Annotated in this window: 46 protein-coding genes (1 of these 46 running past the window's edge); 14 read left to right on the top strand and 32 right to left on the bottom strand. The window is 63.9% G+C overall.

Features of this window, described 5'->3' with window-relative positions; genetic code table 11:
* Together TRIHO_RS06535 and TRIHO_RS06530 are read right to left on the bottom strand one after the other, a co-directional pair.
* A protein-coding gene (locus tag TRIHO_RS06535) for an NAD(P)(+) transhydrogenase (Re/Si-specific) subunit beta (RefSeq protein WP_068241440.1) crosses the window boundary here: on the bottom strand, positions 1 to 1,253 show its 5' portion. The gene continues 181 nt to the left of window position 1, outside the view; the window shows 1,253 of its 1,434 coding nt (coding positions 1–1,253); its start codon is at positions 1,251 to 1,253; its stop codon lies off the left edge, out of view.
* 15 nt (positions 1,254 to 1,268) lie between these two features.
* Positions 1,269 to 2,843: a Re/Si-specific NAD(P)(+) transhydrogenase subunit alpha gene (locus tag TRIHO_RS06530; RefSeq protein ID WP_068241573.1), complete on the bottom strand. Its 1,575-nt coding sequence runs from the start codon at positions 2,841 to 2,843 to the stop codon at positions 1,269 to 1,271.
* Between the two features lie 398 nt (positions 2,844 to 3,241).
* Between TRIHO_RS06530 and TRIHO_RS06525 the strand changes: the two genes are divergently transcribed.
* Positions 3,242 to 3,994, top strand: coding sequence for an SDR family NAD(P)-dependent oxidoreductase (locus TRIHO_RS06525; protein ID WP_068241438.1), 753 nt, complete (start codon positions 3,242 to 3,244; stop codon positions 3,992 to 3,994).
* A gap of 74 nt (positions 3,995 to 4,068) precedes the next feature.
* Here the strand turns inward: TRIHO_RS06525 and TRIHO_RS06520 are convergent, their stop codons facing one another.
* The 5 genes from TRIHO_RS06520 to TRIHO_RS06500 form a co-directional block, all read right to left on the bottom strand.
* On the bottom strand, positions 4,069 to 4,845 hold the full coding sequence (locus tag TRIHO_RS06520) for a gamma-glutamyl-gamma-aminobutyrate hydrolase family protein (protein WP_068241571.1): 777 nt from the start codon (positions 4,843 to 4,845) through the stop codon (positions 4,069 to 4,071).
* A gap of 228 nt (positions 4,846 to 5,073) precedes the next feature.
* Positions 5,074 to 5,499, bottom strand: a complete 426-nt coding sequence (locus TRIHO_RS06515; protein WP_068241436.1) for a GlcG/HbpS family heme-binding protein — start codon at positions 5,497 to 5,499, stop codon at positions 5,074 to 5,076.
* Between the two features lie 61 nt (positions 5,500 to 5,560).
* The gene (locus tag TRIHO_RS06510) at positions 5,561 to 7,684 is read right to left on the bottom strand and encodes a malate synthase G (RefSeq protein WP_068241435.1); all 2,124 of its coding nucleotides are present in this window, start codon (positions 7,682 to 7,684) and stop codon (positions 5,561 to 5,563) included.
* Between the two features lie 179 nt (positions 7,685 to 7,863).
* Positions 7,864 to 8,076: a hypothetical protein gene (locus TRIHO_RS06505; RefSeq protein WP_068241433.1), complete on the bottom strand. Its 213-nt coding sequence runs from the start codon at positions 8,074 to 8,076 to the stop codon at positions 7,864 to 7,866.
* 88 nt (positions 8,077 to 8,164) lie between these two features.
* Complete coding sequence (locus TRIHO_RS06500) at positions 8,165 to 8,377, bottom strand: hypothetical protein (RefSeq protein ID WP_068241431.1); 213 nt, start codon at positions 8,375 to 8,377, stop codon at positions 8,165 to 8,167.
* Between the two features lie 123 nt (positions 8,378 to 8,500).
* On the opposite strand from TRIHO_RS06500, the gene pepN reads away from it, so the two are divergent.
* The 3 genes from pepN to TRIHO_RS06485 all read left to right on the top strand — a co-directional run bounded on the left by pepN (position 8,501) and on the right by TRIHO_RS06485 (position 13,069).
* The gene (gene pepN, locus TRIHO_RS06495) at positions 8,501 to 11,065 is read left to right on the top strand and encodes an aminopeptidase N (protein ID WP_068241429.1); all 2,565 of its coding nucleotides are present in this window, start codon (positions 8,501 to 8,503) and stop codon (positions 11,063 to 11,065) included.
* The gene (locus TRIHO_RS06490) at positions 11,058 to 11,516 is read left to right on the top strand and encodes a hypothetical protein (RefSeq protein WP_068241427.1); all 459 of its coding nucleotides are present in this window, start codon (positions 11,058 to 11,060) and stop codon (positions 11,514 to 11,516) included. Before pepN ends, TRIHO_RS06490 begins: the two co-directional genes overlap by 8 nt.
* 182 nt (positions 11,517 to 11,698) lie before the next feature.
* Entirely contained in the window at positions 11,699 to 13,069 is a 1,371-nt protein-coding gene (locus tag TRIHO_RS06485) for a hypothetical protein (RefSeq protein ID WP_068241424.1), read from the top strand.
* A 193-nt stretch (positions 13,070 to 13,262) separates the two neighbouring features.
* On the opposite strand, the gene TRIHO_RS06480 is transcribed toward TRIHO_RS06485, so the two are convergent.
* The gene (locus TRIHO_RS06480) at positions 13,263 to 15,590 is read right to left on the bottom strand and encodes a Tex family protein (RefSeq protein WP_068241569.1); all 2,328 of its coding nucleotides are present in this window, start codon (positions 15,588 to 15,590) and stop codon (positions 13,263 to 13,265) included.
* Positions 15,591 to 15,820: 230 nt separating this feature from the next.
* Between TRIHO_RS06480 and gatB the strand changes: the two genes are divergently transcribed.
* The 3 genes from gatB to TRIHO_RS06465 all read left to right on the top strand — a co-directional run bounded on the left by gatB (position 15,821) and on the right by TRIHO_RS06465 (position 19,515).
* Positions 15,821 to 17,329, top strand: coding sequence for an Asp-tRNA(Asn)/Glu-tRNA(Gln) amidotransferase subunit GatB (gatB, locus tag TRIHO_RS06475; protein ID WP_068241423.1), 1,509 nt, complete (start codon positions 15,821 to 15,823; stop codon positions 17,327 to 17,329).
* 274 nt (positions 17,330 to 17,603) lie between these two features.
* A complete protein-coding gene (gene pepT / locus TRIHO_RS06470) occupies positions 17,604 to 18,848 on the top strand; it encodes a peptidase T (RefSeq protein ID WP_068241420.1) in 1,245 nt (414 codons plus the stop codon).
* Between the two features lie 76 nt (positions 18,849 to 18,924).
* Complete coding sequence (locus TRIHO_RS06465) at positions 18,925 to 19,515, top strand: DUF4177 domain-containing protein (RefSeq protein ID WP_068241418.1); 591 nt, start codon at positions 18,925 to 18,927, stop codon at positions 19,513 to 19,515.
* A 142-nt stretch (positions 19,516 to 19,657) separates the two neighbouring features.
* On the opposite strand, the gene TRIHO_RS06460 is transcribed toward TRIHO_RS06465, so the two are convergent.
* Positions 19,658 to 19,912, bottom strand: a complete 255-nt coding sequence (locus TRIHO_RS06460; RefSeq protein ID WP_068241416.1) for a BolA family protein — start codon at positions 19,910 to 19,912, stop codon at positions 19,658 to 19,660.
* A gap of 117 nt (positions 19,913 to 20,029) precedes the next feature.
* Here TRIHO_RS06460 and TRIHO_RS06455 point away from each other — a divergent pair, with 117 nt between their 5' ends.
* From TRIHO_RS06455 to TRIHO_RS06430, 6 genes are all read left to right on the top strand, one after another.
* Positions 20,030 to 20,656 (top strand): DnaJ domain-containing protein, encoded by a 627-nt coding sequence (locus TRIHO_RS06455; RefSeq protein WP_068241415.1) that lies wholly within the window; start codon positions 20,030 to 20,032, stop codon positions 20,654 to 20,656.
* 429 nt (positions 20,657 to 21,085) lie between these two features.
* Positions 21,086 to 21,685, top strand: coding sequence for a methyltransferase family protein (locus TRIHO_RS06450; protein WP_068241413.1), 600 nt, complete (start codon positions 21,086 to 21,088; stop codon positions 21,683 to 21,685).
* A gap of 290 nt (positions 21,686 to 21,975) precedes the next feature.
* On the top strand, positions 21,976 to 22,962 hold the full coding sequence (gene cobS / locus TRIHO_RS06445; protein ID WP_068241412.1) for a cobaltochelatase subunit CobS: 987 nt from the start codon (positions 21,976 to 21,978) through the stop codon (positions 22,960 to 22,962).
* Positions 22,963 to 23,119: 157 nt separating this feature from the next.
* Positions 23,120 to 24,997: a cobaltochelatase subunit CobT gene (gene cobT, locus TRIHO_RS06440; protein ID WP_068241567.1), complete on the top strand. Its 1,878-nt coding sequence runs from the start codon at positions 23,120 to 23,122 to the stop codon at positions 24,995 to 24,997.
* A gap of 367 nt (positions 24,998 to 25,364) precedes the next feature.
* A complete protein-coding gene (locus tag TRIHO_RS06435) occupies positions 25,365 to 27,149 on the top strand; it encodes an aminopeptidase P family protein (protein ID WP_068241410.1) in 1,785 nt (594 codons plus the stop codon).
* Between the two features lie 61 nt (positions 27,150 to 27,210).
* On the top strand, positions 27,211 to 27,552 hold the full coding sequence (locus TRIHO_RS06430) for a DUF427 domain-containing protein (protein ID WP_068241408.1): 342 nt from the start codon (positions 27,211 to 27,213) through the stop codon (positions 27,550 to 27,552).
* A 638-nt stretch (positions 27,553 to 28,190) separates the two neighbouring features.
* Here TRIHO_RS06430 and TRIHO_RS06425 read toward each other — a convergent pair.
* The 14 genes from TRIHO_RS06425 to TRIHO_RS06360 form a co-directional block, all read right to left on the bottom strand.
* On the bottom strand, positions 28,191 to 29,825 hold the full coding sequence (locus TRIHO_RS06425) for a chloride channel protein (protein ID WP_408646182.1): 1,635 nt from the start codon (positions 29,823 to 29,825) through the stop codon (positions 28,191 to 28,193).
* 145 nt (positions 29,826 to 29,970) lie between these two features.
* Positions 29,971 to 31,620: a DNA repair protein RecN gene (gene recN, locus TRIHO_RS06420; RefSeq protein WP_068241405.1), complete on the bottom strand. Its 1,650-nt coding sequence runs from the start codon at positions 31,618 to 31,620 to the stop codon at positions 29,971 to 29,973.
* A 21-nt stretch (positions 31,621 to 31,641) separates the two neighbouring features.
* Positions 31,642 to 32,493 carry an outer membrane protein assembly factor BamD gene (locus TRIHO_RS06415; RefSeq protein ID WP_068241403.1) on the bottom strand — a complete coding sequence of 284 codons (852 nt, stop codon included), beginning with the start codon at positions 32,491 to 32,493 and terminating at the stop codon, positions 31,642 to 31,644.
* A gap of 97 nt (positions 32,494 to 32,590) precedes the next feature.
* Positions 32,591 to 32,794, bottom strand: a complete 204-nt coding sequence (locus TRIHO_RS06410; protein ID WP_131811181.1) for a hypothetical protein — start codon at positions 32,792 to 32,794, stop codon at positions 32,591 to 32,593.
* A gap of 119 nt (positions 32,795 to 32,913) precedes the next feature.
* Positions 32,914 to 33,861, bottom strand: a complete 948-nt coding sequence (gene lpxC, locus TRIHO_RS06405; RefSeq protein ID WP_068241399.1) for a UDP-3-O-acyl-N-acetylglucosamine deacetylase — start codon at positions 33,859 to 33,861, stop codon at positions 32,914 to 32,916.
* A 197-nt stretch (positions 33,862 to 34,058) separates the two neighbouring features.
* A complete protein-coding gene (ftsZ, locus tag TRIHO_RS06400) occupies positions 34,059 to 35,729 on the bottom strand; it encodes a cell division protein FtsZ (RefSeq protein WP_068241397.1) in 1,671 nt (556 codons plus the stop codon).
* Between the two features lie 452 nt (positions 35,730 to 36,181).
* Entirely contained in the window at positions 36,182 to 37,516 is a 1,335-nt protein-coding gene (gene ftsA, locus TRIHO_RS06395; RefSeq protein ID WP_068241396.1) for a cell division protein FtsA, read from the bottom strand.
* A 1-nt stretch (position 37,517) separates the two neighbouring features.
* Positions 37,518 to 38,417: a cell division protein FtsQ/DivIB gene (locus TRIHO_RS06390; protein WP_068241394.1), complete on the bottom strand. Its 900-nt coding sequence runs from the start codon at positions 38,415 to 38,417 to the stop codon at positions 37,518 to 37,520.
* Complete coding sequence (locus TRIHO_RS06385) at positions 38,405 to 39,289, bottom strand: D-alanine--D-alanine ligase (RefSeq protein WP_068241392.1); 885 nt, start codon at positions 39,287 to 39,289, stop codon at positions 38,405 to 38,407. Before TRIHO_RS06385 ends, TRIHO_RS06390 begins: the two co-directional genes overlap by 13 nt.
* 395 nt (positions 39,290 to 39,684) lie before the next feature.
* Entirely contained in the window at positions 39,685 to 40,611 is a 927-nt protein-coding gene (gene murB / locus TRIHO_RS06380) for a UDP-N-acetylmuramate dehydrogenase (protein ID WP_068241390.1), read from the bottom strand.
* Between the two features lie 97 nt (positions 40,612 to 40,708).
* On the bottom strand, positions 40,709 to 40,957 hold the full coding sequence (locus TRIHO_RS06375) for a DUF2484 family protein (RefSeq protein WP_068241389.1): 249 nt from the start codon (positions 40,955 to 40,957) through the stop codon (positions 40,709 to 40,711).
* A gap of 82 nt (positions 40,958 to 41,039) precedes the next feature.
* Positions 41,040 to 42,437 carry a UDP-N-acetylmuramate--L-alanine ligase gene (murC, locus tag TRIHO_RS06370; protein WP_068241387.1) on the bottom strand — a complete coding sequence of 466 codons (1,398 nt, stop codon included), beginning with the start codon at positions 42,435 to 42,437 and terminating at the stop codon, positions 41,040 to 41,042.
* On the bottom strand, positions 42,434 to 43,531 hold the full coding sequence (locus TRIHO_RS06365) for a UDP-N-acetylglucosamine--N-acetylmuramyl-(pentapeptide) pyrophosphoryl-undecaprenol N-acetylglucosamine transferase (protein WP_068241565.1): 1,098 nt from the start codon (positions 43,529 to 43,531) through the stop codon (positions 42,434 to 42,436). The genes murC and TRIHO_RS06365 overlap by 4 nt, the downstream gene beginning before the upstream one ends.
* 52 nt (positions 43,532 to 43,583) lie before the next feature.
* Positions 43,584 to 44,753 (bottom strand): peptidoglycan glycosyltransferase FtsW, encoded by a 1,170-nt coding sequence (locus TRIHO_RS06360; protein ID WP_068241385.1) that lies wholly within the window; start codon positions 44,751 to 44,753, stop codon positions 43,584 to 43,586.
* A gap of 244 nt (positions 44,754 to 44,997) precedes the next feature.
* Between TRIHO_RS06360 and TRIHO_RS06355 the strand changes: the two genes are divergently transcribed.
* On the top strand, positions 44,998 to 46,251 hold the full coding sequence (locus TRIHO_RS06355) for a BaiN/RdsA family NAD(P)/FAD-dependent oxidoreductase (RefSeq protein WP_082705054.1): 1,254 nt from the start codon (positions 44,998 to 45,000) through the stop codon (positions 46,249 to 46,251).
* Here TRIHO_RS06355 and murD read toward each other — a convergent pair.
* From murD to TRIHO_RS06310, 9 genes are all read right to left on the bottom strand, one after another.
* Positions 46,217 to 47,620 (bottom strand): UDP-N-acetylmuramoyl-L-alanine--D-glutamate ligase, encoded by a 1,404-nt coding sequence (gene murD / locus TRIHO_RS06350; protein ID WP_068241384.1) that lies wholly within the window; start codon positions 47,618 to 47,620, stop codon positions 46,217 to 46,219. The genes TRIHO_RS06355 and murD overlap by 35 nt on opposite strands.
* 413 nt (positions 47,621 to 48,033) lie before the next feature.
* Complete coding sequence (gene mraY, locus TRIHO_RS06345) at positions 48,034 to 49,116, bottom strand: phospho-N-acetylmuramoyl-pentapeptide-transferase (protein WP_068241382.1); 1,083 nt, start codon at positions 49,114 to 49,116, stop codon at positions 48,034 to 48,036.
* Between the two features lie 40 nt (positions 49,117 to 49,156).
* Positions 49,157 to 50,560 carry a UDP-N-acetylmuramoyl-tripeptide--D-alanyl-D-alanine ligase gene (locus TRIHO_RS06340; RefSeq protein WP_068241380.1) on the bottom strand — a complete coding sequence of 468 codons (1,404 nt, stop codon included), beginning with the start codon at positions 50,558 to 50,560 and terminating at the stop codon, positions 49,157 to 49,159.
* On the bottom strand, positions 50,557 to 52,041 hold the full coding sequence (locus TRIHO_RS06335; RefSeq protein WP_068241379.1) for a UDP-N-acetylmuramoyl-L-alanyl-D-glutamate--2,6-diaminopimelate ligase: 1,485 nt from the start codon (positions 52,039 to 52,041) through the stop codon (positions 50,557 to 50,559). The genes TRIHO_RS06340 and TRIHO_RS06335 overlap by 4 nt, the downstream gene beginning before the upstream one ends.
* A 14-nt stretch (positions 52,042 to 52,055) precedes the next feature.
* Positions 52,056 to 53,840, bottom strand: coding sequence for a peptidoglycan D,D-transpeptidase FtsI family protein (locus tag TRIHO_RS06330; protein ID WP_068241377.1), 1,785 nt, complete (start codon positions 53,838 to 53,840; stop codon positions 52,056 to 52,058).
* Positions 53,837 to 54,184: a cell division protein FtsL gene (gene ftsL / locus TRIHO_RS06325; protein WP_068241376.1), complete on the bottom strand. Its 348-nt coding sequence runs from the start codon at positions 54,182 to 54,184 to the stop codon at positions 53,837 to 53,839. The genes TRIHO_RS06330 and ftsL overlap by 4 nt, the downstream gene beginning before the upstream one ends.
* Positions 54,184 to 55,173, bottom strand: coding sequence for a 16S rRNA (cytosine(1402)-N(4))-methyltransferase RsmH (gene rsmH / locus TRIHO_RS06320; protein ID WP_068241374.1), 990 nt, complete (start codon positions 55,171 to 55,173; stop codon positions 54,184 to 54,186). Before rsmH ends, ftsL begins: the two co-directional genes overlap by 1 nt.
* Before the next feature lie 3 nt (positions 55,174 to 55,176).
* A complete protein-coding gene (gene mraZ / locus TRIHO_RS06315) occupies positions 55,177 to 55,680 on the bottom strand; it encodes a division/cell wall cluster transcriptional repressor MraZ (RefSeq protein WP_082705049.1) in 504 nt (167 codons plus the stop codon).
* A gap of 869 nt (positions 55,681 to 56,549) precedes the next feature.
* Entirely contained in the window at positions 56,550 to 57,419 is an 870-nt protein-coding gene (locus TRIHO_RS06310) for a hypothetical protein (RefSeq protein ID WP_068241372.1), read from the bottom strand.
* Positions 57,420 to 57,671: the final 252 nt, after the last annotated feature.

Raw genomic sequence — 57,671 nt, 5'->3', positions numbered from 1 at the left:
GAATTGGGATCCTCCTGCGCGGCGGGGTTCACGATGTCATTGGAGCCGATCACGATGGCAACATCCGTTTCCGGGAAGTCCTCGTTGATCTCGTCCATTTCCATTACGATGTCATAGGGCACCTTGGCTTCGGCCAGCAGCACGTTCATGTGGCCGGGCAGGCGCCCCGCAACCGGATGGATCGCGAAGCGCACGGTCTTGCCCTTGGCGCGCAGGCGGCGGGTGAGCTCCGCAACATTGGCCTGGGCCTGCGCCACCGCCATCCCGTAGCCGGGGATGATGATGATGCTGTCCGCCTCATCCAGCGCGCTGGCCACGCCCTCGGCGTCAATCGCCACCTGTTCGCCTTCGACCTCCATGGCGGGGCCCTTGGTGCCACCAAAGCCGCCCAGGATGACCGAAACAAAGGAGCGGTTCATGGCCTTGCACATGATGTAGCTGAGGATCGCCCCCGAGGAGCCAACAAGCGCGCCGATCACGATCAACAGGTCATTGCCAAGGGAGAAGCCGATCGCCGCAGCCGCCCAGCCGGAATAGCTGTTGAGCATGGAGACCACCACCGGCATATCGGCACCGCCGATGCCCATGATCAGGTGATAGCCGATGAACAGCGCCGCCAGTGTCATCACCAACAACGGCAGGAAGCCACCGGAGCCGAGATAGATGAACAGGCAGATCAGAGAGACCGCTGCCGCCGCGATGTTCAGCATGTGACCGCCCGGCAGTTTGGTTGCCGCCGAGGAGACCTTGCCCGAAAGCTTGCCATAGGCGATGACCGACCCGGTGAAGGTCACCGCGCCAATAAAGACGCCCAGGAAGACCTCGACCCGAAGGATATTGATCTCGACGCTGTCTTTCTTGGCCAGCAGAGCAGCAAAGCCTTCGAGCGTCTTTCGCGCGCCCTCGTCCATCGCCAGCACCCGGCCCAGTTCGATATGGGCGTTAAAGCCGACCAGAACCGCCGCCAGACCGACCAGCGCATGCATGCCTGCGACCAGTTCCGGCATCTGGGTCATCTCGACCTTCGAGGCCAACATATAGCCAATCGCCCCCCCAGCCCCGATCAGGACCAGCGACAGCAGCCACAGGCCGGACCCCGGTCCGATCAGGGTGGCGAAGACCGCCAGACCCATGGCTGAAATCCCGTACCAGACCGCGCGCTTGGCGCTTTCCTGCCCCGACAGACCGCCCAGGCTGAGGATGAAGAGGACAGCCGCGACCACATAGGCCGCCGTTGTGAATCCAAAATCCATAATCTCTCTCCCGCCTTACGATTTCTGGAACATGGCGAGCATGCGCCGTGTCACCAGGAAGCCGCCAAAAATGTTGATCCCGGCCATAAAGACCGACAGGGACGCCAATAGGATCACCAGCCAGGAGCCAGAGCCGATCTGCATCAGCGCGCCGAGAATGATGATCGAGGAGATCGCATTGGTCACCGCCATCAAGGGGGTGTGCAGCGAGTGGCTGACATTCCAGATCACCTGGAAACCGACAAAAACCGCGAGCACAAAGACGATGAAATGCTGCATGAAGCTGGCAGGGGCCACCAGACCAACCGCCAGCAGGAGTGCCGCGCCGACGACCAGCAGCGTGACCTGGTTCTTGGTCTGCTGCTTGAAGGCCGCGACTTCGGCGGCGCGTTTTTCCTCTGCCGTCAGCTCTTTTGGGGCCTCGGCTTTTTTCTGGGCCGCGATGGCCTGGATCTTGGGCGGCGGCGGCGGGAAGGTGATTTCTCCGGCATGGGTCACGGTCGAACCACGGATCACGTCGTCGTCCATATTGTGCACGACCTGACCGTCTTTTTCCGGCGTCAGATCCGTCATCATGTGGCGGATATTGGTCGCATAAAGCGTGGAGGACTGCGCCGCCATCCGGGACGGGAAATCCGTGTAACCGACGATGGTCACGCCATTTTCGGTGACGATCTTCTCGTCCTTTACGGTTCCTTCGACGTTACCGCCGCGTTCAGCCGCGAGATCGACGATGACCGACCCACGCTTCATCGAGGCGACCATATCGGCAAGCCAGAGCTTGGGCGCCTCGCGGTTGGGAATCAGCGCCGTGGTGATGACGATGTCCATTTCGGGTGCCAGCTCGCGGAATTTGGCCAGCTGTGCTTCGCGGAATTCCGGGCTGGACACAGCAGCGTAACCCCCGGAGGCGGCCCCGTCCTGCAGTTCTTCCTCGAAATCGAGATAGACGAATTCGGCGCCCATGCTCTCGACCTGCTCTGCCACTTCGGGGCGCACGTCAAAGGCATAGGTGACGGCGCCAAGGCTGGTCGAGGTGCCAATGGCCGCCAGACCGGCAACCCCTGCCCCTACCACCAGCACCTTGGCTGGCGGGACCTTGCCGGCGGCGGTGATCTGACCGGTGAAGAAACGGTCGAAATTATTGCCCGCTTCCATGACAGCGCGGTAACCGGCGATATTGGCCATCGACGACAGCGCGTCCATCTTCTGCGCGCGCGAGATCCGGGGTACCATTTCCATGGCGATCACGGTGGCGCCTTTGGATTTGGCCAGCTCCAGACCTTCTTCGTTGCCACCGGGGTTGAAGAAGGAAATCAGGGTCTTGGCCTTGGTCAGCCGCTTCAGTTCGGTCTCACTTGGCTGGCGCACCTTGGCGATGATATCTGCCGATTTCCACAATGCGGCGGCTGTCTTGACGATCTCGACGCCAGCCTCCTCATAGGCCGCGTCAGAGAACCCGGCCTTGTCTCCTGCACCGCTTTCGATACAGCAGGTAAATCCCAACTTTTGCAGATCCCGGGCAGAGGCCGGCGTCATTGCAACGCGGGCTTCGCCTTCGGCTATTTCTTTCGGTGTGCCTATTTTCACCAGTCTTCCCCCTGTCTGCATCCACCCCAATGGTCGGACGCGCACGTTTCGCAAATACCCTGAATAGAGCGCGCAAGATTGTTACGCAAGCCATTTGCTGCGTCGCGGCAAAAAGCCGGGTGGTCTTGCACATCCCGGTCCCCCGGGAGCGATCTTCTCCGGCCTCACGCCACGCGCGCTCAAAGCAACAGAAGTTCCCGACAATGAAAAGCAAATATCGCGTTTTTTTGCCAAATGCGGCAAAACAACCTCTGTTTCCGGCATGTTTTTGGCCTGATTCAGGGGCCGCCTGCCCGCGGCGACCAAACAAAACAGCGCGCCGTGTCGGCGGTGTGACGACACGGCGCGCTTGCCTCGCGATACCGTGCGGCTAGGCTCCTGCAGAGGAGGACCACAGCATGAGTATTTCAGGAAAACACGCCTTTGTCACCGGCGGCGGAACCGGCATCGGGTTGGCGATCGCCCAAGCCCTCGCGGCTGCGGGTGCAGAGGTCACAATCACCGGCCGCCGACAGGAGGTTCTGGAGCAGGTCGCAACATCCGGCCTGCATCCGATGGCGATGGATGTCCGCGACGAAGAGGCGGTGCGCACCACCGTCGCGCGTGCGGTGGAGGTGCGGGGTCCGGTTCAGATCTGTGTGGCAAATGCAGGCGTCGCCGAAGGTCAATCGCTGCACAAGATGAGCCTGGAGTTCTGGCGCAACATGATGGCCACCAACCTCGACGGGGCGTTTCTGACCATTCGGGAATGTCTGAAGTCCATGCATCAGACCGACTGGGGACGGGTGCTGACCATTTCCTCTATCGCCGGGGTGCGGGGCCTGAAGGGCGCGCCATGTTACACTGCCAGCAAACACGGGCTGATCGGTCTGACGCGGTCGCTGAGCGAGGACTATCTCGGCACGCCCATTACCTTTAACGCCATTTGTCCCGGCTATGTGGATACGCCCATTGTGGCGCGCAACACGGTCTCTATCGCGGATCGGGCCGGTATTGATCAGGACGCGGCGCTGCAGATGATGGTCAAATCGAACCGCCACAAACGGCTCATCGCCCCAGAGGAGATCGCGGCGGCGGCGCTTTGGCTATGTGGGCCAGAATCGCAATCTGTCAGCGGTCAGACGATTGAGATTGCGGGCGGTCAGACCTGATCGCCCGGCGCTTGCGGCGGCCTTTCAGGCCGCCCTTGAGTCAGTTTTTCGGGTCCTGAGCTCAGCCGCCGAACTCAGGCGGACCGTTGCAGCGCCGCCGGTCGCACACCGCTGCACCAGGCCCGCGCGGCGGCGCCAAAGGCCTCAAACAGCGGTCGCGACACCGGGTCTTCGCCGGCGCGATACTCAGGGTGCCACTGAACCGCGAGGGTAAAGCCGGGGGCGTCCTTCACATGGATCGCCTCTGGCGTTCCATCCGGGGCGTATCCTTCGATTTCGATCCGCGCGCCGGGGGTCTTGATCCCCTGACCATGCAACGTGTTGGTCATCACTTCGGTTGCCCCCAGAAGCCGGTGAAAGACCCCGCCTTCGGTCAGCGTCACGGGGTGGCGCAGGGCAAATTTTTCCTCGATGGAGCCATCGGGTGGCATCCGGTGGTTCATCCGTCCGGGCAGGTCGCGGATTTCCGGGTAGAGCGTGCCGCCCATGGCCACGTTGACTTCCTGAAAGCCGCGGCAGATCCCCAGAAACGGTTGGCCGCGTTCGACACAGGCCCGCACCAGAGGCAAGGTTATGGCATCGCGGGCACGATCAAAATCGCCATGCGCCGCAGTTGGGTCTTCGCCGTATTCTTCGGGATGTACGTTCGGACGTCCCCCGGTCAGCAAGAACCCATCAAAGCATTCCAGCAGTTCCTCGACCGAGAAAAACCGCGGGTCGGTCGGGATGAGCAGCGGCAGACAGCCGCAGACATGCGCCACCGCTTCGGAATTCATCGTCCCGCCCGCATGGGTCGGATATTGATCGTTGATCAGGTAGGAATTGCCGATAATGCCGACTTTGGGGCGCACGAGAGAGGACTCCACAACAGGGTGAAAACGAAAATTGGATCTCACCACACATTATGTTGATGGCAAAATTGCGCGCAATTCCCAGCATTGGCGCAAGCACCTGTTCGCCTGCGCACAACCAAAGTTCCGAATAATCTGCTGTTTTTTCAGGCAGGATCGGCCGCGGGCCCAATGTCGACTGTGCCCGTCATGGCACCGTCGACACTGGACCACAGATCAAATCGACCGTCAGATCTCTGCCGTCAGCCCGGCAGCGGAAATCCCTGCCTGCGCCGCCATGGCGTCTTTCTCCGAGGTGTCTCCGGTGACGCCGACCGCGCCGACCACGGCACCGCTGCCGTCACGCACCAGAACGCCGCCCGGGACCGGAACAACTTGGCCGCCAAAGGCCCCGTTCACCGCTGCCATGAAATAGGCCTGCTGCTCGGCCCGTTCCATCTGCGCGGTTCCAGCCATGCCCAGCATCACGGCGCCGTACGCCTTGCCCTGTGCAATTGCGAACCGCCCGGGCGAGGCGCCATCCTCGCGCTCGAAGGCCAGCACATGCCCGCCCGCATCGAGCACCACGACAGACAACGGTTTGAGGCTCATTTCCCGGCCCTTGGCACGGGCAATTTCGATGATGGTACGGGCGTGATCGAGGGTCAGTGTCATAGGGTCCACTCTTTAGTTTTCATTTCAAACGGGCCGAGGTCTCCCCCGGCCCCACTTCGACTTAGCCTTGTGCCTTCAACTCGAGACGACGGGCATGCAACACCGGCTCGGTATAGCCGGAAGGTTGGACGCGCCCCTTGAACACCAGATCACAGGCGGCCTGAAACGCAATTCCGTCAAACTCCGGAGCCATAGCGCGATAAGACGGGTCAGCGGCATTCTGGCCGTCGACAACCTGCGCCATTTTTTTCATCGCGGCCATCACCTGCGCCTCGGACACCACCTCGTGGTGCAGCCAGTTGGCCAGCGCCTGAGACGAAATCCGGCAGGTCGCGCGGTCTTCCATCAGGCCCACATCATTGATGTCCGGCACCTTGGAGCAGCCCACACCCTGGTCGACCCAGCGCACCACATACCCAAGAATGCCTTGGGCGTTGTTTTCGATCTCGCGGGCAATGTCCTCGTCCGACAGGTTCTGCCCGTCCATCACCGGGATGGTCAGCAGATCGTCCAGCGTGCCGCGCGGGCCGCCGGCCTTCAGCGCATCCTGACGCGCCAACACATCCACCTTGTGGTAATGCGTGGCATGCAGGGTCGCCGCCGTTGGCGATGGCACCCAGGCGCAGGTGGCGCCGGATTTCGGATGGCCGATCTTGGTCTCCAGCATCTCGCCCATGCGGTCCGGCATTGCCCACATGCCCTTGCCGATCTGGGCGCGCCCCTTAAGACCACAGGCCAGACCGATATCGACATTGCGATCCTCGTAGGAGGCGATCCAGGGCGTGCCCTTCATCTCCCCCTTGCGCAGCATCGGGCCGGCCTCCATCGCGGTGTGGATTTCGTCACCGGTGCGATCAAGGAACCCAGTGTTGATGAAAGCGACGCGCGATTTCGCGGCGCGGATGCATTCCTTGAGGTTCACCGAGGTGCGGCGTTCCTCATCCATGATACCAATCTTGACCGTATTGCGCGGCAGGCCCAGCGCATCCTCGACATGATCGAAGATCTTCACCGCAAAGGCGACCTCATCAGGGCCGTGCATCTTCGGCTTCACCACATAGACCGATCCATGCAGCGAATTGCCGCCCTCGGATTGCAGATCATGCATCGCGATCAGCACGGTGATCATCGCATCCAGCAGCCCTTCGCCCGCCTCGCGCCCGGCGCTGTCCAGAACGGCCGGGTTGGTCATCAGATGGCCCACATTGCGGATCAACAGAAGCGAGCGCCCCTTGAGCGATGCGGCCTCGCCTGCGGGCGTGGTGAAATCGACGTCGCCGTTCAGCACGCGGGTAAAGCTCTTGCCGCCCTTGGTGACCTCCTCGGCCAGGTCACGCTTCATCAGGCCCAGCCAGTTTGAATAGGCTGTGACTTTGTCCGCGGCATCGACACAGGCAACCGAGTCTTCGCAATCCATGATGGTGGACAGCGCCGACTCCAGCGTGATGTCATTGATGCCCGCTGTATCGGTGCTGCCGATGGCGCCCGCGCGGTCGATTTCCAGAACCACATGCAGGCCGTTGTTCTTCAAAATCACCCGTGTGGGGGCCGCCGCATCACCGACATAGCCTGCAAATTGGTCAACCTTTGCCAGCGTCGGGCGCAGATTTCCGGCCTCAACCGCGAGCGATTCGACCCCGCTCCAGGATCCGGTTGCCAGTGGGAAGACCTCGTCGAGGAACGCTCGGCCCCAGGAAATCACCCGCGCGCCGCGCGCCGCGTCATAGCCTTTGCCGCTCGGCAGGTCGCCCATCGCGTCGGTGCCATAAAGCGCATCATACAGGCTGCCCCAGCGGGCATTGGCGGCGTTCAGTGCAAAGCGGGCGTTGGTGATCGGCACCACCAGCTGCGGTCCGGGCAGGTTTGCGATCTCAGGGTCGACGCCCGCCGTTTCGATCTGAAAGTCGCCATTTTCAGGCACCAGATAGCCGATCTCCTGCAGGAACGCCTTATAGGCCGCCGCATCATGGGGCTGCCCGCGCCGTTCCTGATGCCAGGCGTCGATCTGTGCCTGGATCGTTTCTCGTTTGCGCAAAAGGGCGCGATTTTCATCGCCCATGCCATTCACCAGCCCGGCAAGACCGGCCCAAAAACGATCCGCGTTGACACCCGTCCCCGGCAAGGCTTTGGTTTCAATGAAATCGGCCAGTTCGGATGCGACCTGCATCCCCTCAATCTCGCGCATTGTGCACCTCCAGAACAACGTGGGCTTTGCGGAGTGGATACAACAAAAGTTTCCTATCGGCAACAAGACTGGTCAAATGACTTTACCAATTTGAACAGAGGCGCTTCAAATTTTTCAAGTCAATCGCTGTGATCTTCTGGCTTCAGGCGCAGATCATGGGCGGCCTTGTCCCACCACATTCAGTTGGACATACGCGCGATCGCGGCCTGCACGTCTGCTGCGCTGGGGGGCAGCGCGACGGTTGTCGCCGCATCCCCGCCCCTGCCGCCAATCAACAGTATCAGGGACAGCAGGAACAAAGCGAGGCCCGCGCCCGCCGCCCAGACAAATTGCGGCCGGGAGGCGTGCTGGACCAGTTGCTCAACATCGACCGGGACATCCAAAAACTTCATGTCATTTCTCCTGTTTGTGCCGCAGCCCCGCACCGGGCAACGGCGCGATCATCCGTTTATGCAGACCAAGGGCGCCCGAAAGACGCAATCAGTCGCCAGCCCCCACGCCGCCCTCGATGCCATCGGCCAAGGGCGCTTCAAGACTGACTGCGGGCCTGTCCTCATCAATCAACTCATCCGCGAACCCAAACAGCGCCAGTCCCAGCACCGCCAGCCCCAGGATGGCCACGGCCCAGTACAATCCACGTTTGCGTTGACGCACCTCTCTCCGGGTGGTCATCGGTGTATCAGCCTCGGACATGGTCCGCTCCTTTCGAAACAGGGGAACGAAGGGCGCTTGCCCCACTGCTCCCGGTTGCATACGTCTATGAGGTATACGCACGCGCCCCGGCGCAGGTTCCAAGAAATCTCGAAGGATGCTCTTATGAAGGACGCCGCCCCCGCTTCTCAGCCCGAGACATTTTACCTCAAGGACTACACGCCGTTTGGTTTTGACGTGGCGCAGGTAGAGCTGACCTTCCGGCTCGCACCGGAGGCGACGCGGGTTCTGTCCAGGATCACATTTGTGCCCAAACCCGACGCCGCGGACCGCCGGTTCTTCCTGCACGGCGAACAGCTCTCGCTGATCTCGGCCCGGATCGACGGTGCCCCTGTCACGCCCGAGGTCACCGACACTGGCCTGACCTGTGCGGTGCCGGACCAGCGTTTCGTCTGGGAATCCGAGGTCGAAATCAACCCGCGGGCCAATACCGCGCTCGAGGGGCTTTATATGTCCAACGGCATGTATTGCACCCAATGCGAGGCCGAGGGCTTTCGCAAGATCACCTATTATCCCGACCGCCCGGATGTCATGAGTGTTTTCAGCGTCCGCATCGAGGGCGACGAAAAGGTCCTGCTGTCCAACGGCAACCCGGTTGATGCGGGCGCGGGCTTTGCCGAATGGCACGATCCCTGGCCGAAACCGGCGTACCTCTTCGCCCTCGTAGCGGGCGACCTGGTGAACCACTCCGACCGGATGACAACCCAATCCGGCAAGGATGTCCTGCTCAACATCTGGGTGCGCCCGGGCGATGAGGGCAAATGCGATTTCGGCATGGAGGCGCTCAAGAAATCAATGCGCTGGGACGAACAGGTCTATGGCCGAGAATATGACCTGGATGTGTTCAATATCGTCGCCGTCGATGACTTCAACATGGGCGCGATGGAGAACAAGGGCTTGAACATTTTCAACTCTTCCTGCGTCCTCGCAAGCCCCGAAACCTCAACCGATTCCAATTTTGAGAGAATTGAGGCGATTATCGCCCATGAGTATTTTCACAACTGGACCGGCAACCGGATCACCTGTCGCGACTGGTTCCAGCTCTGCCTGAAAGAGGGTCTGACCGTCTATCGTGACGCCCAGTTTACCGCCGACATGCGCTCTGCCCCGGTGAAACGGATCGAGGACGCGATTGATTTGCGCGCCCGTCAGTTCCCCGAGGACAACGGCCCCCTCGCTCATCCGGTCCGCCCCGAGGCGTTCCAGGAGATCAACAACTTCTACACCGCCACCGTCTATGAAAAAGGCGCCGAGGTGATCGGCATGCTGAAACGGCTGGTCGGGGACGCGGCCTACTACAAGGCGCTTGATCTCTACTTTGATCGCCACGACGGCCAGGCCTGCACCATCGAGGATTGGCTGACGGTCTTTGAGGACTCCACCGGGCGCGATCTGACCCAGTTCAAAAATTGGTACAGTCAGGCAGGCACCCCGCGCCTCAAGGTCGAGGAGCAATTCGAAAACGGCACCTATACGCTGACCTTCCGTCAGACCACACCGCCCACCCCGGGCCAGCCGGACAAGGACCCAAAACTCATTCCCATTGCCGTTGGCTTGCTGTCGCCCGATGGCACAGAAGTCGTGCCCACCACGGTGCTGGAAATGACCCAAGCCGAACAGAGCTTTGTCTTCGAGGGGCTGAGCGGTAAACCGATCCCCTCGATCCTGCGCGATTTCTCCGCGCCCGTGATCCTGCAACGGGACACCTCGACACAGGAACGCGCGTTCCTGCTGGCCCATGACACCGATCCGTTCAACCGATGGGACGCCGGGCGCGAATTGGCCAAGTCGGCCCGGATCGCCATGGTCAGGGACGGCGCCAGCCCGGATCGCGACTACCTCGATGCGCTGAGCCTGCTGGTGCGCGACGACACCCTCGACCCCGCCTTTCGCGCGTTGGTTCTGGCACCGCCAAGCGAGAGCGAGATCGCCCAGGCGCTGGCAGATCAGGGCGTATCCCCGGACCCGGAGGCGATCCACGATGCCGCCGAGACCTTTGCCCAGACCCTTGCACAAACCCTGTCGGACAGCCTGCCCCGGCTCTTTGCTGCCACTCTGGTGGATGGCCCCTATCAACCCGATGCCAAAAGCACCGGCCTCAGGGCGCTCAACAGTCGCATTCTCAGCCTTCTGACGCGTATCGACGGTGGCGAGGCCGCAGCCCAGCAATTCGAACAGGCCGACAACATGACCGTGCAAAGCACCGCGTTGGCCTGTCTGCTGACGGCCGAAAAAGGCGAGACGCAAAGCCGCGCCTTCTTCGAGCAGTGGCAGCACGACCGTCTGGTGATGGACAAATGGTTCGCGCTGAAGGTCGCCACCGCACGTCCCGACCGCGCGCCTGCGGTGGCGCAAGAGCTGACCGGGCATCCGCTGTTCACCATGACCAACCCCAACCGGTTCCGCGCTGTCCTGGGCGCCCTGTCGATGAACCACGCGGGCTTTCACCAGGCGGACGGCAGCGGCTACCGGCTGCTGGCCGACCAGTTGATCGCCCTGGATGCGCTGAACCCGCAGACCACGGCCCGCATGTGCACCTCCTTTCAGACCTGGAAACGCTATGACGATGCACGGCAAGATCTGATCCGGTCGGAATTGTCGCGGATCAAGGCCACCGCTGGTCTGAGCCGGGACACCAACGAGATGGTCAGCCGCATCCTCGATGCCTGATCCGGCGCCAACGCGCCCGCCTGCCCACGCGTTCCGGTATCACCGGGACGCGCGCACAAGGGGCGCACTGATCGGGCTTGCCCTCTGGCTCCTCGCGCTGGTGGCCCTCTGGGCGATATTTCACGCCCGGGGCTGGACCTTGGTTATTCTGGCATTGCCGACACTGCCCGCCCTGTGGGAGCTGTGGCGCAATCCCGTCGCCTGGCTTGTGATCGACGACCACAGCCTGCGCTGGCAGTGCCCACGCAGCACGGCGGAGTTTGCCGTGCCGGAAATCGACCATGTGCTGCTGGTCACACGCTGGGATTTTTCGATCCGGGCGACGGTGCACAGTCGCCTTGGCACCCACCATCGCATCCCGCCGCATGTCACCCCCAAGGCCGCCGCACTCGAATCTGCGCTGCGCTCGCATGGCATCCCGGTGAAAACACAGCATTTTACTGTTCTCTAAGCGGGTCCAATCCCGCCCGCCTGTCCCGCATTTACATGCCACTTCGGCACAATGCCGCGCTCTTGCCCCCTTTGGCAGCCCAACAGCCGCAATTGAACCGTCAATCTCCCCCCGCGCGCCATGTTTGCGCCCGAAACCTTGCCGACAGTTGTCGGACTGCGACACAAGACTGGGGCTTCCTGATGCCAATTCATGCACTCTCGGCAAAAACCGGACTGAAAAAGGCACTGCGCCAGCTATCGGACCGGGTGCCCCCGCTGCGCACGGCCGGTGGTCTGTCCTTGCCGCTGAGCCTTTCGCGATCGCTGCCCGCCTCCCTGCCGCTGTCACTGCCGGCGCTGCGACGGCAAACCGGGGCGCCCCTGCCGGACCCGGATGCCCCGCTGCAGATCAAGGATGTGCTGTCGATCCCCGTTGTCGAGACCAACGCCGAGGACGCCGCCTCGGACAAAGCCATCGCAGAAGGACAGTATCTGGCCCGCCAGGACCGCTGGGACGAGGTCGAGCACCGGATCACAGCCGCCGATGCAGCAGGCGATGCAACGCCCGGCGGAGCGCCTATCGCAGATCTGATCGCCTATGGCGCACGCGCGGATGTGATCAATGCCCTGGACCACGCCCTGTCGGCCGGTGTTGCCCTATCCGACAAGGTCACGCTTGACGGCATCATGTCGCTGGAACGGGTTCGGCTGGACTGTGCGCGCTCCCCGGTACTGTCCACGGTTGTTGCCCTGGCGCATCTGGATATCTCCTGGGCCTTCCAGCGCAGCAGCGCCCGCCCCCAGGAGCCCCAAACCGCCAACCTGCAGGCACGCGCAACCGCCCACCACAGCCGCGCACGGGCGCTTTTGTCCCAGATCCCCGTGGATGGTGCGAAACATCGGTTTCAACAAGCCGCCCAATGCGCCCTTTACAGCGGTGGTCGCACCGCCGAGGTCCGCGGGATTGCGGATGAATATTTCGACCTGATCCGGCTCGATCCTGCCAACCCGCGCCACCTGCGGGCGCTTGGCACCCATCTGGCCGAGCAGGGCGCCGAAGGGCTGGCCGCGCTGGAGCTGGAAGCCCGCCGCGCCGCGGTCCTGACCACGGATCATTGGGGCGAGGCCGGTTACACTTGGGTCTATTTTGACGTGCTGGCACGGTCTGATGCGGCCTGCGCCCTGGTGGACCCGCAATTCTTCGTCGATGGTTTTGTCGATATTGTCGAGCGCGCGCCCAATCAGGACCGGATCAATCTGCTCTCGGCCTATTGCTGCATCTCCTTGCGCAGCGCCCCGCACGCCACCCCAGAGGCAAACCGGTTGCGCCAGGACATCGCAGAGGCCGCAGACTGGCTCATCCGCAAGCATCTGCGCGAGGTGCAACCGATGATCTGGGCCCATGCTGCGGCCGGTTTTGACAACGACGCCCAGGTGGCCTCTCTTCGCCAATTCGCCGAACGTGGCAAAGACGCCGCGTTTCAGGCCATTGCAAAACTGTTCCGAACCGAAATCGAGGCCGGTCAGCGCGTGGTCTTCACCGAAACGGGCCCGGAGCTGTTCCCGGCCTGAGCGCCGCACGAGACGCAAAGTTTTTGCCACAGCGCGCGGCCAGGCCCTGACAAACCCAGACACCGCACACCAAAGAAGGGGACGATCACGTCCCCTTCTTCGCTCTGTCTTTTTCTCAATCGGTGGGTGGCCTTCGCTCTGCCAGCCCGTGCGACCTGACGCAAGGGCACGCCCTTTGGGGGGCTGCGCGCGCTTACTTTTTCTTGAAGGCATCCATCAGCGCCGCCCCCAGGGCACCGGTATCAGACCCGCCCGTCGTCTGCCGTTTCGGCGCTGCCGAGGCTTTGCCGCGCGGCGCATTGGCCCCCTTGGGCCGCGCGCCTTCACGCGGACCGCTGCGGGCATTGCGCTCTTCTTTGGCCGAAGCGCCGCCATCCTTTTTCATCGTCAGCCCGATCCGTTTGCGCGGCGCGTCGACCTCGACCACCGTGACCTTGACCACCTGACCCGTTTTCACCACCTCATGCGGATCCTTTACAAAGCGATCCGCCAATTGGCTGACATGGACCAGACCGTCCTGATGCACACCAATGTCCACAAAGGCGCCAAAGGCCGCGACATTGGTCACCGTGCCCTCAAGCACCATCCCCGGCTTCAGGTCCGAAATCTGCTCGACCCCCTCGGCAAAGGACGCGGTGACAAAACTGGGACGCGGATCACGGCCGGGTTTTTCCAGTTCGGCAAAAATATCGCGCACCGTCGGCAGGCCGACCTCCGCCTCGACGAAATCCTCGGCCCGCAGTGATTTCAGCGCCGTCGCATCGCCCATGATCTGGCGAATGTCACGCCCGCAGGAGGCCACGATTTTGCGCGCCACGCCATAGCTTTCCGGGTGCACAGCCGACGCATCCAGCGGTTCCTTGCCACCCTGGATGCGCAAAAAGCCCGCGCATTGCTCAAATGCCTTCGGTCCCAGCCGCGCCACTTTCAACAAGTCGCGGCGCGAGGCAAAGGCGCCATTCTGATCCCGGTGCGACACCACCGCCTCCGCCAGACCGGGCCCAAGCCCCGACACATGGCTGAGGAGCGGCGCGGAGGCCATGTTGAGGTCCACACCGACCGCGTTCACCACATCCTCGATCACCGCTTCCAGCGATTTCGAAAGTTTGTGCTGGTCGACGTCATGCTGATATTGCCCGACGCCGATGCTCTTGGGTTCGATCTTAACCAGTTCCGCCAACGGATCCTGCAGACGCCGCGCGATAGAGACCGCACCGCGCAAGGACACATCCAGATCGGGAAATTCCCGCGCCGCCAGCTCGGACGCCGAATAGACCGAGGCACCGGCTTCGGAGACGACAACCTTGGTCGGGGTCTTGATCTTGGCCGGCAGTCCCTTCAGCACCTCCGCCACCATCCGCTCTGTTTCGCGGCTGGCGGTGCCGTTGCCGATGGCAATCAGTTCCACCCCATGGGCCGCGATCAGCTTGGCGATGGCAACCTGCGCGCCGCGCAGATCGTTCTTCGGCTGAAACGGGTACAGGGTCTCGGTGGCCACCAGTTTCCCGGTGGCATCGACCACTGCCGCCTTGACGCCGGTGCGAATGCCCGGATCCAGCCCGAGGGTCGGTCGCGCACCGGCTGGCGCGGCAAAAAGCAGGTCCTTGAGGTTGCGGGCAAAAACGTTGATCGCATCTTCCTGCGCCCGGCCGCGCAGATCCGCCATCAGCTCCAGCATCATCGACAACGACAATTTCACCCGCCAGGTCCAGCCTGCGACCTTGCGCAGCCATTTGTCGCCACCACCCTGCCCGCGCACCTCCAGCACCGCCGCGACCATTTCCTCGGCGCGGGTCACACCCTCTTCGCCGGGAGGCGACACATCCAGCGTCAGGATGCCTTCGTTCGATCCGCGCAGCATCGCCAGGGCCCGGTGCGACGGCACCGATTTCCAGGCCTCTGAATGGGCGAAATAGTCAGAAAACTTCGCCCCTGCCTGTTCCTTGCCCTCCACGACCTTGGCCGTCAGCACCGCCTCGCTTTGCAGGTAATCCCGCAGCCGGCCCAGCAGGGTGGCGTTCTCGCACAACCGTTCCGTCAGGATGTCACGCGCGCCGTTCAGCGCCTCTTTAGTGCCGGGCACCGCCTCGCTCAGATACCCCCCGGCCAGTGCCTCGGGGTCGCAAGTGCGATCCGCCAGAATCGCCTCCAGCAGTGGCTCCAACCCGTTTTCGCGGGCGATCATCGCCTTGGTCCGGCGCTTGGGTTTGAACGGCAGATAGATATCTTCCAGCTGCGCCTTGGTCTCCGCCTGGGCGATGGAGCGGGCCAAATCATCGGTCAGCATGTCCTGCGACCGGATTGATTCGACGATCGCCACCCGGCGTTTTTCCATCTCCCGCAGGTAGTCCAGCCGGTCCGCCAGGGTGCGCAGCTGGGTGTCATCCAGCCCCCCGGTCGCCTCTTTGCGGTAGCGCGCCACAAAGGGCACCGTCGCGCCTTCATCCAGCAACGCCACGGCCGCACTCACTTGTTTGGCGCTGGCATTGATTTCACCTGCAATGGTCTGGGCAATGCGCATTTGGGTCTGGGGCGTGATGTCCAAGGAAAGGTCTCCTGTCAGAATTCCTCCGGCACCATCGCGCACCGGGACATCTGTCATACCGGGGCCTGCGACGCCCGCCAAGAGGGCATCGCGTCGCCGGCATCCCTCCGCGACACCCGGCAAACCCCATTGCCCCCTTGCTCCTGTGCCCGCAGCCGCCTAGAACGCCTTCTAACACATGGATCAACCGCAAGAAGGGCCGCCTGATGCTCGACCTGACATATGAACTCCCCAAGCCCAAGGTGATCGCGGGCGCCAAGCATGACTGGGAACTGGTCATCGGCATGGAGGTGCATGCCCAGGTCAGCTCCAATGCCAAGCTGTTCTCTGGCGCCTCGACCCAATTCGGCGCCGAGCCAAACTCCAACGTCGCCTTCGTGGACGCGGCCATGCCCGGCATGCTGCCCGTGATCAACGATTATTGCGTCGAACAAGCGGTGCGCACCGGGCTCGGCCTCAAGGCCGAAATTCACCTAAAATCGGCCTTCGACCGCAAGAACTACTTCTACCCCGATCAGCCTGCGGGCTATCAGATCAGTCAGTTGTATCATCCCATCGTCGGCGAAGGCGAAGTGCTGGTGGAACTGGGCGACGGCACCGCGCGGCCAGTGCGCGTCGAACGCATCCATATGGAACAGGACGCAGGCAAGTCCATTCACGACATGGATCCCGAAATGTCCTTTGTCGATCTCAACCGCGCCGGCGTCTGCCTAATGGAGATCGTCTCGCGGCCCGACATCCGCAGCCCCGAAGAAGCCGCCGCCTATATCCTCAAACTGCGCCAGATCATGCGCTATCTCGGCACCTGTGACGGCGACATGCAAAACGGCAACCTGCGCGCCGATGTCAACGTATCGGTCTGCCGCCCCGGCGCCTACGAACGCTATCGCGAGACCGGCGACTTTGGCCATCTGGGCACGCGCTGCGAAATCAAGAACATGAACTCCACCCGCTTTATCCAGCAGGCCATCGAGGTCGAGGCGCGTCGCCAGATCGCCATTCTCGAGGCCGGCGGCGAAGTGGATCAGGAAACCCGCGGCTTTGACCCGGTCAAGGGCGAGACCCGCACCCAGAGGTCCAAGGAAGAGGCGCATGACTACCGCTACTTCCCCGACCCTGACCTGCTGCCGCTGGAGATCGAACAGGCCTGGGTGGACGACATCAAGGCCAACCTGCCCGAGCTGCCTGACGACAAAAAGGCGCGCTTCATCAAGGATTTCGGCCTGACCGACTATGACGCCTCCGTGCTGACCGCCGATGTCGAAAGCGCCAATTACTTTGACGCCGTGGCCGAGGGCCGCAATGGCAAGCTGGCGGCAAACTGGGTCATCAATGAACTTTTCGGTCGCCTGAAAAAAGACGAATGCGACATCTCCGACAGCCCGGTCACCCCGGCGCAACTCGGCGGCGTGATCGACCTGATCGCCTCCGACGCCATCTCCGGCAAGATCGCCAAGGATCTTTTTGAGATCGTCTATACCGAGGGCGGCGACCCGGCGCAGATCGTCGAAGCGCGCGGCATGAAGCAGATGACAGACACCGGCGCCATCGAGGCCGCGCTGGACGAAATCATCGCCGCCAACCCGGCCCAGGTGGAAAAGGCGAAACAGAACCCGAAACTCGCGGGCTGGTTCGTCGGTCAGGTGATGAAAGCCACCGGCGGCAAGGCCAATCCCAAGGCTGTGAACGAGCTGGTGGCCGCGAAACTGGGCTGAGGCTCGGAACAGATGTCTCGGGGTAGATGTCTCGGAGTAGATAAATTGAAAGAGGGCGGCCGATTGGGCCGCCTTTTTCGTCACACGAGACGGTGCGATTCTTGTATTCTGTCGGCGGTTGCACACGTAGCAGGATCGCCTCCAACCGCGCCACCCCGACCGCGCCCCGCTCCGACCCGAACGGTCTTCCCCCATCAGATCTCTACGGCTGGCAAGGGCGCTTGACCTCCCCGCCCCGCTCCGCGATGTTGCCGCCAACAGCAGGAGCCCTCCCATGTCGACCGACTTCAACGCCGCCCTCGAAACCCGCCTCACCCGCTATGCCGCCATCGACAGCCAGAGCGATGAAACCTCGCCCACCGCGCCCAGCACCCAGATCCAGTTCGACATGCTCAACCTCTTGCGCGACGAATTGACTGCGATCGGCGCGCAGGAGGTGCAGCTGACCGATTACGGCGTCGTGCTGGCGACCATTCCCGGCACCGTACAAGCCCCCACCGTGGGCTTTCTCGCCCATGTGGATACCGCCCCGCAGTTCAACGCCACCGGTGTCAAACCCCGCGTCATCAAGGGCTACAACGGCGGCGACATCACCTTTCCCGATGATCCCGATCTGGTGCTCTCGCCCGATGATCACCCCTATCTGGCAGAAAAGATCGGCCACGATCTGATCACCGCCTCCGGCACAACGCTGCTGGGCGCCGATGACAAGGCGGGCGTTGCGATCCTCATGACCATGGCCGAGCACCTGCTGCAAAACCCCGACGCCCCCCGGCCGCCAATCCGCATCGCCTTCACCCCGGACGAGGAAATCGGCCGGGGCGTGCAACCACAGCTGGAACAGGACCTTGGCGCGGATTTCGCCTACACATTGGATGGCGGCAAAGTCGGCGAGATCGAATACGAGAGCTTCTCCGCCGACCGCGCCATCGTCAGGATCACCGGCGTGTCGATCCATCCCGGCTTTGCCAAGGGCAGGATGGTCAACGCGATCCATCTGGCGTCGAAAATCATCCAGATCTTGCCGCAGGCGACGATGACACCGGAAACCACCGACGGACGCGACGGCTTCATCCACGCCACGGACATGCAGGGTGGCTCCTCCGAAATGGAGATCCGCTTCATCCTGCGCGATTTCGAACGGGTCGGGCTGGAGGCCAAGGGCACCCTGCTGCGCGCAGTCTGCGCCGCCGTCGCCGCCACCGAACCCCGGGCCGAAATCACCTGCGAGATCTCCCACCAATATCGCAATATGCGCTACTGGCTGGAAACCGACATGACCCCGGTCGATCTCGCGCGTGACGCCTGCCGCGACCTTGGGGTGACGCCGGTCTCAGTCCCGATCCGGGGCGGCACCGATGGCTCCCGCCTGACCGAATTCGGCACCCCGACGCCGAATATCTTTACCGGCATGCAATGCATCCATGGCCCCTTGGAGTGGATCTCGGTTCAGGATATGTCGCTGGCGACGCAGATGTGTCTGAGGCTGGCCGCCCGTGCGGCCGCAACGCCAAAGTGATATCTGTCCCTGGTCTCATTTCTCTCTGTCCCGCACATCTGCTAGACTGCAGGCGTGGGCCGCATAGGAACAACTGATGCAGAACTACGAATACAAGGTCATGCCCGCCCCCAGCCGCGGCAAAAAGGCCCGCGGCGTCAAGACGCCCGAGGCGCGCTTTGCCAATGGGATCGAAGGGGTGCTGAACGAAATGGCCGCCGAGGGCTGGGAATTTCAGCGCGCTGAAATGCTGCCCGCCGAGGAACGCGCCGGGCTGACCGGCACCAAAACGACCTGGCGCAACCTCCTGGTGTTCCGCCGCTTGGTTGCCGCGCCGACGGATGCCGACATCGGCCAGACAGCGCCAACGCCAGACGCCACGGCCAGTGCCGCGCAGGCCACAGACACGCCGGTCGCGGCCGTGGCCACCGATTTCAAACCCGCGCCCGAGGCGGAACTGATCGCCGCCTCGACCTTTGTCGCGGCCCCCAGCACCCGGCCCGCAACCGGCCCCGCGCCCCTGACCGCTACCGCCGGCGACCCGGACGCACCGCCCGAAGCGATCCCCGTGCCCGGGCCCGGCGCCCGGCGGATGGTCGCCGACGATGGGGTCGAGGAACTCAGCCCGGTCTCCGGCCTGACCGCCGCGCTCAAGGCGCGGGCCAGCCGAGGCAAGCCACAGGACTGATCCTGACGACACGCGGCACCAGCACACGAGCCACGGCGCCCCGGCGGACCCGTAGGAGGGGGCCCCGGGGCCCGTTCACTGGCCCCCTCACGGGGGCAACACGGGGCAAACATTGGGCCAACACGGCGCCAATGCGCAAAACTCAGGTACCAATATCCAAAGCCAGGGCATGAATGCGTGGCACAATATCGCCCAATGCCTTGTGAACGGCGCGATGTTGCGCCACCCGGCTCTGCCCGGCAAAGGCCTTCGCCCGGATCAATACATTGAAATGGCTCTCCCCCTGCCCGTCATGGCCTGCATGGCCCAGATGGCTGTCGCTGTCGTCAACGACCTCCAGACGGCTGGGTTGGAACGCCTCCCGAAGGGTCGTTTCGATCTCTGCTCTCACGCTCATAATAGCATCACTCCGCCTGTTGTTCATAAAACTGTGCTCGCCCCCCTTTTATCTCGCGACCGTTAGACTATCCTGCTGCCTCCGAGTCGAACAGATGCGTCTAGAAGGTGCTCCCGAATGACCAAATCCGATCCCTTTGGATTCGATATGTCGATCCGCTCCGCGAAAAAGAAGAATCCGCGGGGGCGGCGCAGCATGTCCGGTGCCTCCGAAACCTCGGTGCGCCTCTGCGACCATGAGGGCTGTGAAGAGGCCGGCAAGTATCGCGCCCCCAAGGCCCCCGATGTGCTGGATGATTTTTTCTGGTTCTGTCAGCAGCACGTACGCGAGTACAATCAGAAGTGGAACTTCTTTGAAGGCACCACCGAGGCCGAAATCAATGCGCAGGCCTCCAAGGACAAGGTCTGGGAACGCCAGACCAAACCGCTGGGCGATCCCGAAGCCCGCGCCTGGGCCCGCCTCGGCATCGAGGATCCGCATCAGGTGCTTGGCGCCAATGCAACCAAGAACCCCGGCAAGAACGGTCAGGCCGCCGGCCGCCGCCTGCCGCCCACCGAACGCCGGGCGCTGGAAATTCTCGAAGCCAAGGATGATTGGTCCAAGGCCGACATCCGCAAGGCCTACAAAAAGCTCATCAAGGTTCTGCACCCCGACATGAACGGCGGCGATCGCAGCCAGGAAGAGCAACTGCAGGAAGTCATGTGGGCCTGGGATCAGGTCAAGGACAGCCGCAGCTTCAAATAACCCCCCGGCGCAGCCCTTCCGGGCAAGGATACATTTTTCTGCGGCGCCTCCGGCGTGCCGCAGAAACGACAGCCAGAACCCGCAGGTCGGACTGATCGGCGGCCCTCAGGCTAGATCGACAGGCCAGCCCGACGGGCACAACTGACAGGCCAGCCCGACGGGCCACACGAAAAGCCTGGTTCGACAGATGAGGGTCAACAGGCCAGGTTCAACAACCCAGGTTCGCCCCGCAACGCTGTCCCCCGCGCCCGCCTCCTGCATTTTTCCAGCCAAGCACGGAACAGACGCGGCTGTCACATTGCCCGGCACCGTTCCCATGCGCCCCATAGAACCTTTGCGCTGCATTCCTGTTACACAGACTTGGTAGGCGATGGGAACGCCCTGGCGGCGACGCCAGGAAGGCCCACCAGCTTGGAAAGTTATTCTGCTATGACCGACCTCCTCACGACCTTCCATGACATTGCATTGATCACCGCGCTGTTGGCAGCCCTTGCGCTGGCCGCGCACCTTGGATTGAGCCTCAGACGACCAGAGCTTGGTCTCTGGCCAGCGGCCGAGGGCTGGCGGCATCATCTCGCATTTGGCCTGTTTCGGATCTTCTGTGGCGCAACCGTGGTCTTTGCCCTGTCGGAAATCGGCGTCGCCGGCTGGGGCCACTGGAGCCGCTACGCCATCGGCGTGCCAGTGATGGTTGTCGCCTTCGGGATCACCCTCTGGGGCTATCGCTTTCTCGGGCTCGACAACACCTATTGCGACACCGGCGGGCTGATCACTGGCGGCATGTATGAATATTCGCGCAATCCGCAGTATGTCACCTCGGTGCTGGCCACAGTCGGTCTGGGCATCACCACCGGCTCCTGGGTCACGGTGGCACTGGCAGCGGTCCTGTTTGCGCTCTACTTCCTCTTCGTCCTGAACGAGGAACGCTGGCTGATGAAGGGCTACGGACAGGCCTTTGCCGATTACATGCGCTCCACCCCGCGCTTTGTCGACGAACGCAGCCTGCTGCGCCTGCGCGACTCCCTCTGAGGGGCACAGGCGCTCCAGTCATAGGTCCGCGCCCCAGCCGGTGCCGCACCTGGCCAATGCCCGCCCCTGCGCCGCCCCCTCCGGTCGCGGCGCAGAGGCCGTTTTCTGCGTATTTCCTTCGCAGCCCTCATCCGAGACGTATCGACACAAGAGTTTCCCTTGCCCTCACCGGCATCTTCGGGCACCAATCCTGCGATTAGGCGCATGACGCTCCCAAGATTGACCGACGGGCCGCACGACCGAGACGGCGACGCCCGCGCCCGAGACTGACAAGACAAGGACTGACACCTATGACCGACGGCCTGCTGGACATGAACGCGAAACCGACCGAAACCCTTTCGGTCCGGGACGTCTTTGGCATCGATTCCGACATGACCGTCAAAGGTTTTGCGGATGGAACCGACCGGGTTCCGGCGCTGGATTCGACGTACAAATTCGACCGCGACACCACTTTGGCGATTCTTGCCGGCTTCAGCCACAATCGTCGGGTGATGATCCAGGGCTACCACGGCACGGGCAAGTCCACTCACATCGAACAGGTCGCGGCCCGCCTGAACTGGCCCTCCGTGCGCGTCAACCTCGACAGCCACATCAGCCGGATCGACCTCATCGGCAAGGACGCGATCAAGCTGCGCGACGGCAAGCAGGTCACCGAGTTCCACGAAGGCATCCTGCCCTGGGCGCTCCGGAACCCGGTTGCGATCGTCTTTGACGAATATGACGCGGGCCGCGCCGACGTGATGTTCGTGATCCAGCGGGTGCTTGAACATGACGGCAAGCTGACGCTGCTCGACCAGAACGAGATCATCACCCCGAACCCCTATTTCCGGCTGTTTGCGACCGCGAACACCGTCGGCTTGGGCGACACCACCGGCCTGTACCACGGCACCCAGCAGATCAACCAGGCGCAGATGGACCGCTGGTCGCTTGTGGCCACCCTGAACTACCTCAGCCACGACGCCGAAACCGCCATCGTTCTGTCCAAGGCACCGCATTACAACACCGAAAAAGGCCGCAAGGATATCGCCCAGATGGTGACCGTGGCCGACCTCACCCGGACCGCCTTCATGAACGGCGATCTGTCGACCGTGATGTCCCCCCGGACGGTGATCAACTGGGCCCAGAACGCCGAGATTTTCCGCGACATCGGCTATGCCTTCCGCCTGTCGTTCCTCAACAAATGTGACGAGCTGGAACGCCAGACCGTGGCCGAATTCTACCAACGCTGCTTTGACGAGGAGCTGCCCGAAAGCGCCGCAAACGTGAGCCTGGGATAAGGAGCGGGGATCCGACGGCACCGCCGTCGGACCGGTGCCGGAGCCCCCTCGATGGGGGCTCCGGCACCCCGTCCCTGGCGGGACGGGGACAGTCATTGCAAAAGACTGGACAGCGTCGCGCAAAACTCCAATGCTGGTGCAACAGGAGCAAGGGCTCATGAACAAACCAAACAACAACCCGGCAGATCCGTTCAAGAAGGCCCTCGCCGAGGCCACCAAAGTCATGGCTGACGACGCCGAATTGAACGTGAACTACTCGGTGGACCCCTCCGGTCTGTCCGGCGACACCATGCGCCTGCCGCAGGTCTCGCGCCGCATGTCCCGCGAAGAAGTCCTGCTGGCGCGTGGCACCGCCGATGCGCTGGCGCTGCGTCACAAGTATCACGACAACGGGGTGCACGACCGCTACGTGCCAAAGGGCGACATGGCGCGCGAGCTCTATGAGGCGATGGAAGGGGCCCGCTGCGAGGCGATGGGCGCCCGTGACATGCCTGGCACCGCCTCCAACATCGACGTCAAGATCCAGCACGAGGCGCTGCGGCGCGGCTATGATCAGGTCACCTCGGCCTCCGAGGCGCCGCTGGCGGTCTCGGCCGGTTACCTGATCCGCCATCTGGCCACTGGCCGCCCGCTGCCAGACGCCGCCGCCAATGTGATGGAGCTCTGGCGGGGCTTCATCGAGGCTCAGGCCGGCGACACCCTGGAAATCCTCGACGAGACGATTTCCGATCAGTCGGCCTTTGCCAAATTCGCCCGCCGCATCATTGCCGACCTTGGCTATGGCGATCAACTGGGCGACGACCCGGATGATCTCGATGACGAGATGGACGACGACGCGGATGAAACCGCCGAACAGGAAGAACAGCCCGACAGCACCGGCGACGACGACAGCGACGAGGAAGAGGCCGACGCCTCTCCCGAACAGGCGCAGGACCAGCAGCAGGACGAAAGCCAGGCCCAGGTCTCCTCGGACGATATGGCCGACGAAGAGATCACCGACGAAACCGAAATGCCCGATGGCGAGGCGCCGATGGAGCCGCCGCCACCGCCGTCGGTGTCTGATGCCGACCCTGACTACAAGGTCTTCCTCGACACCCATGACGAAGAGATCGCTGCCGAGGATCTCGCCGAGCCGCAGGAACTGGAGCGGCTGCGCGCCTATCTCGACCAACAGCTGGAACCGCTGAAGGGCGCCGTGTCGCGTCTTGCCAACAAGCTGCAGCGCCGTCTGCAAGCGCAGCAGAACCGGTCGTGGGAGTTCGACAAGGAAGAAGGCGTTCTGGACGCTGGCCGTCTGGCGCGGGTGGTGGCGAACCCGACCACGCCCCTGTCGTTCAAGGTCGAAAAGGACATGGAATTCCGCGACACCGTGGTGACGCTGCTGCTGGACAACTCCGGCTCCATGCGGGGGCGGCCGATCTCGATTGCGGCAATCTGTGCCGATGTTCTGGCGCGCACCCTGGAACGCTGCAACGTCAAGGTCGAAATCCTCGGCTTTACCACCCGCGCCTGGAAAGGCGGCCTCTCGCGCGAGGCCTGGCTGAACGAAGGACGCCCGCAATTGCCCGGTCGCCTCAATGACCTGCGGCACATCATCTACAAAGGGGCCGATGCGCCCTGGCGACGTGTGCGCCCCAATCTGGGCCTGATGATGAAAGAGGGGCTGTTGAAGGAAAACATCGACGGTGAGGCGCTGGAATGGGCGCATCGCCGCATGGTCGCCCGCCCCGAGGCGCGCAAGATCCTGATGGTGATCTCGGATGGCGCCCCGGTCGATGATTCGACGCTCTCGGTCAACCCGGCCAACTACCTGGAAAAACACCTGCGCGACGTGATCGCCATGGTGGAAAAACGCAAACAGGTGGAGCTTTTGGCGATTGGCATCGGCCATGACGTGACCCGCTATTATGATCGCGCGGTGACCATCACCGATGTCGAACAGTTGGCCGGCGCGATGACCGAACAGCTCGCCGCCCTGTTTGACAGTGATCCACGCGCCCGCGCCCGGGTGATGGGGATGCGCCGGGCCGGCTGACCACATCGCGGCGGCGCGCAGCATAGGAAGCGGACCGGATCGGCAGGCCTCCTGCCGGATCGGCCCCCGGCGTCCGGCCGCTCCCATCCTGTCGTGCTCCCGTCCCATCCCCATCTGATCGCACCCGGCGCGGCTTAGGGCGCGACAGCTGATGTCCCAGACGTGCCCGGGACTGCGGGCCGGGTGCCGCGACGGACAGCGGGCTGTTTGCGGCTCGGGCTTGTCTGCACGGGCCCGATCTGCAACAAAACGACTCCCAACCGCCGCGCATCCCGCCGCAGGTCGCAACGGGCCACCACCGGCACGCCTTCATCCCGGTCCCTGCCCGCCTTTTTTCGGCAGCAGGCCAGAGCCTCAGGAGGAACAGATGTTCCAGACATTCGATGTCACATCGCGGCCCGAACAGGGGCCGGACCGGCTTGCAGCCCTGCGGGCAGAACTGGCCCGCGAGGGCTACGATGGCTTTCTGGTCCCGCGCGCTGACGCCCATCAGGGCGAAAATGTCGCCCCACGCGACGAACGGCTGTCCTGGCTCACCGGGTTTACCGGATCTGCTGGCTTTTGCGCCGCCCTGCGGGACAGCGCCGGCGTGTTCATCGACGGGCGCTACCGGACACAGGTCAAACAGCAGGTCGCAGATGTCTTCACCCCGGTGCCCTGGCCCGAGGTGTCGCTGGCGGACTGGCTGCGCACAGAGCTGCCCGACGGCGGCCGGCTGGCCTATGATCCCTGGCTGCATTCCGCCCGCGAAATCCGCGAGCTGTCCGCCCGGCTCAAGGGCAGCGGGCTCAGCCTGATCGAAACCGACAATCTGGTGGACCGGATCTGGACAGACCAGCCACCGCCACCGCAGGCTCCCGTCACGGCCCACCCCGTGGCCTTTGCTGGTGAAACCGCCGCCGCCAAGGCCGCCCGCCTGGCGGAGGGGCTGCGCAAGGGCGGCCACTGCGCCGCCATCCTGACCCTGCCCGACAGCCTGATGTGGCTTTTGAACCTGCGCGGTGCTGATATCGCCCGGACCCCCGTGGCGCATGGCTTTGCCATCCTGCATGACGACGCCCGCGTGGATCTCTTCATGGCCGAGGCCAAGCTTGGCGACATCGACCTTGGCGCCAACGTCACCCCCCATGACCCGGCCCGGTTCACTGAGGCGGTATCAGGGCTGAACGGTCAGGTCGCCGTCGATGACGGCAGCCTGCCACAGGCGCTGGCTCAGGTGCTGGGGGACCGGATGGACCCCGCCGGCGACCCCTGCGCCCTGCCCAAGGCCCGCAAGAACACAGCCGAGATCGACGGCAGCGCCGCGGCGCACGAACGGGACGGCGCTGCCGTGGTCGAGGCCCTCGCCTGGCTCGACGCACAGCCACCGGGCACCGTGACCGAGATCGACGTGGTCACCCAGCTCGAAGCCTTCCGCGCCGCGGACCCTGCGCTGCGCGACATCAGCTTTGAAACCATCGCCGGGACCGGTCCCAATGGCGCGATCATCCACTACCGGGTGACCAGGGAAACCAACGCCACCCTCCAGGACGGCCACCTCCTGGTGCTCGACAGTGGCGGGCAATACCTTGATGGCACCACGGATATCACCCGCACTATCGCCATCGGCACGCCGGGCCGCACCGAGGCCGAGGCCTTTACCCGCGTGCTGCAGGGCATGATCGCCATCTCGCGTCTGCGCTGGCCCGAGGGCCGCGCCGGGCGGGACCTTGAGGCCATCGGACGCATGCCGCTGTGGCTGGCCGGTCAGGATTTCAACCACGGGATCGGCCACGGCGTCGGGGCGTTTCTCAGCGTACATGAAGGCCCGCAAGGTCTGTCGCGGCTCAACACCGTCCCGCTGGAGCCGGGTATGATCCTGTCGAACGAACCTGGCTACTACCGCGAAGGCGCTTTTGGCATCCGGATCGAAAACCTGCTGGTAGTTGAAACGGCCCGCCCCCTTGACTCCGGCGACGCGGACCGCAACATGCTGTCGTGGCGCACATTGACCTACGCGCCCATTGATCGCCGCCTCGTGGTGCCCGGCTTTTTGTCCGAGGCCGAGCGGGACTGGCTTAACTCGTATCACGCGGACGTCTTCCGCAAACTAGCATCCCGCGTCAGCGCAGCTGCGGCCAAATGGCTAGAAGCAGCCTGTGCGCCACTGTGATACCTGACTGTTACACTGAGCGGGCAGAAGCCTTACCACAGCGAGAAGGAGGGGGAACCCGATGACCAATATCACGATCCGCAAGGCCGAAGGAAAATGGGTTGTACGCTCGGGCGGCGCCGTTCTGGGCGAAAGCTCCAATGCGCTGGAGTTGCTGGAGGATGACCGCGCGCCGGTGATTTATTTCCCGCGGGGCGATATCGCCATGGCCTTTCTCGATCAGACCGACAAGACCACCCATTGCCCGCACAAGGGCGACGCGACCTATTACTCCATCGTCAACAAATCCTCTGTTTCCGAGAATGCAGCATGGAGTTACGAGGCGCCGCTGGATGCCGTCGCTGACATCAAGGGCCATCTGGCCTTCGAGGTGCAGGACTCGGTCAAGGTCGAGCAGGTCTGAGCCTCGGCCATTTGCCTATGAGAGGTGACTAAGCCGGGCCAGAGCGCTCGGCTTTTTTGCAACACTTTCACACAAAGCCCGCTGGGCAGCTCCGTGAATTCCAACTTTTCGAATGAAGGCAGCAGACCGGTGGCAGATGTCAGCGCCCGCAGCACTGACCCGGAAAATAGAAAACGCGCCACCATGCGGAGCGTTTTCGCTTATCCGTCAGTTGGAGAGCACAACGTCACTTAGGCTGCGGCGCAGATCATCAGCACCGTCCCGCCCCAGAGAGCTCTGGGATTTACACGTTGTTTCAACAACATACTCGATCAAAGCCGTGAGTGCAGCCCGTTCGTTTTCCTGCTCATTCGATGCCCTTGCGGACGTTACCTCTGTGAGGCCCCTTACCAACGCACGCATTATTATTTTCCACCCGATGCCTGCTGCTGTTAACCTTTTTTTATAGAAATGCCCGGATCGCCTATTGTTATCAAGTTTAAAATGAGACTGGCGCGATTTTGAGATTCGATATCTGTCGCGAAAGAGCCGACCGTGGCATTTTTGCTCTACCGGTTACGGTGCCTGCAGACGGCCTTCGTGCCCGGCCGAGGCGGGCTAGCCGGGTCGCGCAAAGCGAATCACCTGTGCGCCAGAGCTCAGCGATGTTCCTCGGCCGAGACGGCCACCAGCGCAGAGTTATAGGCCTTCAGCGCATCAAGATGGCGCAGCACACCGACGATCTGCGGTCCCGGCGCGTCATTCTCAACCGCGTCGCTTTGCGCGACCACCGGGACGAAATCCAGATCTTCGCGATCAAACATCGGCAGGGCTGCCTCCAGCGTCGCATCATGTGACAACACGATGCCATCCGCCACCAACTCCGCCGCAGCCTCTTCTTCCTCGGCGGCAAGTGGGCGCATGACCTTGCCCACCAGCAATGTACCCAGCAGATAAGACTGAGGCCCGGCAGCGCAGCGCAGATTGCGGCGCTCCAGCTGGGTCAGAAAGAACGACCGGTCCACCAGACGCGACGCCAGCGCCGTTGACATTGAAACCGATACCATCACCGCCAGACCGATCTGCCAGTCTCCGGTCAGCTCGAACACGATCAGGGTGGTTGAAATCGGCGCGCCAAGCACCGCCGCCGCCACCGCCCCCATGCCCGCAAAGGCATAGAGCGTATGCGTCCCCGAAACATCAGGCAGGATGGCCGTGGCGATCAGACCAAACGCCAGCCCGGTCAGCGCCCCCACCATCAACGATGGTGAAAAGACCCCGCCCCCCATGCGCCCGCCCATGGTCACGGACACCGCCGCCGCCTTGACCAGCGCAAAGATGATCGCCTGCCCCAACAGCAGCTGACCTGACAGCGCCAGAACCGTGGTTTCATACCCGACGCCGATGATATGCGGGAACCAGATCGCAATCAGCCCCAGCAGGAAACCCGCAACAGCCGGCCGCAACCAACGTGGCACATGCAGCGTCGTCTGCACCCAGGTTGCCAGCCGGTCCGCGAGAAAAATCGAATGCATCAACAGCCCCGCGACCAGGCCGCAGATCAGCCCCAGCAACAGAAAGGCCGGCAGTTCGACATAAAACTGCAACGCGCCGGGGGTATTGAGCACAAATTCGGTCACGTCGCCATATTGCAGCCGGTTGATGACCGTCCCCGCGACAGAGGCGACAACAATGGGCGCGAAGGTATTGACCGAGAAATGCCGCAGCACCACCTCCATCGCGAACAGCGCCCCGGCGATGGGCGCGTTGAAACTGGCCGAAACGGCAGCGGCCACCGCACAGCCCAGAAGATCCCGCCCGGAAATGCCATCGGCCCGGATTTTTTCGCTGACCCAGGTCGAAATCATACCCGCCAGATGCACCACGGGCCCCTCCCGTCCCGAAGATCCCCCCGTCGAAAGCGTCAGGAACGAGGCCACGGCGGAGGCCATGCCCTGGCGCAGTTCGACCCGCCCCTCGCGCAGGGCGGCCCCCTCGATCACATCCGCCACGGAGCGCACCCTGGCATCCTCGGTGAACCGATGCAGGATCAGCCCGACGACCAGCCCGCCCAGCACCGGCACCAACAACAGGATGTACCACGGTAAGGTGGCCGCAAAACTGTGAAGAAGATCAACATCATCGGCGCCGTAGACCCAGCCTTGCAGCGTCGCGATCCCGGTGCGGAACGCCAGCGCGGCAAACCCCGCAAGGACGCCGATCACCAGGGCGATCAACCAGAACTGAAACTGGCTCGGCCCCCGTCGCACCAACGACTGGCGCGCAGTCTTCATCCTCGCCCAAACCTCAACAAGATGTCCGGCCAATACAGAAGGGGACTGTCGCGCCATCAACGGGCCTCCGATCAATTCATTGATAATTCAACCTCTCGCGGTGACCAAGAGGCATATCGAACAGTTCTTTACCTGTCGTGAATCGTCACTCTTGAAGCAAAAGCGCCCCGGCGGCGGCGCGCGCCTCGGGCGTGATGCGGTCGCCAGAGACCATGCGGGCAATCTCGTCGATGCGTTCTTCGCGATCCAGCGCGACCACGTCAGAAAGGGTCACCCCCGCCTGCACCGATTTCTGCACCCGCCAGTGATAGGCACCCTGGGCGGCCACCTGCGGCGAATGGGTAACGACCAGCACCTGACTGCCTTCGGCCAGCGCCCGCAGCCGCCGCCCGACGGCATCTGCCGTGGCCCCGCCCACGCCCCGGTCGATCTCGTCAAAAATCAGCGTTTTTGCATCGTCATCGCCGCGCAAACAGACCTTCAGCGCCAACAGGAACCGGCTGAGTTCGCCGCCAGAGGCGATCTTGTTCAGCGGCCCCGCCGGGGCGCCGGGGTTGGTCGCAACCGCAAAGGCAACGCCGTCGACCCCATCCGGTCCGGCCTCGGTCGGGGTGATCAGCGTTTCAAAAACCGCGCGCTCCATTTTAAGCGGCGCCAGTTCCGCCATCACCGCAGCGTCCAGCGTTGCGGCGCTGTCACGCCGCCGCGCAGACAATCGTTCTGCGGCCGTGGCATAGGTGGCTTCTGCCGCCCGCAATGCCTTTTCCTGATCGGCAAGGTCCTGATCGCCTGCATCCAGCGCTTGCAACTTGTCGCGCAGCGTCTCTGCATAGCGGGCCAGATCGTCGGGCTGGACATTGTGTTTGCGCGCCAAGGCCCGGATCGCGAACAGGCGCTCTTCGCAATCCTCCAGATCGCTGGTGTTGAACTCCAGCCCTTCGAGGAAGCGTTCGACACCGTCCTGCGCTTCGCCCAGTTCGATCATGGCACGCCCCAAGGCAGCCAATGGTGCATCCAACCCGTCGTCCGCGTCGCCGGCCACCGCCTCCAGCCAGCGTTGCGCCTCTCCCATTGCGCCCTCTGCCCCTTCGGACAGCAGCCCATAGGCCCGCGCAATATCGCCGCGAATGCGTTCGGCGGCCTGCATCTGACGGCGATGGGCGTCCAGACTTTCGTCTTCGCCCGGTTCCGGGTTGAGCTGATCCAGCTCCGCCACCGAATGGCGCAGGAATTCCTCTTCTGCCCGCACCGCTTCCAGGGCGCGGCGGGTGGACTCCACCGCCTTGCGCGCCTTGGCCGTCGCGGTCCAGGCCGTCCGGACCTCCTGCAGCAACGGGGCCGCGCCGGCAAACGTGTCCAGCATCGCCCGATGGCCGCGCGGGTTCAGCAATCCGCGATCGTCATGTTGACCATGAAGTTCCAGCAGCGTCTCGGACAGCGCCCGCAGCACCTCTCCCGAACAGCGCCGGTCGTTGACCCAGGCCGTCTTGCGGCCATCGGCGGTGTTCACCCGGCGCAGGATCAGGCTGTCGCTGACCGGCAGGCCGGCCTCTTCCAGCACCGCACGGGCCGCGTGCCCGGGGCTGAGTTCGAATTCCGCCATCACCTCGCCCTGCGCCGCACCCTGCCGCACCAGCGCGGCCCGGCCACGCCACCCCAGCACAAAGCCCAGCGAATCCAGCAAGATGGACTTACCCGCCCCGGTTTCACCCGTCAGCACGTTCAGACCCGGCTGGAAGGTCAGTTCCAGATGGTCGATAATCAGAAGGTCACGAATATCAAGAGCGCGCAGCATCGAGATGCCCTGTTATTGCCGTCAGAGCCATTCGCCTTTGATGGATTGGCGATAGATCTGTGCGAGCCAATTGTTGCCCCGATCCCGCGGCTTCAGCCCCTGGGATGTCAGCAGTTTGAAGCTGTCCTCATACCACTCCGTCGAACGGAAGTTGTGGCCGAGGATGGCACCGGCGGATTGCGCTTCGTCAGTCAGCCCCAGCGACAGATAGGCTTCGACAAGGCGGTGCAGCGCCTCGGCCGTATGGACCGTGGTCTGGAAGTCCTCAACCACCACCCGGAACCGGTTGATCGCGGCGGCATAGTGTTTCTTCTTGAGGTAATAGCGCCCGATTTCCATTTCCTTGCCCGCAAGGTGGCTGAACGCAAGGTCGAACTTCAGGATCGCCGAGGAGGCATATTCGCTCTCGGGGTACACTTCGATGACGGTCCGCAGCGATTGCAACGCCTGGAAGGTCAGCCCCTGGTCGCGCCCGACCTCGTCGATTTGATCGTAATAGGACAAGGCAAGCAGATACTGGGCATAGGCCGCGTCTTCGTCGGTGGGGTAGAAATCAATGAACCGTTGCGCCGCAGACCGGCTGTTTTCGTATTCCCCATCCTGATGATAGGTAAAGGCCTGCATGATCAGCGCCTGCTTTGCCCATTCCGAATAGGGGTAAAGCCGCTCCACCTCGGAGAAAAAGAAGGCCGCGTCGTCGGACCGGTTGCGGGCCAGTTCAAATTCGCCGCGCTCGTAGATCTGCGCGGGCGAGAACGCCTCAAGGTTCAGATCCGTCCTCTGAGCATCGCCATCTGCGCCCCCACATGCGGCCAAGCTCGTCATCAGAATGACCACTCCGATGCCTTTGGCTGCTGCCCTGATGCCGATCATTCCTGCCTCACTTCACCGTCTCGTTCGCCTGCGCAGCGGCGCAGTCCGGGGGCCGCATGTTGTGCATACGGTCCGGCGTCGCCACGGTCTAGCACATTCATATGATGTGCAAAACGCCTTTCACGCCGCTGCTGTTCAATTGGCAGACAAAGCCGGTGAGGGTCAAGTCTGCATCCACGGTCATCTTCACCCCGTCCGCGCAAAAGTCATCGACACCGACGCCATCCGGCGCTGCCATCGGCAGAAACAGGCCGATGATGAAATCGCGGCGGATCACCGCAGCCCAGCAGCGGACGTTCAAACCATCGCGGCGCAAAGGCGTTGAAAATTCAGGAAAAACAGGTTCTGAAGGGTTGATTGCGCCGGACAACAGGCTACCGGGTCAGCAGCCAACCTGGGGCAGCAGGCAACGCGGCCGGATCACGCGACGCGGCGCACATCCTTGGGGATTTCCGACCAGACAAGGCCCTGCCCCGGCAGACGTGCGGTACGGACCGGATCACAGGTGACTTCGCGCACCGCGCCCGGCTCGGCAAACACCGCACGCAGCAGCGTGTTGGTCAGCGAATGGCCGGCCTTGTCACCGATATAGTGACCAAAGATCGGCAGCCCCGCGAGCGCCAGATCCCCAAGCGCATCCAGCATCTTGTGCCGTACCGGCTCGTCAGCATGGCGCAGGCCAGACCCCGCATGAACCACCGGACCGTCGAAAACAACGGCGTTTTCACCGGGCACACCGCCCAGAGCCAGCCCGTTGGACTGCATGGTTTCCACATCGACCCGGCGGCAGAAGGTACGGCTGTCACACAGCTCACGCGCAAAGGCACCGTTGCGCAGGTCCAGTTCGCGGCTTTGGCTGCCGATGCCTTGTTCCGCGAATTCGATGTTAAAGGTGATCTTGAGCCGGTCGCAGGGCATCAGCATCGCCCGCGCATCGCGAGTTTCAACCAGCACCGGCTTGACGATTTCCCAGGCCCGGACCGGAACGCCCAGCCGCTGCAGGCCGGTCGCCATGATTCCACGTACGAACTGGGCGGAGGACCCGTCCATGATCGGCACTTCGGGGCCGTCGATCTCAATCCGGGCGTTGTGGACGCCACAGCCCGCAAGGGCGGCCATGATGTGCTCGACCGTCGAAACAGCCACCCCGGCCTTGTTGACGAGACGTGTGCAAAGCGCCGTGCGCTCCACCATGTCCCAGCGTGCGGGAACCACGGTGTCGCCAAGGGCAATGTCGCTCCGCTTGAAGGAGATCCCCTGCTGCGCGGCAGCAGGAAACACGACCATTTTAGCCGGTTTCCCGGTGTGCAGGCCGATACCTTCAAAGGTGACAGGTGCTTTAAGCGTATTTTGCACAGAGTGCCTCATGCGTAGTTTGCGATAACGGATATCGTCTCGCCGCTACACCTAAGGAGTCCTCCGCCTACTCACAATTCAATCTTTGCAACCGAATGAAACATCCCCGAAACAGGTCGGCAGAAGCTCGCGCAGGATCACTCAACCCGCTGTTTTAAAACGAAAAAGGGCCACCAAATGGCAGCCCCTCTCGATGGTTTCGTGAGTGGTTAGTTCGCTTGACGACGCAGGAATGCGGGAATTTCGATGCGTTCCTGGTCCTCGTCATGGGGGTGTTCGGCCTGTTGCGGTTGTGCTGTCTGCACGCTTGGCTGCACCCGCTGGGCCGATTGCGGCCGGTTTTGCGGCGCCTCATGCGGCTGACCGGTCATCCGGTTGATCAGGGAATTGAGGCCAAACCGGCGCTGTTCCTGCGGATCGGCGGGACGCCGTTGCTGTGCGCCCGGGCCGCCCTGCGGCTGCTGCGGTGCCGAAGACGCCCCATTGCCGGACTGGTGACGCTGGGCCGCTTCGCGCAGACGGAAAATCGCATCCTGCGACGGGGTGCCCGCGGCTGGCGCGCGCGGCGCGACAAAATTATCAGCCTGTGCTGCGGCCGGTTGTGGCTGCGCGGCGGGCTGCGGCTGATAGGCGGGCGGTGGCAGACCATCGTCGCTGCTCTTCACGGTCGAGACATCCTCGAACACCTCATCGCCGTGATCCTGCCCACGCCCCTGCTCGCCGTCGAATTCAGAAAACAGCGACGGCTCCTGACCTGTGCTTTCCGCGGCAACAGCCGGGATCGGTGCGGCGGCGGGCGCCTCGACCGGTTCGGTCAGTTCCAGAGGTGCGGCGCGGTTTTCTTCGACGCTGACGGTTTTCTTCAGCGGTGCCGACATCGGGCGACGCGGCACAGGCATGTCATGCACCATTTCGGACGCATCGATCCCGGTGGCCACGACGGAGACGCGCATCTTGCCTTCCATCGCCGTATCCAGGGTGGAGCCGACGATGATATTGGCGTCCGGATCGACCTCTTCGCGGATCCGGTTGGCCGCTTCGTCCAGTTCAAACAGGGTCAGGTCATGCGCACCGGTGATGTTGATCAGCACGCCCTTGGCGCCACGCAGGGAGATTTCGTCCAGCAGCGGGTTGGCAATGGCCTTTTCGGCGGCCTGAATGGCGCGATCTTCGCCTTCGGCCTCGCCGGTGCCCATCATCGCTTTGCCCATCTCGTCCATCACGGCGCGCACGTCGGCAAAGTCGAGGTTGATCAGACCGGGCCTTACCATCAGGTCCGTCACACCCTTTACCCCTTGGTAAAGGACATCGTCCGCCATGGAGAAGGCTTCGGTGAAGGTGGTTTTTTCATTCGCCAGCCGGAACAGGTTCTGGTTCGGAATGATGATCAGCGTATCGACGACCTTTTGCAGGCTCTCGACGCCGTCCTCGGCCTGACGCATCCGCTTGGCGCCTTCGAACTGGAACGGCTTGGTCACAACACCAACCGTCAACACACCCAGTTCGCGGGCCGCCTGGGCGATGATCGGGGCCGCGCCGGTGCCGGTGCCGCCGCCCATGCCGGCGGTGATAAAGCACATATGCGCCCCCGCCAGGTGGTCAACGATCTGCTCGATGCTTTCTTCTGCGGCGGCGGAGCCAACCGAGGGACGCGCCCCCGCGCCCAGACCTTCGGTCACCTTGACACCCAGCTGCACGCGGTTCTTTGCCGCGTTCTGCTGCAACGCCTGCGCGTCGGTGTTTGCCACGACAAAGTCCACGCCTTCCAGCTCTTTGGCGATCATGTTGTTGACGGCGTTGCCGCCAGCTCCACCCACGCCAAACACTGTGATCTTGGGCCGCAGCTCGTCTTGTCCGGGCATCGAAAGGTTCAGGGTCATGCTCTTTCCGCCTGTGTTCTATGCCCTCCCGCAAGGGCGTCCGTTGTCACTATTCTGCCTCAATCCTATCGCGAAGCAGGAGTCTCGTCATCCCCAAAAGCGCATTCGCCCACAAAATATGGGCCATTCACTCTGGATTTTTGCCGAATATCGCCATTTTGGCGAAATGTAGCGTAAGGCAGGGTAGCAACACACAAACGCAAATCGGTCACGCCTGCTTTTGCCCGCGCGTTCCGTTTCAATTTTGTGTTGGCGAACCCCTGCTCGGCCTCGCGCATCGCTGATTTCAGCGTATTGGGAGTGATTTTAACGCAGCCAAAAGCGACTGTCACGGCGAATGTGCCGCGCTTGTGGAAAAACTGTGGATAACTCTGGCACACCCTGGGCGGGTCGGCAAAACCCCGCCGGCGCGCGGCGGGGTTTGGCAGGCCCTCGCCCTCTGGCGGGCCGCCTTACCAGTTGTCCTTGAACCAGCGCACCACGCGGCGCATCGAGCTGCCGGACATCCGGTCCACCGGCGCCTCGAAATCCCACCATTCGTCCTGCGGATGAGCAGCAAAGAGGCAGAGCCCCACGGCAGAGGCAAACCCCGGCCCGGTCACCGCTTGCGGCAGGCCATGCACCCGCATCGGCCGGCCCAGACGCACCTGCTGGCCAAGGATGCGGCTGGCCAGACCGTCGAGCCCGAGGATCTGGCTGGAGCCGCCGGTCAGAACGATCTGCTGGCTCGGCAAATGGTCGAATCCGGCGGCGTCGAGACGGACGCGCACCTCCTCCAGGATCTCCTCGACGCGGGGCCGCATGATGCCGATCAGTTCCGCCCGGCTGACAGTGCGGCGGTCGCGCTCCCAATCGCCGGTCTCGCCGCCGATGTCGATCATGTCGCGGTCGTCGGCACCGGTGGCATGCACCCCGCCCGACATCGTCTTGATCCGCTCGGCGGTGGCCGTTGGCACGCCCAGCCCCATCGAAATGTCAGAGGTAATATGATCGCCGCCCATACGCACCGCATCGGCAAAGATCATGTGTTTCTTCATGAAGATCGACACCGAGGTGGTGCCGCCGCCGAGGTCGATACAGGCCGCGCCCAATTCCTGTTCGTCCTCGACCAGCGCCGAGATCCCGGACACATAGCCGGACGAGGCGATCCCCGCCAACTCCAGATCACAGCGCTGGATGCAGCGCACCAGGTTCTGGATCGCCGCCGCCTCGACCGTCAGCATATGCATGTCGACCGACAGCGCCTGCCCCATCTGGCCGCGCGGATCCTCAAGACCTGAGCGATTGTCGAGCGCAAAGTTCACCGGCTGCGCGTGCAGCACCTCGCGGCCGGCGCCATATTCCGGCACCTCGCAGGCGGCAAGAACGCGGGCGATCTCGTTCTCGGTGACCTCCTGGCCTTCCAGCTCCACGGTGGCATCCAGCCCGTAGGAACGCGGCAGCGCGCCGGCGAAACAGGCGATCACATGATCCACCCGCACCTCGGCCATCTTCTGCGCCGCCTGTACGGCGGTTCGGATCGCGCGTTCGGTTTCCTGCATGGCGGAGATCTCGCCAAAGGTGACCCCGCGCGACCGCGTTGTCGCCGCGCCGATGACCCGAACCCCCGACTGCCCCGCAAGCGAGCCGATGGAGTTATCCTCGCTCAGCCGCCCGGTGCCGTCAAAACGCAAAACCAGACAGGAGATCTTTGAACTCCCGATGTCCAGAATAGCGACAACGCCACGTTGCATCGCCAGGCGGCGCATCTGCCGCATCGCACGTTGGGATTGATACAGATCTGTCATATCAAAAAGAGCTCTCGTTCAATTCTCGAATGCGCCACCAGTCCTCGACTGCGGGCGCGTTCATCCGCACGGTTAGACGGGTCGGCAGTCGCAGATCGACCACCGCCACATCGCGTTCCAACAGGTCCTTGACCTCGCTCATGGCGATGACCCTTTCCAGCGCCGCCACCGGTCGCTCCACCGGCAGCTGGATACGCTGCCCCCGGTCCAGCACCACATCCCAGCGCCGCTCGCCGACGCGGATCAGCCCGCGCAGCCGTGCGCCCAGCGGACGTGCAGTGGCAAACAGGCGCAGCGCCTCGACCGCCTTTTTATCCGCCCCCCGGCCCGCGATCAGCGGCAGGTCCGGATGCAGACTGCGCTGCCCCAGTTCCGCGACAAAGGCACCGGTGTCGTCCAGCAGCGCCAGCCCGTCGCGGCTGCGCCAGACTATCGCCGGGGCGCGCTCCACCACATCGACCTGCAGAATGCCGCCGGGACGAATGCGCACGGCGGCGGTCTTGACCGGATCCAGCCCGACGATCAGGTCACGGATGGCTGCAAGATCGAGGTCAAAGGAACTGCGCGGCAGATCAAGCGAGGTAACCTCGCGGATGTCGGCCGCGACGCTGTCGCCGGCGCCGTCAATCGCCATCACATTGACCATGAATTCGGGGCGGGTCTCAAAGGCGGTGCGCGCCTCGGTATAAAGATCAACCAGATGCGCCCGGCGGGTCTCGCTCGCCAGGTAGCCCCCTGCCGCGGCCAGCACCACACAGATCGGCAGCCCAAGCCGCAGACCGGTGCGGATACCGGGGGTCAGCATCCAGCGCTGGATGCGGTATTTCAGCCGCGACGGTGCCGGATCGGCCCGGGAGTCGGCCCGCGCGCTGGCATTGCGCCGGGCGGTCAACGCTCGCATGACGCATCCTCCACCAGCCAGGCACAAAACTGGCCAAAGGTCAGGCCTGCATGCTGTGCCTGCTCCGGCGTCAGCGAGGTCGGCGTCATGCCGGGTTGCGTGTTGGTTTCCAACAACACCAGCCCCTCGGCGCCGCGCGTCTCGTCCCAGCGGAAATCGGTGCGCGACAGGCCCCGGCACCCCAGCACCGCATGCGCCCGCAGCGCATAGTCAAGGCACAGCTGGGTGATCTCGGCCGGGATCTCGGCGGGGACCACATGGCGCGATCCACCCGTGGCGTATTTCGCCTCGTAGTCATACCAGCCATCGGTGAGGATATCCGTCACACACAGCGCGCGGTCGCCCATCACGGTGGCGGTCAGCTCGCGCCCCGGCGCATAGGTTTCGACCATCACTTGCGCGGGCATTTCATCGGACAACTGCGGCGGGCCGTTGGCCGCCTCATGCACGATATAGATGCCGACGCTGGAGCCTTCGTTGTTGGGTTTGACCACATAGGGCGGCGCCATCACATGGCGGGCCATCACCTCGGCCTTGGGCGCAAGCACACTGTCCACCACCGGCAGCCCGACCGAACGGTAGGCCCCTTTGGAGCGTTCCTTGTCCATCGCCAGCGCCGAGGCCAGAACCCCGGAATGGGTATAGGGAAGGCGCAGCCATTCCAGCAGCCCCTGCACACAGCCATCCTCGCCCCAACGGCCATGCAGCGCGTTGAAAACCACATCCGGCTTGATGTCCTGCAAGTGCACTACCAGGTCGGGGCCTGCATCGACCTCGACCACTTCGTAGCCTTCTCCCCTCAGCGCGCGGGCGCATTCACGCCCCGTGGACAGTGACACCTCCCGCTCGGCGGAGGGGCCACCCATCAACATCGCAACCTTCGGGAGTGTATTGCTCGCTCCACCCACGATCACTGCCTCAATTTTACCCGGGCTTTGTTGCCCTATTTATTATTGTCAGGCGCCTGTCCCCGGATCGAACCGGCGATGGCGCCTTGATTTGATGTGGTGCGGGGCCGTTGACCGACCTCTCGCACCGCCTGTATCTCGCCTGTCCGACGTCTGAAACGAGGCCCATGTGGCACGGGCGCACCCCTCACGTCGAACAAACACCTGCGCTGACGCCCAGTTAATGACTAAAACCTTACGGTTTCATTAACCAAGGTAACCAAAACCCAAACCGCCCTGTGCCCAATTCGCCGCTTGCCTCGTTGCGTCAAATCGCCGACGAACGGCGTAACAACTTGAAGGTATTGAACTTTAGAGGATCACAAAGCTTCGGGATCGCCGATACGCATGATTTCCCATTCTAGCCAAATGCCGGAGTCCGCGTAAACCTTTTTCCGCACATTTTCGCCCAGGTTTTCAAGATCCGCGGCGGTCGCGCCACCGGCGTTGATCATGAAATTGGAATGTTTCTCGCTCATTTGTGCGCCGCCAAGGCGCGCGCCGCGCAGACCGGCGTCGTCGATCACCTTCCAGGCCTTCAGATCCATCACGTCATCCGCCGCCCCGGTCGAGGAAAACCCGGCCGGATTGCGGAACGTCGACCCCGCCGACCGCTCCTTGGTCGGCTGACTTTCGTCGCGCTTTTGCAACTGCGCCGCCATCCGCTCCGCCAGTGCCTCCGGTGCGCCCGCACCACCGCGCAGCCGGGCCGAAACCACCACCGCGCCCTCGGGCAATTCCGTCTGACGATACTGGAATTGCAGGTCTTCGCCGGTCAGTGTCGTAACCCGGCCATCGCGCAGCACCACCTGCGCCGAAACAAAGACATCCGCCATATAGGATCCGTAGCAGCCCGCGTTCATCCGCACCGCACCGCCGATGCTGCCGGGAATTGTGCGCAGGAATGTCAGATCGACGCCCGCTTCGGCCGCCTTGCGCGCCACATGCGCATCCAGCGCCGCCGCCCCGGCGGTCACCGTATCGCCGTCGATCTCGATCGTGTTGAAGCCCCGGCCGAGCCGGATCACCACCGCGCGAAGACCGCCGTCGCGCACGATCAGATTGGACCCGACGCCCATCGGGAACACCGCCACATCCCCGGGCAAGGCGCGCAGGAAATCCTGCAGGTCCGCCAGGTCTGCCGGCTGAAACAGGTAATCCGCCGGCCCGCCAACGCGCAGCCAGGTCAGCCCGGAGAGGTCTCGGTTCGGTGTCAGCGTGCCGCGCACGGCAGGAAGGTCGGTCATGGTTCGGTCGCTTCGTCAGGAGGATGCGTCTGGCCGGGGGCCGCCTTGGGGTTTAGTGGACCCGCCGCCGAGAGGAAAGGGCCGACGTAAGGCCGCCTCAGCCGCGCCGCCTGCCGCCGATCCAGCGCAGCAGATAGATCAGCGGCCAGCGCAGGATCGACATGCCCCCGGCCAACAGCGCCAGCCCCCACCAGGGGCCGTTCTGATAGGTGACATAGCCCAGGATCGGGATGCCGATGGCGATCAGCAGATAGGCCCGGCGCCAATGGTTGTCGCGGCTTGGGATCATCGCCAGCACATTGGCCAGCACCACCCAGAGGCAGGCAAGAATGAGCGAGGGCGTCATGGCTGCGGCACTCCTGTCCCCGGGCGAGACAGCCCGCAGGCCGGCCGGCTGAGACAGGCGGCGCTGCGCACCCCGCGCGCCCTCACCCCCGGAGCCGATCAGGCAGGCCGTTGGCCCAGGTCGAAATTGTCCCCGCCCCGAGGCAGACGACCATATCGCCGGGGCGCGCCTGTTCACGCACCAGCCGTTCCAGATCGTCCTCGTTCAGGATCGCCCGCGCATGGCGATGCCCGTGGCGGATCAGACCGGCGACCAGATCATCGCGCCCGGCGCCGGCAATCGGGTCCTCGCCGGCGGCAAAGACCTCGGCGATGGCAACCACATCGGCCTCGTTGAAACAGGCACAGAAATCGTCAAAGAGGTTGGACAGCCGCGAATAACGATGCGGCTGATGCACCGCGATCACCCGGCCTTCGCTGGCCTGGCGGGCGGCCTTCAGCACCGCGGCGATTTCCACCGGGTGATGGCCATAGTCGTCGATCACAGTGACACCGCCCACCTCGCCCACCTTGGTAAAGCGCCGGTTGACGCCGCCAAAGGCCGAAAGCGCGGTGCGGATTTCGCTCATTTTCATGCCCAGATGGCGCGCCGCAGCCACCGCCGACAGCGCGTTGGACACATTGTGGTCCCCCGGCATCGGCAGGCTGCACCCTTCGATCACCTTGTCTTCGCTCTGCAGGTGAATATCAAAATGGGCCACTCCCGCCTTGTAGGTCAGGTTCACCGCGCGCACGTCGGCCTGCGCGTTAAAGCCATAGGTCACCACCCGCCGGTCCGAGATCCGCCCGACCAGCGCCTGCACCTCCGGGTGATCGGTGCAGCAGATCGCCACGCCGTAAAACGGAATGTTGGAGACAAATTCGTAAAACCCGTCGCGCAGCCGGTCGAAGTCCCCCCAATGCTCCATATGTTCGGGGTCGATATTGGTCACCACCGCGATGGTCGCGGGCAGCCGGTTAAAGGTGCCGTCGCTTTCGTCGGCCTCCACCACCATCCATTCGCCCTGTCCCATCCGCGCGTTGGAGCCATAGGCATGAATGATGCCGCCGTTGACCACGGTGGGATCAAACCCGCCCGCCACCATCAGCTCTGCCATCATGGTGGTGGTGGTGGTCTTGCCATGGGTGCCGGCAATCGCGATGTTGGATTTCAGCCGCATCAGCTCGGCCAGCATCTCGGCGCGGCGCACCACCGGCAATCCCCGCAGGCGGGCCTCGTCCAGCTCCGCATTGCCGGGTTTGATCGCCGACGAGATCACCACCACCGCTGCCGTTTCCAGGTTCTCGGCCCGCTGGCCCTCAAAAACGGTCGCGCCCAGCTCTTCCAGCCGCTGGGTGATCTTGGAGGATTTCAGGTCCGATCCCTGCACCACATAGCCAAGGTTCAACAGCACCTCGGCAATGCCAGACATGCCGATGCCGCCGATACCGACAAAATGGATCGGGCCGACATCGCCGGGCAGTTTGGTGGCAGGGGTCATGGGTCAACTTCCTCGGACAAATGTTCAACAAGCGCCACGAGACGGTCCGTGGCATTGGGAATTCCGGTGCTCAACGCGGCATGGGCCATTTTTGTGGCCCCTTGCGCATTGGTCAGGACCGCGGCGATTTGCTCTGCCAGCGACGCGCTGTCAAGCGCACTTTCGGGAATGCGGATGGCGCCGCCCGCCTCGACCAGGCCGCGCGCGTTGGCGGTCTGGTGATCCCCCGCCGCCGTTGCCAGCGGGATGAGGATCGCGGGCCGGCCAATCACCGCAATATCCGCGATAGAAGACGCCCCGGAGCGCGAAATCACCAGCTGCGCCTCAGAGATGCGGGCCGGGACATCGGCAAAAAACGGCCGCACCTCGGCATCAATACCGTGGTCGGCGTAAAACTGCGTCACCCGCGCTTCGTCCTCGCCCCGCGCCTGATGGCTGACGCGCAGATGGCGGCGCAGCTCTTCGGGCAGCGCGGCGATGGCTTCGGGCACCACATCCGACAGGATGCGCGCGCCCTGGCTGCCGCCGATCACCAGGATCGACATCGGGTAGTCGCCGGGCGGAATATAGGGCGCGCCTTCGCGCTCCAGCACCGCCGCGCGCACCGGATTGCCCACATGCACGCCCTGCGCGCCCTCGGGCAAGGACGTCGGCCAGACGCCACAGGCGACCTGCGCCACCCGGGTTGCAAAGCGCGCGTTCACCCGGCCCAGCACACCGTTTTGTTCATGAATCATCCGCGGCACCCCCAGCAGCGTCGCCGCCGCCAGCGCCGGGATCGATGGGTAGCCGCCAAACCCGATCACCACATCTGGGCGGTCCCGGCGCATATCCAGCGCCATCGTCGCCACTCCGGCGGCGATCCGCGGCGCCACCAGCGCCTTGGCCAGCACGCCACCGCGGGCAAATGTGGCCGAGGACACCTGCGTGATCTCGGTCGAATGCGGGAAACCGCCGGTATAGCGCGCGCCGCGCGCATCGGTGGACAGTTTCACCCGCCACCCCTTGCGCAGCATCGCTTCGGCCAGGGCCTGTGCGGGGAACATATGCCCCCCGGTGCCGCCCGCTGCCATCAGGAGCAGTTTCTGTGTCATCTCTTGCCTGCCTTCGCGTTCTTGTCGTTCTGCCGGTGCCTCGACCACCCGCTTATCCGCGACCACGGCCCCGCAGCGCATCTGCGATCTCGCCCTGCGGTCGCGACCGGGTGAACGCCAAGAGCATACCCATCGCGATGCCACCTGCAATCAGCGAGGATCCGCCGTAGCTGACAAACGGCAAAGTCATGCCTTTGGCCGGCAGCAGCCGCACCGCGACCCCCATGTTGATCATCGCCTGCACGCCAAAGGTGCAGGCCAGTCCGGTCCCGGCAAGCCGAATGAAGGTATCGCGTTCGCGCATCAGCCGGAACAGCGAGCGCACCACGATCATCGCGTAGAGCAGGATGATGATGGACACGAGCACCAGACCGTATTCCTCGGCCGCCACGGCGATAATGAAATCCGTATGCGCATCCGGCAGCGACCATTTCACTTCGCCCTCGCCGACGCCGACACCAAACAGGCCCCCCTCGCGGATCGCGTTGGTGGCATACCCAAGCTGCGTTGTCGGGTCGAGGTCGGGGCTCAGGAAGCCATCGATCCGGCGCGCGAAATGTTCGGAATTGGAATAGGCGACAGTGCCGCCGAAAATCACCACCCCGGCCATACAGACCAACAGCAGCATCGGCGCCCCGGCGACGAAATACATCACGCCCCAGCCAAACAGGATCAGGCAGGCCTGGCCGAAATCAGGCTGCATCACCAAAAGCATCACCACCGACATGCACAGGCCAAAGGACAGCAGGGTCCCCGGCGGGCCATAGATCTGATGGCTGGCCGCGATCATCCAGGCCGCCAGCACAAAAAATCCCGGCTTCAGGAATTCTGACGGCTGCATCGACGCAAAACCAAGACTGTACCAGCGCACCGCGCCCTTGCCGAAATCCGTGCCAAAGATCGGCAACAGCGCCAGCCCGACAAAGGCGAAGGCAAAGCCGATCACCGCCAACCGGCGCACCAGCATCGGCGACATCATCGAGGTCAGCACCATTGCGACCAGACCGGCGCAGCCAAAAATCGCCTGTTTTTCCACGTAGTGGAAATTGTCCAGCCCGTTGCGGCTGGCCAGCGGCACCGAGGCCGCAAGCCCCAGCAGCAGCCCCACCACAAACAGCCCGATGACAAAGGTCATCGTCCACTTATCGAGCGTTCGCCACCATTTCGGGAGGATCGGCTCCCCCTCTTGCGCGGGAAGCGCGCCATAGACCATCTCAGTCATGGGTTCACTGCCTTGGTTCTGCCCTGAGTTCAGGGCGTGTTTTGCCTCAAAAACATCCCTTTTTCGGGATTTATTACTGAAACCCTACCCCGATTGGCCGGTACAGACCAGCCTCTTCCTGCCCTGAGGTCGGGAATTTCCCGCAATTTGCCTCGCCGCTGGCACCACGGCTGAAATTTGGCGCCAGCCCTGCGCCCCTCACGCATGGGTTGCGCCATGGGAACATTCATGGTCGATGCCCGATATGCGGATAAAAACCTTGATTCTCGGCGCCGGCGCGGCTGGCATGATGTGTGCGGCCCATGCGGGCGGCGACTGTCTGGTGGTGGACCACGCCAAATCGCCCGGCGAAAAGATCCGCATTTCCGGCGGAGGGCGCTGCAACTTCACCAATATGTATGCCGCACCGGAAAACTATCTTTCCGGCAATCCGCATTTCTGCAAATCCGCTTTGGCGCGCTACACCCAATGGGATTTCATCGCCCTGGTGGACCGCCACGGCATCGCCTGGCATGAAAAGACCCTCGGCCAGCTGTTCTGCGATGGCTCCGCCAAACAGATCGTATCGATGCTGGTGACCGAACTGCACGCGGCCGGCGCCGACCTCTGGCTGCAGACCTCCGTCGGCGCGGTGCGGCACGGGGGCGATGGCTTCACCGTTCAGCTGGAACGCGAGGGCAAGCCTGTTACCGTCACTGCGCAGAACCTGGTGCTGGCCACCGGCGGCAAGTCGATCCCCAAAATGGGCGCGACGGGCCTCGCCTATGACATCGCGCAGCAGTTCGGCCTGCCGGTGACAGAGACCCGGCCCGGCCTCGTGCCTTTCACCTTTGGCGCTGACCGGTTCAAACCGCTGGCCGGGGTGGCGCTGCCCGCGCGGCTGTCGAACGACAGGGCCAGCTTTGACGAGGCGTTGCTGTTCACCCATCGGGGGCTGTCCGGTCCGGCGGTGCTGCAACTGTCCAGCTATTGGCAGGACGGTGCGGAAATCTGCGTGCATCTGCTGCCCGAGGTCGATCTGTTCACCGCCCTGCGCGACCAGCGGCAGCAATCGGGGCGCAAGGATCTGACCACCGAACTGGCCCGCCACCTGCCCGCCCGGCTGGTTGATGATCTCGCCGCCGATGGCAGTCTCAAGGGGCGTCTGGCCGACCAGAGCGACGCCGCCCTGCAGGCCCTGTGTGACCGGCTGCACAACTGGCGCCTGAAACCCACCGGCACCGAAGGGTATCGCACCGCCGAGGTCACCCTGGGCGGCATCGACACCGACGCGCTGTCGTCGCGCACCATGGCGGCCAAGGCGCGCCCCGGCCTTTATGTGATCGGCGAGGCGGCAGATGTCACCGGCTGGCTCGGCGGGTACAACTTCCAATGGGCCTGGGCCTCAGGGGTTGCCGCAGGCACCGCCATTCGCGGCCGATTGTCCGCCTTGGCGGGCCCGGCAGGCCTGGCCCCGCCGGGCCCTATTCCTTCAGCCGCGCCTGCACCTCGGCAATGAAATCCTCGCCGCGTTTTTCGAAACTGTCGTATTGGTCGAAACTCGCCGCCGCCGGTGCCAGCAGGACCGTCTCGCCCGGCTCGGCCTCGGCCATGGCGCGGGTCACCGCCGCGGCCATCGTCGTGCAGACCTCGGCCTCGACATCCAGCTGCATGGCGAATTGCGCCGCCTCGCGCCCGATGACATAGGCCTTCAGCACCTCGCCGGTGGCGCCCTTCAGCCCTTCCAGCCCGCCGTCCTTTTCCAAACCGCCGCAGATCCAGCGGATCTTCTTGAAGGCGCTCAGGGCCTTGGCCGCGCTGTCGACATTGGTCGCCTTGCTGTCGTTGACATAGAACACGCCGCCCGCCTCGGCGATGCGTTGGCTGCGGTGCGGCAGGCCCGGATAGCTCTGCATCGCCGCCTCGATAACCCGCGGCGCCAGCCCCAGGGCACGCGCCGCCGCATAGGCCGCGCAGGCGTTCTGGTGGTTGTGCGCCCCCGGCAGACCGGCAATGGCGCGCAGGTCGATCGATCCCGCCTGCCGCCCCTTGCGGTATTCCGACAGGAAGCCTTTGCGCGCAAATACGCTCCAGCCGGCATCGCCCGACAGCTTCTGGCCGGAGGACACCCGGATCACCCGGTCGTCCGCAGGCCCCTCGCTCAGCTGGTCGGCCAGAAACAGACCCTCGTCCTCGTCGACCCCGATGATGGCGCGATCCGGGCCGCCTTCGGCAAAGAGCCGGCGCTTGGCCGCGAAATAGCCCCCCATGCCGGCGTGCCGGTCCAGATGATCCGGCGTCAGATTGGTAAAGATCGCCACATCCGGGGTCAGCGCGCGGGCCAGATCGGTCTGATAGGAGGACAATTCCAGCACCACCACGCCGCCATCGCGGGGCGGGTCGATGTCCAGCACGCCACGGCCGATATTGCCGGCCATCTGACTGTCGCGCCCGACGTGTTCCAGTATGTGATGCAGCAGCGCCACCGTGGTGGACTTGCCGTTTGATCCGGTCACCGCGATCACCTTGGGGGCGGTGTCGAACTCCTCCCATTCCGAGGTCGCGACAGAGCGGAAAAACAGCCCGATGTCATTGTCCACCGGCACGCCCGCGCGCAGGGCCGCGCGCACCACCGGGTTCGGCCTCGGGTAGAGATGCGGAATGCCAGGCGACACGATCAGCGCCGCGATATCGTCAAAAGCCCCCGGCTTGGTCAGCTCCCGGCAGGCAAAGCCTTCGTCCTCGGCCCGTGCGCGCGCCGCCGGGTTGTCGTCCCAACAGATCGGCTCTGCCGCGCCTGCGCGCAACGCCCGTGCCGTGGTCAGACCCGACCGGCCCAGCCCCAGCACCGCGATCTTCTGGTCGGTCACACCTTTAACCGGGATCATGCCCCACCTCGTCCTTGCTGTTCAGTTCCGCGCGACACTGCACCGGAGCCGCGCGGGAATGCAAGCCAGACCCATGCGGCGGATGGCGGGTGGCGATGTGTTAACCCGGCGTACGCCCTGCTGACGGCGGGTTTTCCCCGATGCGGTATCGTGGCGTCGTCGCGACACCCAAGACCACAGGAGACCGGCCCCCAGAGACCACCCTCACCCGGGTGCAGGGCGGGTCCAACCGAGGCCTCATCGGACTTGGCCCTTAAAAAAGGCCAACCGTGCTCCGCCCCCCCCCGGCGGCGCCGCCTTCCTTATACAACGACAGAGCCGCGCGAGGTCTCTTCCCCACGCGGCTCTGCACATTCAAACCGATCCTCCAGCGCCCGGCAGCCTGCCTGCGGCGCCCAAAGCCATGGCCAGGCTCAGCGGACCTTCAGTGTTGCCAGCCCGATCATCGCCAGGATCAGCGAGATGATCCAGAACCGGATCACGATGGTCGGCTCGGCCCAGCCCTTTTTCTCATAGTGGTGGTGGATCGGCGCCATCAGGAACACCCGCTTGCCGGTGCGCTTGAAATAGAGCACCTGAATGATCACCGACAGCGCCTCGACCACAAACAAGCCGCCGACAATCGCCAGCACCAGTTCGTGTTTGGTGGCGACCGCAATCGCCCCCAATGCGCCGCCCAGGGCCAGCGATCCGGTGTCCCCCATGAACACGGCGGCCGGCGGCGCGTTGTACCACAGGAACCCCAGACCGCCGCCAAACAGCGCGGCGGAAAAGATCAGGATCTCGCCCGTGCCCGGCACATAGTGCACATCGAGGTATTCGGTGAAATCGACCCGCCCCACCGCATAAGCGATGATCCCAAGTGCTCCGGCCGCAATCATCACCGGCATGATCGCCAGCCCGTCCAGACCATCCGTCAGGTTGACCGCATTGGCCGCACCCACGATGACACAGATACAAAACGGCACATAGAGCAGCCCAAGGTTCACCAGTGTGTCCTTGAACACCGGCAGCGCCAGCTGGTTCTGCAGCTCCACCGGGTGGCTCCAGCTGGCCCAGACGGCGGCGATGATCGCGATCAGCAGACCCAGCGCCAGACGCACCTTGCCCGGTACGCCCTTGGTGTTCTGCTTGGACACTTTGGCATAGTCGTCGGCAAACCCGATCAGGCCAAAGGACATGGTGACAAACAGCACCAGCCAGACAAAGGGATTGTCCCATCGCGCCCAGACCAGCGTCGAAAACAGCAGCGCCCCGACAATCAGCAGGCCGCCCATGGTCGGGGTGCCCGCCTTGGACAGATGCCCCTCCGGCCCGTCACTGCGGATCGGTTGCCCCTTGCCCTGACGCTTGCGCAGCACGTTGATCAGCGGCTTGCCAAAGACGAAACCAAAGATCAGCGCGGTCAGAAAGGCGCCGCCGGCGCGAAAGGTGATGTAGCGGAAGAGGTTGAAGACGTCCCCCCCGTCCGACAAAGCGGTCAACCAATAAAGCATGCCAGCGCGGTTCCTGTCCTGAGTAGTCTGAAGATATGAGTCATGAAGATGCGCTGCCTTGACCGATTTCCCGGATCGCGTCAACCACGCGCGCCATCTGCATATAAAGCGAGCCCTTGGCCAGCACGATGTCTCCGGCGCGCAGGTCCCGGGTCAGCACCTGGGCCGCCTCGGCGCTGGTGGCGACACAGCCGCCGCGCCGGGTCTCTGGCAGGGCCTCATGCAGCGCGCCCATCATCGGGCCGACGCAATAGACCCGGTCAAGTGCTGCCATCGCAGGCAACTCCGCCAGCCCGGCATGCAGCGCCAGGGCCTCCGGGCCCAGTTCTCCCATGTCGCCCAGACAGGCAATGCGCCGCCCGCTGCCCGGCGTCGCCGCCAGCACCGCAAGGGCAGCGGCAACCGAGGTCGGATTGGCGTTATAGGCATCGTCCAGCACCGTGACCTCGCCGCCCCCCGGCACCGGCACCGTCAGGCGGGCCCCGCGCCCCTTGACCGGCGCCCAGTGCGCCAGCCCGGACAGGGCAAGATCCAGATCGGCCCCCAGGGCGGTGACGGCCGCCAGCGCCCCGATGGCATTCATCGCAAAATGGGCGCCCAGCGACTGGATCTCGGCGGTGATCCCGCGCCCCTCGATCTGCAGGTCGGCCCGGGTCGCCGCGTCGTGCAGCGACACCGATTGCAGGGTGTATCGCGGCGCCGTGCGGCCAAACCACCGTATATCACAGCCCCGGGCCGCTGCCACCTCCGCCAGCACCGCGCTGACCTCCAGATCGCCGTTCAGCACCGCAACGCCACCGGGCTCCAGCCCTTCCAGGATCGCGGCCTTTTCGCGGGCAATGCCCGCCACATCGTCAAAGGCCTCCAGATGCACGGCGGCAACGGTGGTCACCATCGCCACATGCGGCCGCGCCTGCCGCGCCAGCGGTGCGATTTCGCCAGGGTGGTTCATGCCGATCTCGATCACCGCGAATTCGGTGTCCTTTGGCATCCGCGCCAGCGTCAGCGGCACCCCCCAATGGTTGTTGTAACTGGCGACGGCAGCATGGGTGCGCCCCTGAGGGCTGAGCATAGCCGCCAGCATTTCCTTGGTCGAGGTCTTACCGACAGAGCCGGTGACCGCCACCACACGGGCGGCACTGCGGGCCCGCCCCGCGCGCCCCAGCGCCTCCAGCCCGGTCTGCACATCCTCGACGATCAGCAGCGGCGCATCCGCCGGAACCCCGTCGGGAATGCGTGAGACCAGAGCGGCGCCGGCACCTTTTTCCAGCGCCTGCGCCACAAAATCATGGCCGTCGCGCGCCGCCTTCAGGGCGACAAACAGATCACCCGCTGCCAGGCTGCGGGTATCGATAGAGATCCCCGCCACGGCCCAGTCCCCGATGGCCCGGCCGCCCGTGGCGGCGGCGGCCTCTTGTGCGGTCCACAGGGTATTGCGGCTCATACCATTCTCCCGTCCAGCGCGGCGACGGCCATGCTGGCCTGTTCCACATCGTCAAAAGGCAGCACGTCAGAGCCGACGATCTGCCCGCTTTCATGGCCCTTGCCGCAAATCAGCAGCGCGTCGCCCGGATCCAGCAGATCAACCCCGCGCAGGATCGCCTCGGCCCGGTCGCCGACGTTCAGCGCATCCGGCGCGCCGCCCATCACGGCGGCCCGGATCGCGTCGGGATCCTCGCTGCGCGGGTTGTCGTCGGTCACGATCACCAGATCGGCGGCCTCATGGGCGGCCTGCCCCATCAGCGGGCGCTTGCCGGCATCGCGGTCGCCGCCCGCCCCGACGATGGCCACCAGCCGGCCAAGCACATGCGGCCGCAGCGCCTTGATCGCGGTGGCAACCGCATCGGGCGTATGGGCGTAGTCCACAAACACCGTCGCGCCATTGTCGCGGGTCGCCGCCAGCTGCATCCGGCCCCGCACCGTGGTCAGATGCGGCAACGTTTCAAACACCTGTTCCGGCACCTCGCCGCTGGCGATCGCCAACCCCGCCGCGACCAGCACGTTTTCGGCCTGGAACCCGCCGATCAGGTTCAGCCGCATGCCAAACGGCCGGTCGTGCCAGGCAAAACGGATGTCCTGTCCGGTGGCATCGACCCGCACGCCCTGCAGCTTCAGATCGCCAAGTCCACGCCCGACGGTGATCACCTCCTGGCCGCGCGCCGCCGCAATCGCGCGCATCTCTGACCCGCGCGGATCAGAGAGGTTGATCACCGCCACCCCGTCCTCGGACAGGATGCGGCGGAACAGCCCGGCCTTGGCGGCAAAATAGGCCTCGAAAGTTTCGTGATAATCCAGATGGTCCTGGGTGAAATTGGTGAACCCCGCCGCCAGCAGATTGACCCCATCGAGACGCCGCTGATCAAGCCCGTGCGACGAGGCCTCCATCGCCGCATGGGTGACGCCTGCCTCGGCGGCGGCGGCCAGCGCGCGATGCAGGGTGATCGGCTCCGGTGTGGTATGGGCCAGAGGATGGCTCCAGGCGCCCTCGATCCCGGTGGTGCCGAGGTTGACCGCACTGTGGCCAAGTTCGGTCCAGATCATCCGCAGGAAGGTCGCGACAGAGGTCTTGCCATTGGTGCCGGTCACGGCTGCCATCACCGGCGGTTGTCCGCCGAACCACAGCGCCGCCGCCCCGGACAGCGCCTGACGCGGGTCTTCGGCCAGCACCAGCGCCGCGCCGGCCGCCGCGATGGCCTCTCCGGCGATTGCGGCCCCCTCGGCATCAGTCAGAACCGCCACCGCCCCCTGCGCCAGCACCTGGGGAACAAAACGCGCGCCGTGCACCCGCGATCCCGCAAGTGCAGCAAACACAAAGCCTTCGCCCGCCTCGCGGCTGTCCACGGCCAGCCCGCGCACCACAGGATCGACGCCGCCACGCGCCGTCAGTCCCAACTGGCTGAGCTTGAGCGGTTGATTGTCTGTCATGGAGTCCCCACCACTTAGTTTGAGGTGAGGGTTACACTAGAGATGCGTGTGGGTTCAATCTGTGGTCTGAGCCCCAGCAGCGGCGCCAGCCGGGCGATCATTTCGGCAGCGACGGGGGCCGCCGTCCAGCCCGCGGTCCGGCGCGCTTCGTTATGGGCCACGATTTCCGGCTCGTCCAGGGTCACCACCAGCACATATTTCGGATCGCTGACCGGAAACACCGAAGCAAAGGTCGCGATCACCTTGTCCTCGTAATACCCGCCACGCGGCTTGGGCTTGTCGGCGGTGCCGGTCTTGCCGCCCACCTCGTAGCCCTTGACCTCGGCAAAGGAGGCGGTGCCCTCGCTGACCACGGCCCGCAGCATCGCAAGAGAGGCATCCGCCACCTCGCGCCGCATCACCCGCGGGCCCAGCTGCGGGCCGTTCTGTTTGAGGATGGTCGGGGCCACATAGTGACCGCCATTGGCAATCGCGGCATAGCCCGCCGCAAGATGCATCGGCGTGGTGGAAATCCCGTGACCGTAGGAAATCGTCATCGCCGAAAGCTCCGACCAGTTCTTGGGCAGAAGCGGCTGCCCGCCGGAGGCTTCGACGATCTCGAACGGTGTCGCTTTCAACATCCCGAGGTCGTCGAGGAAGGCGCGCTGACGCTCGGCGCCGATCTGTTGCGCCAGCCGAGCCGTGCCGATGTTGGAGGATTTCTCGATGATCTTGGCCACCGACAACTCCTTGCCGTAGTTGTGGAAATCCCGGATGGTGAATTTTCCCCAGCGCAGCGGGCCACGAATGTCGATGATGCTGTCCGGGTTCACCAGACCCAGTTCCATCGCCTGGGCGGCGGCAAAGATCTTGAAGGTGGAGCCCAGTTCATACACGCCCTGCACCGAGCGGTTGAACAGCGGGCTTTGCGACGGATCAAACCCGGAGGTCGGCGGCCGGGGCCGTTCGTTGGGATCAAAATCCGGCAGGCTCGCGACCGAGATCACCTCGCCCGTGTGCACATCCATCAGGATGGAGGTCGCGCCCTTGGCGTTCATCAGTTTCATGCCGCCATAGAGCAGCTCTTCGGTGGCGTCCTGGATCGACAGATCAAGGCTCAGCGTCAGTGGCTTGCCCGCATTGGCCGGATCGCGCAGCAGCTCGTCAAATTGCTTTTCGACGCCGGCAACCCCGATCACCTCGGCCGCATTGACCCCCTCTTTGCCAAAGGAGGCACCGCCGAGCACATGGGACGCCAGCCGACCGTTGGGATAAAGCCGCATTTCACGCGGGCCGAACATCAGGCCCGGATCGCCGATGTCATGCACGGCCTGCATCTGCTCCGGGCTGATTTTTCTCTTTATCCACAGAAACTTACGCTTGCCGGTGAAGTTTTCCAGCAGCTTTTCCCGGTCCAGATCCGGGAAGATCGCCACCAGTTTGTCGGCCGCGGAAACCGGGTCGACCATCTGCGGCGGCTGCGCATAAAGCGAATGGGTTTCGAAATTGGTCGCCAGAATACGCCCGGCCCGGTCGACGATATCGGCCCGCTGATTGGCGATGGCGCTGCCGCCGATGGCCGCCACCGGCTCAGAGGCTTCCGAGGTCGCCATAAAGGCCATACGGCCACCAACCGCGAGATAGGCGCAGACAAAAAACGCCGCCAGCACCAACAGCCGTCCCTCGGCGCGGACGCGGGCGCGGGCTTCCATGTCGCGGTGGCGATGGGCGATGTTTTCGCGTTCGATCAGGTCGGGATTTTCGCCGCGCGCGCGGGCGGGCAGGACACGGGCCAGCGGACGCAGTGGGGTGCGGATCATTGGTCCTCCTCCTGGCCATAGGCCGAAACCTCGACGCCCTCTTCGATCACCAGACCGGACCGCGGATAGGACACTTCGTCCACGCGACCAAACTGGTCAGGGCGCAGCGGCAACAGGCCGAGCCGTTCGAAATTGATTTCAGCCAGCGCCCGCAACCGGTCGGGCCGGTTCAGATAGGCCCATTCCGCCCGCAACACGCTGAGCCGCACCTGCGCGGAGGCAATGTCGCTGCGCATCACGCGGGTTTCTTTCAGCACCTGCTGGGTGGCGTAGTTTTCACGGTAGGCCCAGAAGGCCAGACCAAACACCGCCAGGATTGTGAAAATATAGACCAGCGTCTTCATCAACGTGTCTCTTTCAACTGCGGCATGCTCAGCTCGCGGGCGGTGATCTCGGCCGGGGCGGCCTCGGTGCGCCGACCGACCCGCAACAGCGCCGAACGGGAGCGTGGGTTGCGGGCCAGTTCGGTGTCATCCGGGCCAACGGCCTTGCGGGTGACCAGCTCGAACTGGGCGGGCTGTTCTTCCAGCGCCGGGGCATAGCGGTTGGCATTGCCGGTCTTGTTGGCGCGATGCTGGAAGAAGCGTTTGACCATCCGGTCCTCGACCGAATGAAAGGTCACCACCGCCAGCAGGCCACCGGGCTTCAGCGCCCGTTCAGCGGCCAGCAAGCCGCCCATCAGCTCTTCGTATTCGCCATTCACCGCGATGCGCAGCGCCTGAAAGCTGCGGGTGGCAGGATGGGATTGGCCCGGCTTGGGCCGTGGCAGGCAGCTTTCGATGATCTGGGTAAGCTGCAGCGTGGTGGTGATCGGTGCCTCTGCGCGGGCCGCCACGATGGCCTTGGCGATCCGGCGGCTGGCGCGTTCTTCACCAAAATGATAAAGGATATCAGCAATCTGGACATCCGTCAGCGTCGCCACAAGATCCGCTGCCGAGGGGCCCTCCTGGCTCATCCGCATATCCAGCGGGCCGTCTTTCATAAAGGAAAAGCCGCGTTCGGCCAGATCAAGCTGCATCGAGGAGACGCCAAGGTCCAGCACCACCCCGTCGAGATCGCTGGCGTATTCATCCATGCGCGAGAACACGCCCTGCTGCAACACCAGCCGGTCGCCATATTCTGCCGCCCAGGGCTGTGCCAGCTCGAACGCCAGCGGGTCGCGATCCACACCGATGACCTGATCCGCGCCTGCCGCCAGCAGGCCCTTGGTGTAGCCACCGGCGCCAAATGTGCCATCCAGCCACCGCCCCGTCACCGGCGCCACTGCCGCCAAGAGCGGGGTCAGCAGAACGGGGATATGGGGACCGGTCGGAGCGGGGGTGCGGTCCGTCATCACTTATAGGCCTCCGGCGCCGTCTAGGAGTTCCATGGCATCGAAGTCGTCCGGGAATTCGTCCAGCAACGCCTCGGCTTCGGCCATCTCGACCTCATCATAGGTCTCGGGTTTCCAGATCTGGAAGGTGTCGCCCGATGCAATAAAGAAGGCTTCGTTGTCGAGCTCGATCTTTTGCCGCAATTTTGCAGGCAGCACAAGGCGGCCTGTCTCGTCCACCGAAGTCAGCAAGGATTGCCCGCTGAACATCCGTTCGAGGATCTTGCGCGGCTTGGACCCGCGCGGCAAGGCGGCGATCTTGGCGTCGACCTCGGCGATGGCTTCCATGGTGAAACATTCAAGATGCTTACGGCGCTTGTCGCCATAGACGATCACCAGCTCGGGATTGCCGCCGGGCTGCCAGTTCGGGTCCGCGGCTTCCAGCACACGGCGGAAAGAGGCCGGGATAGACACCCGCCCCTTGCTGTCCACCTTGTGATGGCTTTCGCCTCTGAACCCTTGGGCCACTCTGCCGTCCCTTTCCCGCACCCCGCGCCCCGCGCGGTCGTCGGCGCCCGACGTTTCCGGGGCTGAAAACTAAAAGGGGCGGGCTGATCCGCTGCCACTGATCAACCCGCCACCTTGACCCGCTCTGCGGGGTGTCCGACTGCGCGCGCCACCTGGGGGGATGTCTGCTCGCTCGCGCGCCGGATCTCTTGCGTGATGAAACCGAAGGCCTGTATGAACCTGCCGTTTTGTAAGGTTGGGGTCGTTTGTTGCCCCGTTGCTCTTCAACTTCATCCGATGACAAAGGGATACTACGGGAAAGCACGGGACAGCAACCCATTTCTGCAGATGGAATCAAAAGAATCGGCCACTACCGATACACATTCAAATTTCGCAAGCGATTTTTCAAACATTTTTTCCACATATTGAGGCAAAAATAGGGCAAGGCACTAAACCTAGCTCACAGAGCTGAAGAATTTTTCCGTCCCATGATTTCCCAGCTGTGACCCATTTCAAAACCACTCCGGACGCATGTTTACGATACGTTCTGGAATTGCCGCCCGGTGGTGCTGCAACAAGGCTCCAGAAGCGTCCCGACAGCCGCGCGATTTTGGGCGGACGTGGGACGGGGGGCGCGTTGCGGCGGCTCATGGGCCCCGGTTGATTCGAAGTGGGCCGCCAGCCCCAGCGACTCCCCGCGCGCGCCCCAGGGTGCGTGGACGGTTTCGCCCCCTGTCCGGCGGCACCGGATGGCTGGGACAGCTGGAATGGCTGGGTTGGCCGCCACCTGCGGGTCGCGACGACATGGGGGGACGGCCCCAGTGCGACCAACGTCCGGGTCGGCCAACCAGGGCGGCCGGAGACGCAGGTGGCCAGAAGGCCTGTGGTGCCTAGTTCAGCTCCTCGGCGGCGCGCACCATCATCTGCATCGTCTCCAGACGGGAATGCGCCAGGGTTCCGGGGACCAAGCAATTGCCCTTGATCGCGCCGGACACGCCCCTGAGCGTGCCGAGCCTGCGGGAGTATTCCAGATCGCGGGCATAGGAGGCGCGCTTGGCAAAAGACAGCAAACCCGGAAAGAACGCCTTGGCCGCGCGCTGTTCCAGCTCGGCCAGGGTCAGCCAGGGCGGCGCCCGGCGGCCGCAGTTTTCTGCCGTGCTCAGATGTTCGACAACCTCCGTGTGCAACGCATCGAACTTCATCCGGTAGTCGGCCCGGATCCGGACCGCGATCCTGGTGCCGAACTTGAGCCCCATCGCCTCGACGCCGCAGCTGCGCACCGCTTTGAACACTGGCGCCAGCCCGGTCACGTCCAGCAGACCCGGTGCCACGATGCGGTCGCCCGACATCCGCATCAGCACCTCGGCAACGTTCTGAAAGCCAGAGACCTCAAGCGCGGCCCGGGAGCTGTCCGAAATCTCGTCCAGGCTGGTAAAGGGAAAGAACACGTCCTGAACGGCAATCGACGCCGCGCCGATTTCATATCGGTCATGGGCGCGCCGGAACCTGTCGCGGTCGATCTGCCCCGCCGCCGCAAAGCTGCGGTAATACTCGGCGCGGTTCGACACAAAGACCCTGAGCTGCCAGGTGGAGGTGTAATCAGAAAGCTGAAAGGTGACCCCGGTGCCCGCGTCGGTCTCGGCCCGGACGAAACAGGCGTGCCCCGCCCTGCCATGCGCGGTCTCGACATGCTCCACCACCTCTTGCGCGGCGCCGGATGTGGCGATGAGGAACAGTAACCCCGCTAAACGGTTTCGCATTTCCCCTCCCTTGGTGCGACGGTTCCCCCCAGTTGAGCCCTCGGCGCGCGAAAAAAGCAAGATCCTGATTTGCACGCGTTTCACGCAAAGGGTGCCGCGACCGCCCGGCGCCGTTGGCCGGGCGCTGATTTTCGGTAAGGGTCTGAAAATGCAGACTTTAAAACGGTGCGATCACCGCGCGCCGCTTCGGCGGAATTGGGCCAGTTGCGCCGAGGCAGCGCCTGCCTGCCCGCCCCCTGCCTGCCCCGTGGC

Origin of the sequence: Tritonibacter horizontis (assembly GCF_001518015.1) — a bacterium.
In the GTDB taxonomy this organism is placed as follows: Bacteria; Pseudomonadota; Alphaproteobacteria; order Rhodobacterales; family Rhodobacteraceae; genus Epibacterium; species Epibacterium horizontis.
This window is presented reverse-complemented; position numbering and strand designations above follow the sequence as displayed.

Excerpts from the sequence above, each read along its gene's own strand:
- TRIHO_RS06525 (WP_068241438.1), top strand. The coding sequence starts at position 3,242 with ATGAGTATTTCAGGAAAACACGCCTTTGTCACCGGCGGCGGAACCGGC.
- TRIHO_RS06515 (WP_068241436.1), bottom strand. The coding sequence starts at position 5,499 with ATGACACTGACCCTCGATCACGCCCGTACCATCATCGAAATTGCCCGT.
- TRIHO_RS06510 (WP_068241435.1), bottom strand. The coding sequence starts at position 7,684 with ATGCGCGAGATTGAGGGGATGCAGGTCGCATCCGAACTGGCCGATTTC.
- TRIHO_RS06505 (WP_068241433.1), bottom strand. The coding sequence starts at position 8,076 with ATGAAGTTTTTGGATGTCCCGGTCGATGTTGAGCAACTGGTCCAGCAC.
- TRIHO_RS06500 (WP_068241431.1), bottom strand. The coding sequence starts at position 8,377 with ATGTCCGAGGCTGATACACCGATGACCACCCGGAGAGAGGTGCGTCAA.
- pepN (WP_068241429.1), top strand. The coding sequence starts at position 8,501 with ATGAAGGACGCCGCCCCCGCTTCTCAGCCCGAGACATTTTACCTCAAG.
- TRIHO_RS06490 (WP_068241427.1), top strand. The coding sequence starts at position 11,058 with ATGCCTGATCCGGCGCCAACGCGCCCGCCTGCCCACGCGTTCCGGTAT.
- TRIHO_RS06485 (WP_068241424.1), top strand. The coding sequence starts at position 11,699 with ATGCCAATTCATGCACTCTCGGCAAAAACCGGACTGAAAAAGGCACTG.
- TRIHO_RS06480 (WP_068241569.1), bottom strand. The coding sequence starts at position 15,590 with ATGCGCATTGCCCAGACCATTGCAGGTGAAATCAATGCCAGCGCCAAA.
- gatB (WP_068241423.1), top strand. The coding sequence starts at position 15,821 with ATGCTCGACCTGACATATGAACTCCCCAAGCCCAAGGTGATCGCGGGC.
- pepT (WP_068241420.1), top strand. The coding sequence starts at position 17,604 with ATGTCGACCGACTTCAACGCCGCCCTCGAAACCCGCCTCACCCGCTAT.
- TRIHO_RS06465 (WP_068241418.1), top strand. The coding sequence starts at position 18,925 with ATGCAGAACTACGAATACAAGGTCATGCCCGCCCCCAGCCGCGGCAAA.
- TRIHO_RS06460 (WP_068241416.1), bottom strand. The coding sequence starts at position 19,912 with ATGAGCGTGAGAGCAGAGATCGAAACGACCCTTCGGGAGGCGTTCCAA.
- TRIHO_RS06455 (WP_068241415.1), top strand. The coding sequence starts at position 20,030 with ATGACCAAATCCGATCCCTTTGGATTCGATATGTCGATCCGCTCCGCG.
- TRIHO_RS06450 (WP_068241413.1), top strand. The coding sequence starts at position 21,086 with ATGACCGACCTCCTCACGACCTTCCATGACATTGCATTGATCACCGCG.
- cobS (WP_068241412.1), top strand. The coding sequence starts at position 21,976 with ATGACCGACGGCCTGCTGGACATGAACGCGAAACCGACCGAAACCCTT.
- cobT (WP_068241567.1), top strand. The coding sequence starts at position 23,120 with ATGAACAAACCAAACAACAACCCGGCAGATCCGTTCAAGAAGGCCCTC.
- TRIHO_RS06435 (WP_068241410.1), top strand. The coding sequence starts at position 25,365 with ATGTTCCAGACATTCGATGTCACATCGCGGCCCGAACAGGGGCCGGAC.
- TRIHO_RS06430 (WP_068241408.1), top strand. The coding sequence starts at position 27,211 with ATGACCAATATCACGATCCGCAAGGCCGAAGGAAAATGGGTTGTACGC.
- TRIHO_RS06425 (WP_408646182.1), bottom strand. The coding sequence starts at position 29,825 with ATGAAGACTGCGCGCCAGTCGTTGGTGCGACGGGGGCCGAGCCAGTTT.
- recN (WP_068241405.1), bottom strand. The coding sequence starts at position 31,620 with ATGCTGCGCGCTCTTGATATTCGTGACCTTCTGATTATCGACCATCTG.
- TRIHO_RS06415 (WP_068241403.1), bottom strand. The coding sequence starts at position 32,493 with ATGATCGGCATCAGGGCAGCAGCCAAAGGCATCGGAGTGGTCATTCTG.
- lpxC (WP_068241399.1), bottom strand. The coding sequence starts at position 33,861 with ATGAGGCACTCTGTGCAAAATACGCTTAAAGCACCTGTCACCTTTGAA.
- ftsZ (WP_068241397.1), bottom strand. The coding sequence starts at position 35,729 with ATGACCCTGAACCTTTCGATGCCCGGACAAGACGAGCTGCGGCCCAAG.
- ftsA (WP_068241396.1), bottom strand. The coding sequence starts at position 37,516 with ATGACAGATCTGTATCAATCCCAACGTGCGATGCGGCAGATGCGCCGC.
- TRIHO_RS06390 (WP_068241394.1), bottom strand. The coding sequence starts at position 38,417 with ATGCGAGCGTTGACCGCCCGGCGCAATGCCAGCGCGCGGGCCGACTCC.
- TRIHO_RS06385 (WP_068241392.1), bottom strand. The coding sequence starts at position 39,289 with ATGTTGATGGGTGGCCCCTCCGCCGAGCGGGAGGTGTCACTGTCCACG.
- murB (WP_068241390.1), bottom strand. The coding sequence starts at position 40,611 with ATGACCGACCTTCCTGCCGTGCGCGGCACGCTGACACCGAACCGAGAC.
- TRIHO_RS06375 (WP_068241389.1), bottom strand. The coding sequence starts at position 40,957 with ATGACGCCCTCGCTCATTCTTGCCTGCCTCTGGGTGGTGCTGGCCAAT.
- murC (WP_068241387.1), bottom strand. The coding sequence starts at position 42,437 with ATGACCCCTGCCACCAAACTGCCCGGCGATGTCGGCCCGATCCATTTT.
- TRIHO_RS06365 (WP_068241565.1), bottom strand. The coding sequence starts at position 43,531 with ATGACACAGAAACTGCTCCTGATGGCAGCGGGCGGCACCGGGGGGCAT.
- TRIHO_RS06360 (WP_068241385.1), bottom strand. The coding sequence starts at position 44,753 with ATGACTGAGATGGTCTATGGCGCGCTTCCCGCGCAAGAGGGGGAGCCG.
- TRIHO_RS06355 (WP_082705054.1), top strand. The coding sequence starts at position 44,998 with ATGCGGATAAAAACCTTGATTCTCGGCGCCGGCGCGGCTGGCATGATG.
- murD (WP_068241384.1), bottom strand. The coding sequence starts at position 47,620 with ATGATCCCGGTTAAAGGTGTGACCGACCAGAAGATCGCGGTGCTGGGG.
- mraY (WP_068241382.1), bottom strand. The coding sequence starts at position 49,116 with ATGCTTTATTGGTTGACCGCTTTGTCGGACGGGGGGGACGTCTTCAAC.
- TRIHO_RS06340 (WP_068241380.1), bottom strand. The coding sequence starts at position 50,560 with ATGAGCCGCAATACCCTGTGGACCGCACAAGAGGCCGCCGCCGCCACG.
- TRIHO_RS06335 (WP_068241379.1), bottom strand. The coding sequence starts at position 52,041 with ATGACAGACAATCAACCGCTCAAGCTCAGCCAGTTGGGACTGACGGCG.
- TRIHO_RS06330 (WP_068241377.1), bottom strand. The coding sequence starts at position 53,840 with ATGATCCGCACCCCACTGCGTCCGCTGGCCCGTGTCCTGCCCGCCCGC.
- ftsL (WP_068241376.1), bottom strand. The coding sequence starts at position 54,184 with ATGAAGACGCTGGTCTATATTTTCACAATCCTGGCGGTGTTTGGTCTG.
- rsmH (WP_068241374.1), bottom strand. The coding sequence starts at position 55,173 with ATGACGGACCGCACCCCCGCTCCGACCGGTCCCCATATCCCCGTTCTG.
- TRIHO_RS06310 (WP_068241372.1), bottom strand. The coding sequence starts at position 57,419 with ATGCGAAACCGTTTAGCGGGGTTACTGTTCCTCATCGCCACATCCGGC.